This window comes from Salinimonas chungwhensis DSM 16280 (assembly GCF_000378185.1).
Classification (GTDB): domain Bacteria; phylum Pseudomonadota; class Gammaproteobacteria; order Enterobacterales; family Alteromonadaceae; genus Alteromonas; species Alteromonas chungwhensis.
In genome coordinates this window covers 671,401-729,071 of the sequence record NZ_KB899376.1, presented here as the reverse complement: position 1 = coordinate 729,071, position 57,671 = coordinate 671,401, and the positions used below count along the sequence as shown (strand labels likewise).

Below are 57,671 nucleotides of genomic sequence, written 5' to 3'. Positions count from 1 at the left end.
TGTGACTGGCGTATTGAAGCGATTCCCAAAAGAGGGTATCAAATGGTGATAAACAACATGAAACATGATTTCACGTATTGGTTACATCGATGCAGCAACTGGTTTAGTGGAAACGTTTAATGTCTAGCGAGGCACTATGTTCAGGCACAATGTGGCATCTATAGTCAGTTTATATATCTATTAGCGTTCATTTCTTAGTCACGTTCGATAATAGCTTCATGTTTATCTACCATTGTGATGAAACCATCTTTGCCGTTCTGTTTTAGCAACAAGAAGGTCACTGCAAAGTCTATTGAAATGGATGGTTCACTGGCACAACGTCACCATACTATTATCAGGGGCAGTATAACAGTCATATTCATTGTGATTTGCCTTAATCAAGCCCTCAGCGCGAGCCTGATATTACCGGATTGCAGAAAAGAAGTAGACACTATTTCACACTATGAGTGCGTTTCCCGGCAATGTTAGCATCGCAGGCGCAGCAGGCGCCTGCATATATTTTAAAGGGTAAAATATTAGCTCTGGCGCTGATCGGACCTGGGGCCCCGGCGCTTTTTATCCCGAAACCCTTTTGGTGGTAAGCCAGTATGCTTTGAGAGCGCGCGCTCACCGCGTCGTGCTTTAGGTGCCCTGGCGCGTTTTTCTTCTTTAGATTCCGGCGGCACCAGGTGTTGTGGGCCGCGGCCGATCAAATCTTCCCGGTCCATTTTCTTCAGTGCTTCGCGGATTTGAGCGAAGTTTTTTGGATCATGGTAACGCAACATGGCTTTATGTAACCGACGGTGTATTTCACCTTTTGCAGAAGGGACATGCTCACTGTCTTTTTTGACTTTACGCAGACTATTCACTTCTGTGTGATACATGGTCGTTGCCGTTGCCATAGGAGACGGATAAAAATTCTGGACCTGATCCAGTTTAAACCGGTTCTCTTTGAGCCATATCGCCAGCGCCAGCATATCTTCATCAGTGGTGCCTGGATGCGAAGCAATAAAATAAGGTATGAGATACTGTTTTTTACCGGCCTCTTCGCTGTATTTATCAAACAGTTCTTTAAACCGATCATAACTGCCCATGCCCGGCTTCATCATTTTGTCCAGCGGGCCTTCCTCGGTATGCTCCGGCGCGATTTTCAGATACCCACCGGTATGATGCAATGCCAGCTCTTTAACATACCGCGGATCCTCTACCGCCAAATCATACCGTACGCCCGAGGCAATTAGCACCTTTTTGATGCCAGGAAGTTCGCGCGCCCGTTTATACAAGTCGATGGTCGGGGTGTGGTCGGTATCCATATGGGCGCAAATACTTGGATAAACACAGGACGGACGTTTGCACGTCGCTTCAGCTTTAGCACTTTTACAGCGCAAACGATACATGTTTGCAGTAGGGCCGCCCAAATCCGAAATAACTCCGGTAAAACCGGGTACGGTGTCGCGAATGGTCTCGATTTCGCGAATAATTGAATCTTCTGAACGGCTTTGAATAATCCGGCCTTCATGCTCGGTGATGGAGCAAAAAGTGCAACCGCCATAACAGCCGCGCATAATGTTGATACTAAACCGTATCATGTCATAAGCTGGAATTTTAGCATCACCATAGACAGGGTGGGGTACCCGCTGATACGGCAAATCAAAAACCGCGTCCATTTCATCGGTTTCTAACGGCATTGCCGGCGGATTAATCCATATGTGCCGGTCACCATGACGCTGCATCAACGCGCGAGCGCAACCAGGATTAACCTCCTGATGCAAAATACGCGAGGCATGGGCATACAGTATTTTATTATCACGAACGGTTTCAAAAGCGGGCAGCTTGACATAAACCTGCTCCCACGGCTTTCTGCGCTCCGCCGGCTGGATGACAATCGGTTGGGCCTTATTCTGGTCCTCAGCGTTAGTCGCATCCTGGTCAGCTTTATCACATTCAGGTTCCATCTGGTAAGGGCTGCTAATAGGATCAATCTTGCCGGGTTTATCCAGCGAAGTGGAATCCACGCCCTGCCATTCGGGTAGTGCCTGTTTAACAATAATGGCTGTACCACGGATATCGGTGAGATCGGCAATATTTTCACCCGCCGCCAAACGGTGCGTTACTTCAACCAGGGGCCGTTCTGCATTGCCGAAAAACAACATGTCGGCTTTGCTATCGAATAGTACTGAGCGACGGACTTTTTCTGACCAGTAATCGTAATGAGCAATACGTCGCAAGCTCGCCTCAATACCACCAACGATAACCGGTGTGCCTTTAAATGCTTCACGACAACGCTGGGAATATACGGTTACTGCGCGGTCCGGGCGCTTTCCACCTACATTGCCCGGTGTGTAGGCATCGTCATGACGAAGCTTCTTGTCCGCTGTATACCGGTTAATCATCGAGTCCATATTGCCGGCCGTCACCCCAAAGTAGAGGTTGGGTTTGCCCAGCTTCATAAAGTCGTCTTTGCTGGTCCAGTCCGGTTGGGCAATGATCCCCACGCGGAAACCATGGGCTTCCAGCACCCGGCCAATAACGGCCATACCAAAGCTGGGGTGATCCACATAGGCATCACCGGTTACCAGAATGACATCGCAACTGTCCCAGCCCAGTTCATCCATTTCGGCTTTTGACATGGGAAGGAACGGTGCCGTGCCTAGACAGTGAGGCCAGTATTTAGGGTAAGAAAAAAGGCCGCGATCGGCTTTGATGGTGGCTTGCATAGGGTCACAATAGAGTACAAAACGGCCGGCATTGTACCACTCGTCCCAGGGAGATCCACTGGCGGTCAGCATAAATACGGAAAGTTTAATGGATATTGTGTTGTGCTATCCTTCTCATTTTATCTAATGATATGGAATTTTATGGCCTATTGGTTATTTAAAACTGAACCTGCTGCTTTTTCCATTGACGATTTAATGGCCCGGCCCAATCAGACCGAGCCCTGGGATGGAGTCAGGAACTACCAGGCACGGAATTTTTTGCGTGATGAGGTGGCCATGGATGACGAGGTGCTGATTTACCACTCCAGCTGCAACGAGGTGGGAGTAGCCGGTATCGCTACTATCGCTCGCGCTGGTTATCCAGACTATAGCCAGTTTGACCCTGAATCAGCCTATTTTGACCCAAAATCAGAACCGGATAATCCGCGCTGGTATCGGGTGGATGTCCTATTCAAAGAAAAATTTTCACAAATACTTACGCTTAAATTTATTAAGAAAATGCCGGAAATAGAGCAATTGCCACTTGTGAAAAAAGGCCATCGACTGTCGGTGATGCCAGTGTGTGAAAAAGAATGGAATGCTCTGGTCAGCGCCGCCAGGAGCCCCCGTGACTGAGCAGCAGGCTATCATTCAAACCTCCCAATTGGTAAAGCAGAATTCACTGCGCATGGCATGTCTGCAGGCGGTGCAATCGCTCGACTTACCTCAGGGTATGATTGGCGCAGGTTTTTTACGCAATTTGATTTGGGACGCCTTACATCATTACCCTTGTGCCACCTTACTCAATGATGTTGATGTGGTCTATTTTGATCCAACAGATACTTGCCGGGCTAAAGAAAATAAGCTGGCTAAAATGCTCAAAATGAAGGTGCCTGAGGCGAACTGGGAAGTGCGTAATCAGGCCCGCATGCATCACCGGCATGGCCATCAGCCTTATACAAGTGTGTTTGATGGGGTCCGCCGCTGGGTTGAGTTGCCCACCTGTGTGGCAGTCTGGCTGCAAAACAATGAATTGGCATACTACGCGCCATATGGGTTACAGCAAAATTGGCAGAAAACAATCATGATTAACCCGGCGTTTCCCCGCGCCGCGGTGTTCAGAACACGTATTGAACAAAAAGGATGGTGCAGGCAATGGCCGGCGTTGTCGGTCATCTGGCCAGAACAGGAATGTTAAGTATGGATAAAACAGCGTATTTAGCGCATTGTCGCGAAGAGTTACTGCAGGTCTACAGGCTGAGCCGTCAGGGTAAAGAAGATACACCCCGCTGGTACAGGCTGGAAGGCTTTATCCACGCCGGGCAGACGCTGGGTATTATCAGTAAGCAGGAAGCCAGAGAGACCATTGATGCAGCGCATAATGATGTGTTTGGCTACAGCAGGCAGGCGCGAGATAACAAGCAACAGCAGCTCGACTCGCTGAAAGCTTCGGACCCGGATAAGTATTACTCACTACCGGCTATTGAGCGACTGCGCTAATATCAAAGCATGCCTATTACCTGAAAAAGTAAGATACCCGTACTCGCCTGAAGGACAAGGCCAATGGTCATAACCAGACCATCACAGTTAGTAATACCAATGGCGGTAATACATAACGCAAACGCAGGTAGCGCAGCGGCAAAGGGCATCGCTTCTAATGGAATCATGCACAGAGCAACAACGCCGCAGTAAAAAGCAACGACGTTTTTTGCCGGTGACTCGGTCAGTTTCGTAAATCTTGGATGAAACAGAGATTCCAGCTTTTTCACATAGGGCCGGGCTTTATCGGCTGCTTTGACCAGTTTATCGTGAGAGATAGAACGGTTTCTTAAACGAGCAGGCAGCCAGGGATGACTCCTGCCACCGGCGATCTGTATACAGACCAGAAAAAGTGTAATACCGCAAACGGTGGGAACACCGGGAATAGCGCCTGTGGGTAATAATGCAATAAGCGCCGGTATCAGAATGAGGGGGCCGAATCCTCTTTCCTTGAAGTTGGCCACGACATCATCTACCGTAACTTCATCGTTTGTATCTTCTACCAGCGTATCCAGCAAATCCATTATATTTTCGTGACTCATTACCGCTATACCTTCGTTAAGTGCTGCATATTAACTACTTGTAATGTGCGTATATGGTTCTTTTGGTAGCGGTATTGCAGCAGATCGACAACGATGGCGAGGTATCGTTATTCAAACCGACCGGTTATAATCGCTTTTCCTTCTTCTACCATGTGCTGACCACGGCTGAAAACATGTATGGGGCGAAGACGCTGGCTGTCTAAAATCAGCAAATCTGCATCAGCGCCTGCAGCAAGCTGGCCTTTTTTAATTCCCAACACATCTGCTGGATTTGACGTCACTGACATCAATGCATGCTCCAGCGGCACACCATATTTTTTAACTGCATCCACAAAAGCATCGAGCAACGAGACTTCCCGTCCCACTTCCAGTCCGATAAGGTTATTACTATCATCAAACACCGGTAAGCTAGCGTGGCCATCTGAACTCATGGTAAGCCGAGTGGGATCGGTGTTGGCGTTTAATGCGTAAGCCAGGGCTGCCGCCGCTGCGTACTCGCCGTGCGCAAGATCATACTCTGTGGTACTGGTAGTAAAATCAATGGTGCCGCCACCGGCAGCAAAACGGATTCCTGCATCAAGTAGCGCGCGGTTTCGGTTAATGTGCGTTGGATAAAAACGATTCAGTGGAACATCATAATTTTCAGCTACCTCGTGAAGCAGTGCAAGATGGGTATCTGCAGGGCCGACATGGATACTGACTGGCGCACGTTTTTTGCTCAGCATGCCGGCGACGCGAGCATGGGATGCCAGTTCAGCAAGACGTTGAGCGCACGGCTGAGAGCTGCGGTGATCGCTGATGGCGACTTCGCCCACCCCAATTATTTCGTCGACAAACATAATGTCATTTTCTAAAGACTGGGTGAGAGTAGGGGCCGGGAAATGATACGAGCCGGTGTAACAGTAGGCATTAAGCCCCTCTTCTCTTAGGCCTTTTGTTTTAGCAACCAGATTCGAATGCGTTCTGGCTATTGAATCAGTGCCCAGCGCACCGACTACTGTGGTAATGCCTGATAAGGTTGCATCGGTCAGTTGCATCTCGGGTGTGCGGCTGGCAAACCCGTCTTCGCCGCCGCCGCCACAAACATGTACCAGCGAGTCTACAAATCCCGGCGTGATAATACATCCTGAGGCATCAATGCATGTCACAGCAACATTGGTATTTAGTTCGATTGACGGGGCGATGGATAGTATGTGCTGGCCGGCAATTAGCATGTCCTGCTGCCCTAAAGGCTGCGGTGAGTAAACATCGGCATTTTTAATAAGTGTTAACATAGAAACCATTATTTAAGAGTAATTGAAAAGGTGAGCGCCTACGACAAAACAACTGGCAAGCGCGAAAAGACACAACTGAAAACGCCAGATAGTGGCAACCCAGTTAGCCCAGTCCAGTTTGACGACGCCAAGGCAACCAATCAGGCTGGCTGAGGTGGGAATAATAATGTTGGTCAGTCCATCACCAAGCTGAAACGCAAGCACGACTGTTTGGCGGCTGATATTAAGTAGATCGCCCAGCGGTGCCATAATTGGCATGGTGATGGCGGCTTGCCCAGAACCAGAAGCCACGAAAAAATTGAACAGGCTTTGAAACGCAAACATTCCCCAGGCGGTAAGTAAGTCAGGGGCCGAAGACAATGCCGCGGCACAATGAAAAAGCACAGTATTTAACACCGAAGGTGCCTGCAGATCGTTGCCTCCCAGCAGTAAGACGATACCTTTGGCCAGAGCCACAAGTAATGCGGCTGGTAGCAACTCCTGTGCGCCGTCAACAAATTTATCGGCGCTTTGACTAAAGCTGGTGCCCTGACCGACTCTGGCGATTATTGCCACTACAACACCCAGCGTAAAGAATTGCGCCGCAAGCTCAGGAATATAATACTGACGAACAATAACTCCCCATATAACCCAGCCTATAACCGTTATAAAAGACATCAGTATCAGCTTATCTGTCAGGACGAGGCGGTGAGCCATCGGATGTTCTGGCGGGGCTTTTTCCGCACGGGTTTTTGCGGCATATCGAAGCAGGAAAATTAACCCCGCGGCGGTAAAGCATAGCCATGCGGCAATACGCACCGAAGCGCCTGAAAATACCGGAATATCGGCGATGGATTGAGCTATCGCAATGCTAAATGGGTTCATCCACGATGTGGCAAAGCCAATCTGCGTTGCAACGTAAGTTACCAGTACAGTCACCTGCGCGTTGTATCCCAACTGGCGCATGACGGGCAATAGTACAATGCAAAAAGCAATGGCTTCTTCGCCCATTCCAAAAATTGCACCGCCCAGAGAAAAACAAATAAATAACAGCGGCAGGAAGAGACTTTCAAATCGTTGGGTTCGCGCTACCAGAGCAAGTACACCACGATTAATGGCACCGGTGTGCATCAGCACACCAAACGCACCACCAGTAATGAGAATAAAGGCAGCAACACCAATGGTGGCACCAAATTTATTGCCCGCTACCATTCCTTCAAATAGTACATTGAGCAAACCAATATTACCCTGCTCACCAAAGAGCCGGGCGCCACCTTTATCATTGGCGTATACAAACTGGCTTAACCCTACATCCTGATTCTCATCAGCAATGTCGAAAAAGCCGGGCGTTACCAGAAATGCGCTCAAATAGGCAATAATAGCCACCGAGAGCAAAATAACGCTGGCGCTGGGAAAAGTGTGAGACTTCATCTGAGATGACATGAATGACTTCCTGAGATGCCGGGCGCCAAGTAGGTTCGCCCGGCAAGATGACAACCGTGATGGCGGTTAACGCCATCGCTAAAAGCGATAGGTTAAACCAACCCGGTAAATTGCACCTAGTGCGTCATGATTGATCGCATCAAAGCCTCTGGCTGAAGCATACGCCCGAGGCGGCACTTCATCAGTGATATTGTCGATGTTTGCACGTATCGTCAGAGCCTTACTGATATCCACACCTGCCGACAAATCCCAGGTAAGCCAGTCGTCAATCTGGCGCGTATCATTAGCCTCTGCGATAGCCCCAAGCTCGATAAGCTCATCAATTTCACGGCCTCGCAAGCCTTCGATATCGTCAAGATAACTGTCGGTATAATTGGCATTGAGACGCACATAGTAATCTTCAGCACTCCAGGTAATCGAGAACGTTGCAACATTTTCCGGGTAACGGTAAGTACCGGCCAGGGACTCAATGCTGTCTGAGCCAGGACGGTTTCTTTCATACTTGATGTAATGCGTCGCATCAGCGCGCAAAATGATATCGGCGATGTCCATTTCAAAACGATGATCAAATTTAACATCGAAGCCACTTAGCTCCTGGGTGCCGGTGTTCTCTAACGGAATGACATGATCTCTGGATAGGGGCAGGAAAAGCTCATTTTCACGTGGATTAAATTCTGCAATGTAAGCATCAAGTATTTGCCCAAGATCTGCCCCGGATTGTTCAATAGTCAAACCGGCCGCATCCGTAACATCGCAGACTTCCTGCTCGTACGCGATCCCCTGAGCGTCGGTAGGTACCAGGCCGCAGTGCCGCAAAGATGAATCGGTAAGCGCGCGATCCAGTACCGCTGTCATGTTGGTATCAATTACGTCTTCGTGATCAAATTGCCAGTAATCCACTGTCAGATTCGTATTTTCGCCCGGACTCCAGCCAAATCCGATGCTAATGGCTTCTGATTCTTCAGCACGCAGCGCGTCATTACCCAGCTCCAGTGTATTTACCGTTACTTCTGTGCCATCACCCATGCAGTAAAGGTCTGCGACTGCCTGATTTACCGCACAATCAAATGTTGATGTAGTGGTACGAAGCTCTATACCAGCCTGTGTAAGCGAGGGTGCGCGAAATGATGTCGACCAGGAGCCTCTGAAAATGACACTGTCAATCGGACGAAATGTGAAGCCTACTTTCGGGTTGAAGGTACCGCCAAAATCATCAAAATGATCGTAGCGACCGGCTAGCTGAACTTCGAACGTGTCATGAACAGGGATAAAAAATTCTGCAAATGCGCCCCATTGAGTGCGATCTGCTTCAGCCACACTAGAGCCAAATCCAAATACATCCACCAGGTAATTATTTTCAGCGCGAGCCCTGGAATTCATAGAAGGGATGTCTGATAACTCTTCCCGTCGCATCTCAAGCCCAAACGCAGCGCTGACAGTACCAGCCTCCCAAGTGAACAAATCACCGTTGATATTGGCATCCCAGGCATACACCGCGCTTTCTCCATCTCGGGTTGGAAAAGCTTCGGTAAGCGCCAGAGTTGCATCATTTTGTGCATCATTGAGCAAAAAAGGGTTAAAAAACGGGCGGGGTGCACCTTGCGCACAAGTCAACATATCGCCGTCGTAGCTGGCAATACTACCATCCTGACAAAGCTCTCCGGTCAATGCCGCGTGAAACTTGTAGCGATTGTAGATCCCCGCAACAACTTCCTGTTCGGACTCAGAGCGGGAAACGGTTATACCGGACTCCCAGTACCACTGACCAATATCGCCGGAAAGTTCGCTAACCAGCCGGTAATTTGTGGTTTCGATACCTACTGTGCGCGGGTTAGTAAAGCGGGCATCAAAGCCAAAACCAAATACTTCACGGCCGGCCACCGAATCAAACGGGTCGATATACATCTGATCGAGATAAAAATTTGAGCCATCTGGCTGATCAAACATGAAGAGCGCATCTTCAAGCACAAATGGGCCATCACTGTCATCAAGACGATTTATCGGGGATGGTGAAGAATAGGCTGTGGACTCTGTCTGACTAAAAAATACATCCGTTTTCCAGGTTAGACTGTCAAACTGATGAGTGTAAGTGGCACCGGCAGAAACACTTTCAAACGGCGTATCCAGATAGTCATCCTGATTACCATAGTAAGCACAGATTTCTTCACCAAACTCCGTGGTAACCAATGGTGTTTTACAATTTGGCGCGGGAAGTTCGAGTAAGTCCTGCTGTGAGAAATAATAGATGTTGGGCGCGTTTTCAAGCTTTGGTAAATAAGAGTAACTGCTTTGCAGAACGGGGTCACGGGTGTAGTCCCGATCAATCGCCCGAAAGGCGGCGCGATCAAAATAATCGGCAAATACTGTCAGATTGCCGTTACCCAGTTCTGTACCGTAAAGCACATTAATTTGTGCCCGGCTTTCATCAGAGCTGTGAAAGCTGTTGCCGTAACTCGCATCAAGCTCGAAACCCTCAAAATCATCTTTGAGAATATAATTGATAACACCGGCTACCGCGTCAGCGCCATACACCGCAGAAGCACCAGTTGCCAGAATTTCAATACGTTTAATGGCCCCCAGCGGAATAGAATTTACATCAACAAAGTTTTCAGTACCAGCGGCAAAGGAACTGGGTGCGATACGTCGACCGTTGACAAGTGTCAGGGTGGAAGACGGGCCCATACCACGCAGGCTTGCCGCCGACTGACCGGCTGGTGTTGAGTTTGATAAACTGCCACTTTGCGCTGTTGAAAACGTTCCTGTACCGCCACGTAACTGGGCAACATCTCGAAGTAAGTCGTAAATACTGTTGGCGCCGGAACGTTTTATGAAATCCTCATCCAATACGGTCAAAGGCTGAGTACCTTCAAGATCAACACCCTTGATGCGGCTACCAGTCACATCAATACGTTCAACCTGTTGCTCCTGTTGAGTGTTCACTTTCTGCGTAGTTATTTCATTACTATTTTCCTGAGCGGCTACATGGAAGCCCAGTGCTGCGGATACCGCAGTGGCGACTGTGAGTTTGTTAAACATAGTTTTTACCTGGATTTTTCAAATAGACGCAGTCAGTTGCCCATAGCACAATGACACTGCTGGCCTGTTGTTATAATTATTAGAAACGAATTGAAAGGGAGATCGGCATACGAGCAAATCTACCGGTTGTTGGAAGAACCGGTAGTGGCCTACTCGTCAAACCACTCCGACAGGTAGTGGGGCGAGTAAAAATATGTTGAAAGGCGAGGTGCTTTTTTTAACATTTTTCACGCTGTAATTGGATTTATTTTGACAAACCGAACCGCTGGGGTTAGCTTAATTTTGCTTCAAGTCTTTTTCGTTATATCACCCCAAAATGGGGTTGGCAACAATAAATTTACTTCAATATTGCTGAAAAAGGCTCACAGCTTATGTCGCTATTTATAGATAAGATCTCTGCAAGTTGCAGTGATAAGCACGCACGTTCTGCTCTTTTAATATTATTTCTATGTATTTTTTCGCTCAGCTGTAAGGCCTCCGATGTAACAGTAATGATTGGTGGCGCATTGCATACCTGTAGTTCGTTATCAGCCAAAAACTGTCAAACAGGCGCGGTACCACAAGGCAAAAAATCGCCACTGTATAAAATCGACAACGCGGCAATAAAACGTCTTGAAAAGGCGGTACAGTTTTTACGTCAAACCGATCCCCATTTACCTCATCTGCAAATAGTCGTCAGGCGAATTTCGCAATTAGCTATCAGTCCACAGACCGGGTTGACCAAAAGGGCGCTGTTAGCAGCCTGGGATGAGGCCGGCAAGCCATATAGTGATCAGCTTAGTGACAGTGTTTATTACGCCTTGTTGGATAGTCTAGAGATACCACAAAGTGCAGAGGTTGTCGCAGTTGAACAGAATCGCTCAGCTGCGGCTTTAAGGATTGTTGAGCGTATCAGACAACTCACAGAGCGTGCCGGGCAGGGGCCTGGTAAGGCAATTCCGCGCCTTTTGGTGGTTACAGCAGCAAGCCGTGATCCGTACGAATCAGTAGACTTCTATGAACAACTGTTTACTTTTGAAAGGACTGAGACACAGTGGCTTCCATTAACGCCTGCACTGGCGGAAGCGTCGACGCAAAATGACTGCGCCAAACTTGATATTTACCGACAGCGTCACAACACGTTCGCCCGAGAGCACGTATATCCAGTAAGAACACAGCAGGAAGCGCTTTTGTGTGAAGCCGGTATTTCGGGCATTGTTAATCATATCAGTAGCGCTACAACAATAATGTTCAATGGTGGCGATCAAAGCCTGATCCGGAAAGTCCTGTTTAATAAAAATGGGGAGCCTTATCCCTGGACCGAGACTTTGCGACAACGACCCGTGATAGCTGGGACCAGTGCCGGAACCGCCATACAAAGCGGTGGCGAGAACGTTTATGGAAAGGTACCCATAGTATCCAACGGATCTGCTGTGGAGGCACTGACAAACGGCGCATTTGCCGGAACACCGCCGAGCCAGCGTTGTCAGCAAGAGTGCCAAAACGAATATCACCCAGATGCACTGACCTACCATCCTGAAGGTGGGTTAGGGCGTGTCAACGCGGGGATCATGGATACGCATTTTAGTGAGAGAGATCGAACTTTGCGGTTACATGTGCTGATCCGTGATAGCGGTCAGCATTTCGGGTATGGGGTGGATGAGACCACAGCGTTGATAATCGACCACACGAAGAATGGCCCGGGCGCAAGCGTTGAGGGTGAGCATGGGGTGGTGAAGGTGAAGGCTGATACCAGCCACGGCTTTATATACAGCTATTATCCCCAGGGTACACCGCTAAAAATTACAGATAATCAGATTAATATGTCGCCTGACAGTAACAGTGACAGTGACGAGGGACCGACCAGTCAGGGCCGATTGAAAACAGATATGACTAGCTTGCTGAGTGACGCGAACTTACGACGTCTCACTCAACAAATGTGCCGTCAACGAAAGCACAATGCGCGGGCGTCTCATCGTAGCGAAAAGCAGGTCTGGAAATTTGTATTTGATGCGCGTGCAGCTCGCTATGCCGATATCAACAGCTCAGACAACGGATGTGCAATAGAAGGGATGAGAGTGTCCTATAAGAAAACCGCCGACCTGGACACTTAAGGCGTCAACAGGATAATTACGTGGTTTTTGATGTGGCGGCTTTGAGATTGCCGGCGCGCTATAGAGCGATGACATTCAAGCCATCGCTCTTTTTTTCCTTTACCTTCCGGTCAAACTGAAACAAACACCGGATTCAAATTATGTACTGGGAAGCAGAGCTTGCCTGGTTTTTTTCAGATCCTGTAAAGCAATTTTTTTATCAACAGCAACAAGTGTGGCGGTAGCGTCTTCAAAGTGGAACGCCTTTTTTTCGATCTTTAATTTATAAAAATATTGTTCACCAGCCCGTACCTTCAACGTCGCAATATTTTTCATATCGACTTTTTTATTGGTGTTAGCATCAGCCGCGACTCCTATGGCAGTTAATGGTGCTGTCAGCGGACTCAGCGGAGGAAGAATCAGTTTAGTCACCCTTGCATCTGAAAAGATCTCAAGTGGCCCGGGTTGGGCATCCAAAGCCATAAAGGACATGTAAGACAAAACAGCTAAATCCTGATTGCCATCAGACATTAGAAATGAAAACCCGGAGCCCAAAGATTGATTATGATAGATCACTACCTGCGCCTTCTGAGGATCTACCTGAATTGCAGATTCAGTAAATAACTCACCGCGCGGACGTGATGCACACCCTGCCATGACTGTTATAACTAACAGCAGAAGAAGCTTGGTGAATGAGGTTAAATGCGCTGAACTATTTTGACCACCCATAATTTTTATCCTTATAAATTAAGTGTCGGTAGTGTTACAAGATAATACCTGCAAGCACCTCAGGTACATCATAAATAAGCCTTTGCTAAATAAATAAGCCTTTGCTAAAAGAGTATGACAGCAAGCGATGAACGATTCCCTTTTGCTAACTCTGGCAGCAAAATAATTTGTCTATGCTGACACTTGCTGATGCACACCATTAATTATAGTAAAAAGGCATAAAAAATTTATAAAATCTGTTTTGATTGTATCCTCACCTTAGCAAAGCATACCGGGAAACCATTAATATTGGTAATGGCGGATTTTTACTCACTATAAGACCAACGGGCTAAAGGAAAAATGGCCGATACAGACATCTTACCAATAAATACAGCCTCGATATTGTTTTGGTAAGAGTTATAGGTTGAAGAATGAACATCCAGGCTTTGCCCATCTATCTTTCTATGGTTATTAAAATAGTAGTAAACAATGAATAAACGAGGCTAACATATCGGAATTGTTCGGGATTAAGATGTTGTTCCTTGGCGCAAAGTCTATTCTCGTGCATTGCATCGCATGATTCGGCTATATTTGGCTTGTTGAGAACAATCCTGCAGTGCACTGGTGAATTCGCCAAAGGGCAGCAAAATATCAACTGCGCTGATACGGAATCGCACATTTTGCCTGGTCAATAACTGAATGCAAAGAGAATGAACAAATAGCGGCTTCGCTTAAAGACAAAACAGCATGGAAAAGCACAATACAGTTTTACAAAGTCATGGTCAGCTGATGACCGACAAGCAAATTCGCGATGTCGTGACCCCTTACGAATTCGGCGTGTCTGATAATATCATCGGCACGCGGCTGGCCAGACCGTTCAGGCGCGGCTGGGCTTTGCTGGTGGATCTATTTTTGGTCGTTATGCTCACACATTTGCCATCAATTTTACTGGCGTTGGTGGCTGTTATCTTCTTCTGGCGGGCAGGAAAAAAGAACGGCGCTTCCCCCCGGTTCGGATGGTCGCGCAAGATAATGAAAGCTATCGCAGCTTTCTTGCTATTTGGTATTTTGATCGCGTTTTTTGACGGTATAAATAAACCCGATGGTCCTGATACTGAAACCGACGTTAATAGCCCTGAAGGCTCACAAGCAATTGTGATTGTTTCAATCTTACTGAGTATGCCATCAGAGGTCGAACAGCTTGAGGACGATATTGCGCAGCAGCGCTGTGAAGCTTATAACTGTTGGCAAGACTACCTAATGGGTATTACAGATGATATCGACGATGTCAGGTTGCCATCAGATGCGGCTGCAGAATTAGCCGGTAATCTTCGGCTCGCCATGCAACGCTCACTTAGCGCGGAGCAAATTCAAACACTGCTTAACCCCTTTAAGAATTCATTACAGAGCATTGAGGCTCTACCGAGTGAAAATGCTCTGTCCCAAGCCATCGAAGCACCGTCCTCAGAGACTGATACAGCTGAGTTCATGAGTAAATTCAATGTCCCGGTAAATGAAAATGGCACACCCAGCTTACTTGCCTGGTTTAGAGGCTTACTGGAGGATTTGGGGGTTGGGTTTGGCTGGGCCGCATTTTATTTTACCGTCGTTACCTGTTGGATGAATGGCCAGACGCCAGGCAAGTGGCTATTTGGTCTTAAGGTTATTAAGCTGGACGGTACGCCTATGACTATGTGGCAAAGCTTCGGGCGCTATGGTGGCTATGGCGCTGGCTTTGCTACAGGACTGCTTGGCTTTGCGCAGATTTTCTGGGAGCCCAACCGGCAAGCTATTCAAGATAAAATTTCTGAAACGCTGGTAATTCGTCTGGGGATGGACAAAATAGATGTGCAGGAAATTTACAAATACCGTCAGCAGGGCATGGGTAAAACTGATAAACACCACGACTGACGCGACATTGTAGTTGTTGCACCTGCAAGCTATGTGCAGGTGCAATGGTAGGGTAGCAACGCTGTTGACCGTACGTTGATTAGTCGACTGACTGATTCAGTAACGTCGAACGATATTCCCGCATTTGCGGGGGAAGCATCGGGTTTTCCAGGCGAAAAACTTTACGGCTTCGTAATTCCAGACGCTCTATTAAATTGCCCGTTGCTCGTTCAAAAAGTCGTTGTGCGTGCCCATTTCTCTCAATAGCTTCTAAGCCATCACGCAACCTTTCGGCTAATTCGGGCTTTTCCGGGTCAATATAAAAAACTAGCGCAAACGGATAATACAACAGTATGGTGGGTTCGATGTTGAACATGCCACTATCTTCAGCGCGATTTTTAAATACATCTTCAATTTCATTGGCTCCCAGGGAAACGTAGTCAAACTTTTTTGCTGCCAGCAAGTCAAAGATCTCATCAAAAGAGCCTCCTTCGACAACGCTAAAACCGTTATGTCTGAAAAGATCGGCATCAGCCCAGCCCTCAGGGATCCCCACGCTAAGTTTTTTGAGCGCGCCTTGTTTTCGAATCGCTGCAAATTTTTCTAAATCGTGATGACGCACGATTATTAACCGATAACCCAACAGGCCCTTCATAAGCGGATGAGTAACAATTATCTTTTCTTCGTGTTTAAGTTTCGGATTACCGGCTACGGTAACAAACAAATCAGTATTGGTATCACGAAAAACAGCCGACTCTTCATCAGACGAAAGCTCGCTTTTATCTTCGCTAAGGGTGTAATCACCATGGGCTTGTGTCGACGCTTCCAGTGCTGCTTTGAGAATATTGCGTTCATACTGCTGTCTGGATTCTGTCTTATTGCCGTTCCAAAAGTTTACATTCTGCTGCGCCATACTATATGCACTATTTAACAAGAGCATGAGAGTTAAAGAGGTGAGTGAAAACGTGGACGCAAACTTTTGCATAATTTGATCTGTTCTTTTTGAATATGTGTGAAGCTTCAAAGCCTATCATATAACAGGGTTGAAAAGGGTGATTTGAGGTTGGCCTGGCGGTGGTGTGCTGACCTCACATATAGTCCGACAGAGCACTTACGAAGCTGCTGCTTACAGGCCCACATTAATTTATATCAATCGTGTGCGGTGCTTGCAGTGTTTTGCTAAATCCGATCAGACATCTGCCCACCACTGTTCCGATTTCCTGATTCTGAACCCCATACAAATAAAAACCATGTCTGACAACCCAGGGGTATTTTAACAAGTGGAGCTTGCGGGGTTGTCTTCAGCGCCATGCCTGGCGCAGCCCCCATGGGCGCCTGTCGGCGATATAGGTTGTTCCTGACAATCTGTGAACCCGCTACGCGCCTTCAAACTCAACGAACTCAAGACACAAAAAAGGCCCGCCAGATGGCGAGCCTTTCATGTGTGGTGGAGCTGGCGGGATTTGAACCCGCGTCCAGAAAATGTCTACTTTTGGTACTACATGCTTAGTTTGTCTTTTGTTTAACTACTTCAGACCCCGACAAACAGGGTTCTTGGTAGCGGTCCTGATACTATTTCGCGGTTCAACCTCAGGAGAGTTTCCCTCGCTAGTTTGCTTATATGACCTTCCGAATCCACGCTAGCAAACAAAGCTGTGGTGGAAGGGCCTATACCGGTTATTAAGCGGCTAGTGCGTAGTTTTCGTCGTTTGCGACTATTTAAAGCGGATTTTTTAAGAGGCAATCCGCACCTCTGCATGCACCTCCAGCGTCCTAGATCCTGTCGAATCCTAATCAGCCCCTGAAGCGTGTCGCTGTACATCAGTAATTATAATCTGATGCCACCAGCGAAATGTCATTCTACCTTCAATATGCTCTTACCACAAGCGGGATAAACTTTTGAGCGCTTAAAATTCAAGCGTTTAAAGCACCGTTTGCCGTGTACCGGTGAATAACTCCAGATATATATGGTAACAAATGGCTGAAGATCAATGCTGAGATATAAAATAGTTTGCGCAGTGATGCATTTGTTGCTGTTTACGGATAAAGTAAACGAGCATTTCAGTCCAACTAGTATAATTATGTATTCAGACCAGACATTGTTCACACCGCTGACTCTTCCTTGCCGTAAAGTTCTGCCAAATCGAATTGTAAAAGCAGCGATGGAAGAAAATATGTCTGGGGCCGATTTGCTGCCCGATCACAATCTTTTTTCGCTATACCGCTATTGGGCGCATGGCGGGTTAGGTGCGATTATCACCGGTAATGTGATGGTTGATAAAACAGCCATGACTGGACCGGGCGGGGTAGTGCTGGATGAGACCAGCCCAATAGAACCATTTAAAAATTGGGCAAAAATAATACGTTCTGGCGGTGCTTTGGCCATTATGCAAATCAATCACCCTGGTCGCCAGGTGTTTAAAGCCGTTAATGAACACGCTATCGCTCCGTCGGCAGTCAATCTGAAGCTAGGACGCTATACAAAACAGTTTGCTCAGGCCCATGCAGCCACCTGTGAGCAAATTTACACAATTATTCGACAATTCGTCACCACCGCGTTAAGAGCCCGGGAAGCAGGTTTCGATGGTGTTGAAATACATGCAGCACATGGTTACCTGTTGTCGCAGTTTTTATCACCGCTGGTGAATCAGCGCACAGATCAGTGGGGTGGGAGTCTGGCCAACAGGGCCCGTTTGCTGATTAATATTGTCAGTGAAGTCAGGGCAAAATGCGGTAATGACTTTTCTGTCTGGGTAAAGCTGAATGCTGCTGATTTTCAACGTGGTGGTATGTCGCAGGATGAAGCCAGAGAGGTCGTTGCTCACCTTAATAAGCTCGGTGTAGATGTAGTGGAAATCTCTGGTGGAAGTTATGAAATGCCCGCCATGCAAGGGCGGGTAGAAGATTCTCAAACGCTACAGTCTGAAGCGTACTTTGCGCAGTTTGCCGCTGAGATTGCTAAAGTTGCAGGCATGCCCGTAATGACAACCGGTGGAATCAGCCGGTTACCTGTGGCCAGACAAGTGACTGAATCCGGGTGTGATTTGGTCGGCATGGCAAGTGCACTGGCCACCACACCGGATCTGGTGAAAAAATGGCAGGAAAACCCTGAATACAGAGGGGTCATGCTAACCAGTAGCTTGTCAGATAAAACTTTGGCTAGTCTGATAACCATGTCTATGGTCAGAAGGCAATTGAGAAGGCTGGGCAATGACTTATCGCCTCTGCGCCAGCCTTCGCAACTCTGGAGTCTGATCCTCGATGCTGTTCACAGGGCAAAAATGACACGGCGCTACAGAGCGCTCATCAATCGTAACAGCTGATATTACACGCTATGCTTCATAACGCGCTCTTTCTGGCGCTGCCAATCACGTTCTTTTACGGTGTCGCGCTTATCCTTAGTCTGCTTGCCCTTCGCCAGATAAATTTCTAACTTCACCCAGCATTTCTTCCAGTACATCGCAGTGGCAACTATAGAATAACCTTGCCTGTCCCGGGCGCCCATTAATCTGTCAAGCTCACGTTTGTTAAGCAGAAGCTTGCGTGCTCGTTCCGGAGCACAGATTACGTGGGTAGAGGCCTGCTGCAGCGGTGTTATTCTACCACCCACCAGATAGGCCTCTCCGTTTTGTATGATCACATAGCTGTCGGTGATATTAACTTTGCCTTCACGGATGCTTTTGATTTCCCAACCCTGCAATGACAAACCGGCTTCAAATTTGTCTTCCAGGTAGAATTCATGCCGTGCTTTTTTGTTCAGCGCGATAGTGCCGCTGGTGTTTGCTTTATTCTTTTTCATGCCCGCCATTATACTGATTGCGTTCCTGTTGTCTTTACTTATCCAAACCCGAATAAAGAGCTTTCTACGTCTGTGTCTGATATATGGGGCAAAATGCTTAAAATTCAAAGGATGATGCACCACTTTTATGCGCGGCGAAAGTGTAGGTAAGCGATTTATCTCATGATAAACTAGGTTATCCTATTAATATTGTTAGTGAAGTATTGATGCCGACGATTCAACGAAGTGCACTGGTAAACTACAGCGCTAAAGCGATGTATGATTTGGTCAACGATGTGGACGCATACCCTGAGTTTTTGCCCGGCTGCAAGGACAGCAAAGTGGTGGCGCGTGAAGGCGATATGATGAAAGCCTCGTTGCTGGTTGCCAAAGCAGGGGTAAGGCAGTGGTTTACCACAAAAAATACTCTTGACCCTGCACGTCATATTCACATGCAACTGGTCGAAGGCCCGTTTAAGCGGCTCACTGGTGGCTGGACATTTTCACCGTTGTCAGATGAAGCCTGCAAAATCGAGCTCAACCTTGAGTTTGAATTTACCAACAAACTGACTGAGATGGCGTTTGGCAAAATTTTCAATGCGCTTGCGGCCAGTATGGTAAAAGCATTTACTGAACGTGCCAAGCAGGTGTATTAAATGACACGGGTAATAAATACTGAAGTGGCTTATGCGTTACCTGATAAACAATCTATCATCGAGGTAGCTATCAGTGAGGGGGCAACCGTAAAGGAAGTCATTGATGCCTCTAAAATTGATCAGCTTTATCCCGATATCGATTTAGACAGATTTAAGGTGGGTATCTGGAGCAAGGTAGTTAAGCTGGATACTACGGTAAGCGATGGCGATCGTATTGAGATTTACCGGCCGCTAATTGCCGACCCTAAAGAGGTCAGAAAGCGTCGCGCTGAAAAAGCAAAAGAAGAGGGAAGGGCTGATAAGGTCACCGGTGGGCGACCCAATCAGGTTAAACCAACCAACTAAATATTATAGATGCTTGTCTGAAATACTGCCTACTTCCAAGAAAGGAGAAGCATCAATTTTTTCTGCATCCATCATGGTGGCAATCCGTTGCATTGTAGCCACCATCTGACTTTGTTCCCATTCCTTTAATTGATTGAAACGCTCAATAAAGTGCTCTTGAAGAGGGCGCGGGGCATATTCCAGTGCTTCGTGTCCCTGCGCCGTTAAATTTACACTTACTTTACGCTTATCCTTAGTGCTGCGAATACGTTGGGCTAACCCCCGGGATTCAAGCCGGTCAAGAATGTTGGTAATGGTAGCGGGGCTCAGATTAATACTATCTGCGATCTCGCGCACCATCACACCCGGGTTAGCCTCAATATTTTGCATGACCATAAGTTGTGGGCCGGTCAGGCCCACATCCTTACTCAGTTGTTTGCTACGCAAATCAACTGCACGAATCACGCGCCGAAGTGCTACCAATAATTCTTCTTCTCTACGCATGCACTATTCCTGTTGCTCCTATATTGATTCTCACATCAAGTGTAAGAAATGCTGATGTTTATGATAGTGGTCAACAATGTCGTTGATAATTGCCAATTTTGACCAGCCCATAATATCATAGTTTTGACCACCTTCTCCCAGATGTACTTCCGCACGACAGTAGGTTTGATCGCGAAGTTTCATTTCGCTACCTTCTGCAGGCACAAATTCCGGGTGATCTTCGTGGGTGAGATAGACGCCATAAATAAAGTCCGTTTCGCCCGTCATTTTCACGGTCATACGTAAGGAATCATTTTCATCCAGCAGTTCAACTTCAAATCCTTGTGTTTCAAACTCTTGTTTAACCTCTTTTACTGCCGGTCCGATTACCTTTTGCATAAATCTTCTGACAGTTTTCTCATCCGGGAAGTTAGTAATATTTTCCAGACGCTCCTGCCAGTTTCTGTCGCCGCCCGTGGTGGGTGGCTGCATCGCTGTAATTTGTAAGCTTTCACGTTTATAGCCGTCAAGACGCAGTGCTTTTAACAGTCCGTACATAGCGACCAGCAATATAGCTGAAAACGGTAACGCGGAAATAATGGTCATAGTTTGCAGTGCATTAAGACCACCAGCATAAAGTAACACGGAGGCAACTACACCTACCGCAACAGCCCAGTAAATACGCTGCCAGATGGGGGTATCGTTACGGCCATGAGAGCAGAGCATATCTACTACCATCGACCCTGAGTCACAGCTGGTGACGAAGAAAATGATGATCATTAGTACAGCCAGGACACTCAACACCGATGACATCGGGAAGTTCTCAAGGAAGACAAATAATGCCACTGAGGAGTCTTCATCCACCATCGTAGCCAGGTTAGTCAGTCCATCTGTGAAAACCATATCAATGGCTGTATTACCGAATATGGTCATCCACAATAAGGTGAACAACGTTGGAATGAACAGCACACCGAAGATAAACTCGCGGATGGTCCGGCCATAGGACACCCGGGCAATGAACAAACCGACAAATGGAGCCCAGGCTAACCACCACCCCCAGTAGAAGATGGTCCAGCCACCAATCCAGTCAGTTTTTTCATAGGCAAAAAGATTTAACGTGTTGCGAACGATATCCGATAAATACGCGCCGGTGTTCTGCAGATACGCCTGTAGCAGGAAGACTGTAGGACCAAGCACAAATATGAATACGAGGAGCAACAGGGCCAGCACCATGTTGGTCTCTGATAAACGGCGAATCCCCTTTTCCAGGCCAGTTGCCACGGACACAATCGCCATGAGTATGACAAATGCCATGATACCTATCTGAACTTCATTGGTATTAGGCAGACCAAGAATATAATTCAGACCAGCATTAATTTGTGCAGCGCCCAGACCCAGCGAGGTTGATACACCAAAAATCGTCGAGGTAACGGCAAAAATATCCACCACATCACCTATCCAGCCATAGATTTTATCGCCAATTAGTGGATGCAGCGCAGACCTTAAAGTAAGTGGCAGGTTATGCCGAAATGCAAAGTAACCCAACACCAAGGCCACCATCGCATAGATTCCCCAGGCATGCAGACCCCAATGGAAGAAAGTGGTTTTCATCGCCTCGCGAACTGCTTCAATGGTACCGGGTTCGGCTGAGGGCGGGTTCTGATAATGCATGATGGGCTCGGCTACGCCGAAAAACATCAGGCCGATGCCCATGCCTGCAGCAAACAGCATGGAAATCCAGGTAGGAAGAGAAAATTCTGGTTTTGCGTGATCAGGACCGAGCCGTAACTCTCCAAATCTTGATACACCAAGAAAAACCACAAATATCAATATCAATGCCACAGTCATTACGTAAAACCAACTACCGTTAGCTACAATACTGTCCTGGGCGCTTTGAAATATCCTGCCAGCACGCTCGGGCCCAGAGGCCGCGAAAATCATGAGGGCGAGTATTACAAGTGAAGAAGAGATAAAAACTCTTTTATTTAGCGGGCTGTCGTTAGCGTCTTCACTGCTCACTTCTATATCCTTCTTTTGGTTGACGTTTCAGGAGAGAAACGATGGTAGACGTAATTACGTTCTAATATACGTTATGGTGCATTCGATTTAAACTTTTGTCGTAATAATTAGAGTTCTATTTGATTTTTTTTATCAAATCAGGCCAAATAGTGGTAAATCAAAGGGAAAATCAGCGAACGGCAGTGAAAAAACTGCTAGAAGAACAATTAAAAACGTTGCTGATTACTAGAACGCTGTATCCGCTCTAATCAACTTACTCTTAGTTAAATCTAAAAATTAACGTTAATATGGGAAACACACCAGCCATGAAAAAAACACAGCTAAGCTGCGCCATTCTGGCAGCATTGGCCTCTTCGCCAGTGATGGCACAGGAAGAGAGCAAAAATGCAAAAATCGAAACCATCGAAGTCACCGCAACCAAACGTACTGAGTCAATTCAGGATGTACCTGTTGCTGTTACAGCGCTTAACGGCGAAGCGCTCGAAAACCGTGGTATCGACAGTTTTCAGGATTATGTAGAGTTTCTGCCCAACGTAACATTTCAGGGCACCGGCCCGGGTCAGAACGAAATTTATATTCGCGGCGCGGCGACCACCCAATCCAATATAATGCTTTCATCAGTTCAGGCACTGCAACCTTCCGTCGCTTTTTACCTGGACGAGCAACCGGTATCAATGGCCGGCCGAAACTTGGATATTTACGCAACTGATATCAGCCGAATTGAAGTATTACCAGGACCTCAGGGTACCCTTTTCGGGGCCAGCTCTCAGGCGGGTACGGTACGAATGATTACCAACAAACCTGATCACAGCGGTTTTTCTGCCGGGGTAGATACTAATATCGGTTTCACCAAAGGCGGTGAGATGAGCAATGCTGTTGAAGCGTTTTTTAACCTGCCACTGACCGACAAGCTGGCAGTTCGGGTTGCCGCCTACAATGATCGTCAGGGTGGCTGGATTGATAATGTATTAAATGAGCCAGGTGAAGGCGGTTATATTGGTAGTGCACAGGTAATAAGCCGAATTTCAGGCGGGGTTCTGTCTGACCCGGCTGCTATGGATGCTAACCGCGTAAATAGCGACGGCGTTAGCTCTACTGATGCATCGGTGGTGTCGCCGAAAAATGATTCTCTGGTCGAGGAAGACTTTAACGACGCAATTTATTCAGGCGCCCGGGTTGGTCTTTCCTACATCTTCAATGACCGCTGGGACCTGCTGATCCAGCATACTCAGCAAACGTTGGACACTGAGGGCGTATTTTCTTACGACCCTAACCTGGACGGCGAAAGTTCAACCAATCGTTTTCAACCTGAAGAAAACAAAGATGAATTTGGTTTGACTACCTGGACCCTGGAAGGGCGTATGGACAAGCTGGACATGGTTTATACCGGTGGCTATCTGGATCGTGAAATCGATACGCTTGCCGATTACACCGGTTATACCAATGGTGGTTTGTTCTCGGCCTTTTACGTATGTAGCTACGGCGAGGGTGTCGCGGCTGAAGATGAGCGCTGTCTGGATCCAACCAAGTTTTATCGTGAAGATACTACCACTACACGTTCTACCCACGAACTACGCTTTAACACCACCATGGATACGCCATGGCAGGTAACTGCTGGTCTGTTTTATGATGATCAGGAAGTGGCCACAGTGGGTCAGTTTAAAATTCCTAATACAGAATTATATCCTGACATGGCGCGCGAACTTTTGGGCACTGAGGGCATCAATTCCGATGGTGGTCCGTTCCCCAGCGAAGTTGGCTTTGTTAACGATATTACCCATACTATCGAGCAAATCGCAGTCTTCGGTCAGTTTGAATACGAATTGACAGAATCGCTGACGGCCAGTGTGGGTGCCCGTTGGTATCAAATTGATGATGAGTATAAAGGGTCGACCACTACCGTCGATGTATCTCGTCGCGTTAAAGCATTTGGAAGCCAAAATCCGGATGAACTTACAGCCGTAAACGAAGACCCCGAGGCTGTACTTGCAGCCATCGATAGCGGCCAATTGATCGTAGATGATTTAGGCAGCGATGGCGTCCTGACCGTTGATGATACTATCTTCAAATTTGCGCTGGATTGGAAAGTGAACGATGATGTGTTGTTGTTCGCTAATTACTCAGAAGGTTTCCGTCCGCCGGTAACCAACCGGGTTGGTGGCGGTCTGGCCTCCAGCCAAACCGGCAGGTTCGAGAACTTCCGCATTCCGGTTTATTCACTGACCGATACGCTGGATAATTACGAGCTAGGTCTCAAAGGTGATTTCCTTGATGGAATCTTGCGCGTGAATGCAACCGCATTCTATTCTGAAATCAGTGACTTGCAAACATCTCGCTTTGACCCCACAAATATCTCATTTCTGGTCTTTACCGATAACGTGGGCGATGCCGAAATTAAAGGGTTAGACGCTGATGTAACATGGCTGGCGACCGATGATTTAGTGATAAATGCGGCGTTTAGTGTGCTGGATACTGAGCTGGTCAGCATTAATGAAGAATTGCAGGGTATCTCTGCCGGTGTAGGCGCTGAGCTGCCTTATTCTGCTAACTTCTCAGGTAACATAAATGCTCGCTATTTCTTTGAAATGGAAGAAGGTCGTCGTGGTTATGTAAATGGTTCGGTAAGCTACACAGGCGATCGTTTAGCCGGCATGGTCATGGATGCCTATGTTGTTGAGGATGCAACACAACTTATTTACGGTACTGGTTCTGGTCTGGAAATTCAGGAAGAAGCGGCTGTTTACGAGGGTGTTACCTATGCTGACCGAAATGGTGAAACATTCCGTGGCGGCCGTTATGTTCAGGAATCTTACTTCCTGGCAAATGTTGCAGTGGGTGTCACTAACGATGAATGGAAAGCAGAGCTATACGTCGATAACGTATTCGACGAAAGCGCTATTTTAAACATTGATACCCAGCAGTTTACGCCTAAAGTTGTGACTAATCGTCCACGTACTGTAGGCGTGAGATTGTCTTACGACTTCTACTAAATCTGGTAAACTCACGTAACTTCAAACGGCAGCCATAAGGTTGCCGTTTTTGTCTGTGCAGGTGAAAAAGAGCAGCTATGCAACATCCAACACAATCAGTAAAAATCAAGCAGGCGATTCAAACGTCGGACTTTGAACAGGCTATAGTGCTGGCGGATAAAGGAATATCTCAGTCAGATAATGGCGCTATTGAATTTCTGTATCTTAAAGCAGTGGCTCAACGCCTGTCCAAGCGAAATCAGCAAGCAATACATACCCTTGACCAGCTTATCGAGCGCAAGCCTGATTATGGCCGCGCGTTCCAGGAACAGGGCTATTGCTTTAAAACGCTGGGGCAGTCTGAAAAAGCGGCCAGTGGTTTTTATAAAGCAACACGGTTCAACCCTGCGTTATTAGCAAGCTGGCAACAGATTCAGCAACATTATCAGTCTACCGGCAATACAATTGCCCTTGCCATTGCCAGTGAGCAAATAGCGTTTTTACAAAAACTTCAGAGACCTGTTCTTGGCGCCATGGATTTGATGTATGAAGGGCAACTTCATAAAGCAGAGCAGGTATGCAGACAATTTTTGCTGAAAAATAAGCATGACTGTGAAGCTATGATGTTGTTGGCGGAAATAGGTATCAAACTCAAAGTTTATCACGATGCTGAATTTCTGTTGGAAAGCTGCGTTGAACTTTATCCACAAGAGCCCAGAGCGGCACACGCTTATCAGAGCCTTTTACTGAAGTTGGGCAAATACGCGCAGGCACTTAGTTTTATAGAGTCGCGTGCGCCTGAGGATATGCACGACAGAAAGCTAAAGCTGGCCCATGCAAGTGCCTTATCGGGGGTCGGAAAACTAGAGCAGGCAACAAGTATTTATCTGAAGGTGCTCAACGAAAATGATGATCAGCCACAGGTATGGCTTTCGTTAGGGCATGTTTACAAATCAGCCGGGCAACTCGACAAAGCGATAGAGGCATACAAAAAAGCGGCGCACTACCAACCTGATTTTGGCGATGCTTACTGGAGCCTGGCGAACACTAAAACCTACACCTTCGATGATACTGCTATAGCCAAAATGAACGCAGCGGTTAAAAGCGTATCCGCGAGTCTGGACGATAGAATTCACCTCTATTTTGCTCTGGGTAAAGCCTATGAGGATGGCAATAATATTGCCTCTGCGTTTGCTTGTTACAAAAAAGGTAATACCCTGAAATCTAAAACGCTGGATTTTGATATCAAGCGAGTGGAAGGGGCTATGGAAAATCAGAAAGCGGCTTGCACAACAGCATTGTTTTCCCGGGCCACAGGTTGCCCGGCACCAGATCCGATTTTTATTGTAGGTCTGCCCCGGGCCGGCTCAACGTTGTTGGAGCAAATTTTGGCGTCCCATTCTCAAATAGATGGGACCATGGAGCTTCATGATATCTTAGGTATCGCTTCTCGTGTGAGCGGGCAGAAATTGAGCTATCCGCATAATTTGTCAGAGCTTTCCGACGAGCAATGCTGTCAGCTGGGTGAACTATATATCCAGCAAACCAAAGCATATCGTCAGGGGGCGCCATTCTTTATAGATAAAATGCCGAACAATTTTATTCATATTGGATTAATCAAACGCATCCTGCCGCACGCAAAAATTATCGACGCCAGACGTGATCCTTTTGCCTGTTGTTTTAGCGGTTACAAACAGTTGTTTGCAGACGGCCAGGAATTTACGTATTCGCTGGACAGTATTGGCCGTTATTACAACAGTTATCTTTCATTAATGGATCACTGGCACAACGTGCTTCCCGGGCAGATCTTAACTGTGCAACATGAAGATGTGCTGGATGATTTGCCCGGCCAGGTGAAGCGGATGCTGGACTACCTGGACTTGCCCTTTGAGTCTGCCTGTTTAGCGTATCACGAAACAAAGCGGGCAATTAAAACCCCCAGCTCCGAGCAGGTACGCCAGCCAATTTTTCAGCGTGGCCGCCATCAGTATAAGCCGTTTATTCCTTATCTGGACCCGCTGTTCGAGGCGCTGGGCAAAGCGCCCGAAACGCCTTAGTACTTACGCCGCTGTAATCCGGTTTCGGCCAAAATTTTGGCCGATATCTCTTCCACGGAATACCGGGTACTGTTAAGAAATGGAATTTTCTCCCGGCGATATAGGTTTTCTACCTCCCGCAGCTCCATACGGCACTGTTGAATAGAGGCATATCGACTATTAGCCCGTCGTTCTGACCGAATTTGCGATAATCGTTCCGGATGGATAGTCAGGCCGAACAATTTATGTTTAAAGCGCCGCAGAGCCGGAGGAAGTTTGAGCATATCGCCCATATCATCTTCGGTAAAAGGATAGTTGGCAGCTTTGATGCCGTACTGTAGTGCCAGATAGAGACTGGTAGGCGTTTTGCCGGACCGTGACACGCCTACCAGAATGATGTCGGCATCATGATACTCTTTTAAGTTCGAGCCATCATCATTAGCCAGTGCATAGTTAACCGCCTCAATACGAATATCATAGGTAGTTTCGTGGATACTATGGGTTCGATGCTTCTCGGGCTTAGAAGGAACACCAAGCACTTTTTCTAATGGCGCTACAAATTGATCCAGAAAATTATAATTGATACCTACGGATCGCGAGACAATTTTACGGACATCTACGTTCACAATTGTATAAAAAACGAGCGGCCTTTCTCCGCTGTCTTGAAAACTTTCAGAAATTTCTTCTAAAACCCTGTAAGCATGTTCCTCAGTTTCAACAAAAGGAATGGTTTTATGGTTGAATTGCATGGGGAACAGTGACAGCAAAGCATGGCCGAAGACCTCTGAGGTAATAGCTGTGCCATCTGATATGTAATAAGCGGTACGCACGTCCTTGCCTCTCTTTTCAATGTTGTAATTTAATTACAGGGTTAATAAATATTTTACTTTCAAATTTTGCCCATTCTATGATGGTTTTAGTGAAAAGCCAGTGTAAACAGCAAATTGCTGATGAGCTGGCAGTAAAATTTGTCCATCGAAATGGACACAGACAACGCTGGAGGCTCAGGCTGTGCAAGAACACGTACTATGGTATCAGGAATTGGGGATGCAGGATGTTGCTCGCGTGGGTGGCAAAAACGCATCGTTAGGCGAAATGATTTCAAACCTGGCAAATGCCGGTGTTCAGGTGCCCGGCGGTTTCGCTACCACAGCTGAGGCGTTTAATGCATTTTTATTGCAAAGCGGTTTGGATGCGCGCATCCATGAAGTGCTTGATAGCCTTGATGTTGATGATGTAGATGCGCTGGCCCAGGCCGGACAGGACATTCGTCAGTGGATTATCGATACACCTTTTCAGCCAGAATTTGAACAGGCAATCCAAAGTTCATTTGAAGCCCTGCAAGGTGATGCTGGCGATGAGGCTTCATTTGCTGTCCGCTCCTCTGCCACGGCGGAAGATATGCCCGATGCTTCATTTGCCGGACAGCAGGAAACGTTTCTGAATGTAAAAGGTTACGAGTCTGTCTTAGTGGCAATCAAGCATGTGTTTGCCTCTTTATTTAACGATCGGGCTATTTCCTACCGTGTTCATCAGGGCTATGACCATAAAGGCGTTGCGCTGTCTGCCGGGGTCCAGCGTATGGTGCGCAGCGATATTGCGGCTTCGGGCGTAATGTTCACGATAGATACCGAGTCAGGTTTTGATGATGTGGTGTTTATTACCAGCTCGGTAGGGCTGGGTGAAATGGTAGTGCAGGGAGCGGTGAACCCGGACGAATTTTATGTTCACAAGCCCACCCTGGAAAGCGGCAGGCCGGCCATTGTTCGTCGCAACCTGGGCAGCAAGTTAACTAAAATGATTTATTCTGATGACGAGGCCCATGGTAAGCAGGTTTCCATTGTGGATGTGGATCGTCAGGATAGCATGTCATTTTCACTTACCGATGATGAAGTTCAGGAACTGGCGAAACAGGCTGTCATTATTGAGAAACATTATCAGCGCCCGATGGACATTGAGTGGGCTAAGGATGGGGTAGATGGCAAACTGTATATCGTACAGGCCAGACCTGAGACGGTAAAAAGCCGCGAAGATAGCCAGACTATTGAGCGGTATCAGCTTAAAGGTCAAAGCAATGTGATTGTGGAAGGTCGGGCCATCGGTCATAAAATCGGCGCCGGGACCGCTAAAGTTCTGGGTTCTATTGATGAAATGAATAAGATCCAGTCGGGCGATGTATTGGTTACTGATATGACCGATCCGGACTGGGAACCAATTATGAAAAAAGCAGCGGCAATTGTCACAAACCGCGGTGGCCGCACCTGTCATGCCGCAATTATCGCCCGTGAGCTCGGTATCCCGGCTGTAGTGGGCTGTGGAAATGCTACCGACTCTATACAAACCGGCGATGCGGTAACGGTTTCTTGTGCTGAAGGGGATACGGGTTATATCTATGGCGCTGAACTGGAATTTGACGTCAATACCTCCCGCGTTGATGCCATGCCGGATCTGCCGTTAAAAGTCATGATGAATGTGGGCAATCCAGACCGTGCCTTTGACTTCGCACGTTTGCCTAATGAAGGGGTCGGGCTGGCCCGCCTGGAATTCATCATCAACCGCATGATTGGGGTACACCCCAAAGCACTGCTGAATTTTGATGACCAGCCAGAAGAGCTCAAAGAAGAAATAAACGACATTATTGCAGGTTATGATTCACCCACAGAATTCTATATTGAGAAGCTGGTTGAAGGGATATCTACTATCGCTGCAGCATTTTCACCCAAGAAGGTGATTGTGCGTATGTCTGACTTTAAATCCAATGAATACTTCAATCTGGTTGGTGGTTATCAATACGAGCCTGATGAAGAGAACCCCATGCTCGGTTTTCGTGGTGCCAGCCGCTACGTCTCTGAAGAATTCAGAGATTGTTTTGCGCTGGAATGCGAAGCAATAAAGCGGGTGCGTGACAAAATGGGGCTGACTAATGTTGAAATTATGATTCCCTTTATTCGTACTGTGGAAGAAGGACAAAAAGTCATTGAGTTGCTGGCCGAAGAAGGATTGAAGCGGGGCGAGAACGGACTGCGCGTAATCATGATGTGTGAGTTGCCGTCAAATGCGCTTCTGGCTGATCAGTTCCTTGATATCTTTGATGGATTCTCTATCGGGTCAAACGACCTGACTCAATTAACACTTGGGCTGGACAGAGATTCAGGGCTTATTGCACATCTTTTTGAAGAACGTAATGAAGCGGTCAAAGCGTTACTTTCAATGGCAATTCAGGCAGCCAAAAAACGGGGCAAGTACGTGGGTATCTGTGGACAGGGGCCATCTGACCATGAAGATTTTGCCGGCTGGCTGGTCAAAGAGGGTATCGATTCAGTTTCTCTGAACCCCGATACTGTGGTTGAGACCTGGATGTATCTGGCAGAAAATCACTAATAACAAAGTCATAAAAAATCCGCACAAACGTGCGGATTTTTTTGTTTATCATTTATTGTAAACCTTGCCTCAGCCAGGCTAGCGAAGTTTACGGGCTAACAGATAGGCATCTGCTTTGCGCGCACTGTGGCGCATTCCCAGCTGAAAATACTTTAGTACTGCACGCGCTTTTGGCCAGTCATAACTCAACATCATTAAACCACCCAGCACGAACAGGATGGAGCCGGGTAACAGGGTTAATACGATACCCAATATAAATAAGCTGGCACCTAAGAGCAGTCTTATTGTTTTCATAATTTGTCACATACCTGTTCTATCATCTTTTTATCATACCTCTAACCGGGTGCCTGTCCAGACTGTGAATGTAAGCATATGTAACCAGGAGGTTTCTTAAGGCTTGTACATCTTGGCAGATTGACCTAGAGCGAAGCGCCACGGATGCGTATACTATCTGCATATCGTTGTGAGGAGTGATGTCATTGAAACTGCCCCGTATTGCACCTGAAAGTAGTGTCACCAGCCATTATCAAAGCTATCTTAAAGCGCTGTCGCAATCGCGTTTTAGTGGAGATATTGAATACAGTTATGCCAGCAGGATGGCCGTAGCTACCGACAACTCGGTGTATCAGAAAATTCCGCAGGCAGTTGTGTTTCCTAAAGGGGTGGACGATCTTCAGTGCCTTGGCGAACTGGCAAATCAGCATGAGGAAATTACGTTTTCAGCCCGTGGGGGCGGCACCGGCACCAATGGGCAGAGCCTTACGGACGGTATTGTTGTTGATCTTTCGCGCCATATGAACCGCATCTTGGAAGTCAATATCGAGGAAGGTTGGGTGCGTGTCCAGACCGGTGTGGTCAAAGATGCGCTTAATGATGTTCTGCGCCCACATGGTTTTTTCTTTTCACCGGATTTATCCACCAGTAATCGCGCCACTCTGGGCGGTATGATAAATACTGATGCCTCCGGGCAGGGGTCACTCAGATACGGTAAAACCAGCGATCACGTACTAGGATTGACCACCATCCTAGCCAATGGCGAAGTGCTTAATACACAGCCATTGACCGTTGATGAGGCTGAACAACGTGCCCGGGAAGAGGATACCCAAGGTGGGATCTTACGCCAGGTCATGGCAACCTGCATGGGCCAACGTGAAGAGATACTGAATAAATTTCCACGAATGAACAGGTTTTTAACCGGTTATGATCTTGAGCATGCGTATGATGAGAAGAACCAACTGATCGATGTCAGTCGGCTCATTGCAGGGTCTGAAGGTTCGCTGGGTTTCGTGGCCGAAGCTAAGCTATCCATAACGCCAATTGCCAGCCACACTGCGCTGGTTAACATCAAATATGATAGCTTTGATTCGGCGCTGCGGCATGCTCCGCAGATGATTGAGGCAGATGCCACATCGGTGGAAACAGTAGATAGCAAAGTCCTCAATCTGGCGAAAACAGACATCATTTGGCATTCAATTTCCGACCTTATTACTGATGTGCCGGATAAAGAGATGCTCGGCCTCAATATGGTCGAGTATAACAGCACCAGTAAAGCGGAAATTGAAGCCCGAATTGCCTCGCTCGAAGCCGCCTTGAAATCTGATATTGCTAATCATGAAAACGGCGTGATTGGTTACCAGTTAACGTACGAGCGCGCTGACATTCAAAAAATCTACGCCATGCGCAAAAAAGCAGTGGGTTTGTTAGGTAAAACTGACGGGCCGCAAAAGCCCATCGCGTTTGCTGAAGATACCGCGGTACCGCCACAGAATCTGGCTGACTTTATCCGGGAATTCAGAGCACTGTTAGACGGGCACGGGCTCCAGTATGGTATGTTTGGTCATGTCGATGCAGGCGTGTTACATGTCAGGCCGGCGCTGGATTTGTGCGACCCTTCTCAGGAATCGCTCATGCATCAGATTTCCGATGAGGTGGTGGCGCTGGTGGCCAAATATGGTGGGTTGATGTGGGGCGAGCATGGCAAAGGATATCGCAGTGAGTACGGACCGGCGTTTTTTGGCGAGGTTTTGTTTAATGAGTTGCGTAAAATCAAGGGGGCATTTGATCCTTTAAATAAAATGAATCCGGGTAAGATTTGCACGCCGCTGGATAGTGAAGATACCCTGGTGAAGGTTTCGGATCCCAAACGCGCTACCTATGACAGAACCATCCCCGTGACATTCAAAGCGCCGTTCGAGTCAGCAATGAACTGTAACGGTAATGGTCTGTGTTTTAATTATGATACGACATCACCCATGTGTCCTTCGAGTAAAATTACCCGGGACCGGCGTCACAGTCCAAAAGGACGCGCTGGTTTAGTACGTGAATGGTTACGGTTGCTAACGGAAAGCGGCATTAATACGAAGCAGTTGGATGCTTCTGCATTTTCCTCCTCCTGGCTGGAAAAATGGCGCAACAGACACAGCAAAAGCGAAGATTTTTCTCATGAGGTGTTCGAGGCAATGGAAGGTTGTCTGGCATGTAAATCCTGTAGCAGTCAGTGCCCTATAAAAGTTGATGTACCTGACTTTCGATCAAAGTTTCTGTCTATTTACTATCAGCGATACAGTCGGCCATTAAAAGATCATTTAGTTGCCAACATAGAACGTATGGCACCGGTTATGGCCCGAATGCCTGCAGTTGTGAATTTCTTTTTGAAACAAGGCTGGATGAACCGCCTAATGGAAAAAACAGTGGGGTATGTTGATACGCCATTGTTATCTGTGCCAGCGCTAACCCAGCGTTTATCCGCTGAAGTACAACACTTTGATTTGACAGCATTACGCAAGCAGTCGCCTGGTGAACGCCAAAAGCAGGTATTGATAGTGCAGGATCCTTTCACCAGTTTTTACGAGGCCAGCCTGGTGGCTGACTTTGCCGCTTTGGTTAAAAAACTAGGGTACCAACCCATACTGTTGCCGTTTAAACCTAATGGAAAACCTGCTCATGTAAAAGGTTTTTTGAGTGCATTTGCCAGTACGGCTAAAGACACTGCCGGCTTTCTAAATCAGTTGCATGAACTGGACATGCCTATGGTGGGAGTAGATGCTTCATTAGTGTTGTGCTACCGCGATGAATACAGCAAAGCGCTGGAGGCAGAACGAGGCGATTTTTCGGTGCTTACGGTTCAGGAATGGCTTAAGGCGTTGCCCCAGGGCACCATCCGGCCGGCATCCACTGGTACTCAAAGTCAGCCTTTGGCCTTGTTTAGTCACTGTACTGAAAAAACCGCATTGCCGGAAAGTGAAAAAAGCTGGCAGAATTTGTTCAGTCAGGCTGGCCGACAGGTCGATATTGTCGCGGTAGGATGCTGCGGAATGGCAGGAACGTATGGGCATGAGGCCAGCCAGAAGGAAAAATCACTGGGTATTTACGCACTGTCGTGGGAAACCGCCATCGCCAAATACCCGCAAGATGCAGTGATGGCGACCGGTTACTCGTGCCGCAGTCAGGTGCAGCGCGTTGATGGATTTAAACCTGCCCATCCGCTCCAGCATTTGCTTACCAGTGTACAGGCGATAGAGGACGTAGTTAATGTCGATGAGCGCCATCGGGTAGCCTGAATGAAGATAGGGACGTCTGTAACTTATAGCGTTCCCGGTCTGTGACCAGCGTGATCCCACTGCAAATAAGGTCAGGCTACATTGTGAGAACCCACTGTCATAATATGATTATGCATGTTCGGCGTTTTACCATTCATAAAACAGGCTGGGAGCACTAGTTCGCTTAAACGCTGTTACGCATGCAAATTCAGTATTTTTGAAAGTTGCTACCTCTCAATATAAAGCCCTCCTTATGTGAAAAGCTATTACCTGATACATATATAAAGATAGGTCGCTTACTTAAATAGCAAGCTGCCGCACTATCTGTTTTCTAACTAATCGTTCTCAACATATTCCCGGACTGTGCACTAAAGGATTAACATTATTTTTAATCGTTAACTTTTCCGGGGGCATAAATTTAAAGAGTTAACATACTAAAAAATTATCACTTTATTTTTTAAATAAAAAAATGCTTCTTTTTAAGAAAGGGAATGGTTTTCTGATTCCATTTGTCATCAAATGATTCCGTAAGGAATCTCACATGTTGTAAAAACACTTATTTATCACCTCTTTTAAATAATAAAGCTTTGATTTTAAATGGCTTTTTATTTATGGCATTTGCATTGCTTCGTTTCTAAATAGTAGCGGCGGGCATTGTTCTTTTACGCGTTAATAGGGAATCGATAATTTAATGAGATGCCATTTTTGACGTTAAGTTCAAACTGAATAATCCGCTATTGACTGTTTAATTTTATTTGAAAAATAAAATAACAACGGCTTTGATGTTTTCTGGGAAATAAGCCTCTTTAAACAAGGAAAAGCATGATAAATCAACTAAAGATAAAAAAATCAGTTTTAGCGATCAGTCTATTGCTGGCATCCACTCACCTGCAGGCAGCAACATTCGAACTGACCGTCCCCGATAAAGCACCCGATAAGCAGTATGATGGTCGTATGATTCTAATCCTGGCTACGGATAAAGCCAAAGCACCAGTGGATCAGGTTCGGCCAGATTTTGACGCCGCTCAAATCTTCGGGATCAATATAGATGCCCTGAAGCCTGGAAACTCCGTGACTATAACAGATGGTGTGCTTGGTTTTCCTGCGCGTAGTCTGGCTGATGTACCGGCGGGCGAGTACTTTGTTCAGGCCGTGTTACACAAGTATGACACATTCAACCTCTCGAACGGAAAAACCGTTAAGCTGCCCGCTGCCCGAGGCGCTGGTCAGAACTGGCGCAAGGAGCCCGGTAATCTTATTAGCGATCCGATAAAAGTCATGTTTGACCCGGCAGATAATAAATCGATTAACATTACCCTCAACAATATTAACCCGCAAATTGACGAGCCTGAAGAAACCGAGTTTATTCGCAGAATCAAAATAAAAAGTGAATTGCTCTCAGAATTCTGGGGAACTGACGTATTTTTACGAGCACATATATTGGTACCACGAGATTTTGATAAACATCCGGATGCCCGATTTCCTCTGGCAATATTCCACGGACACTTTCCTGCTGATTTTGGCGGCTTTAGTCAAAGCCCTCCGGCCCCGGATTTAGAATGCGAATATAGTAAACGTTTCAATCTTGACTGTTATAACAAGATAGAAGCACAAGAAGCTTATGACTTCTATAAGTATTGGATCGCTGAAGATACCCCTCGTATGTTGATAGCAGAAATTGATCACAGCAATCCTTATTACGATGACAGTTACGCTGTAAATTCGGCAAACATAGGTCCCTATGGGGATGCACTGACCTACGAACTTATTCCTGCTATTGAGAAGGAATTTCAGGGACTTGGTAAGGGATGGGCACGCTTTCTTTATGGTGGCTCCACCGGGGGCTGGGAAGCACTGGCCGCGCAAATAAAATACCCTGAAGAATATAACGGCGCCTTTTCAGCCTGTCCTGACCCAATTGATTTTCGTCAATTTATGACGGTAAATCTTTACAAGGATGATAATGCCTATTATCGAAAAGGCCCGTTTACAAAAATCGAACGCCCGTCCCATCGCAACTATTTAGGGCACATTTCAAGGTACATGGAGATGGAAAACAGGTGGGAGTTGGTACTGGGTGATAAAACCCGCTCAGGTCAACAATGGGATGTATGGGAGGCGGTATTCTCGCCTAATGGTGTGGATGGCTACCCTCAACCTATTTGGGATAAGGCCACTGGCGAGATCGATAAACAGGTCGCGCAACACTGGCGTGAAAACTACGACCTGCGCTACATCATGGAACGGGACTGGGCCGAAATAGGACCAAAGTTACAGGGTAAAATCCACATTTATACAGGCGATATGGATAACTATTACCTGAACAATGCGGTTTATCTTACAGAAGATTTTCTAAAAAATGCCGACCCTGCCTATCAGGGCGAAGTGGATTATGGTGACCGTGCTGAGCATTGCTGGAACGGTGATCATGAAAACCCCAATGCTATTTCAAGGTTACGTTACAACCGTTTTTACACACCGAAAATAATGCAACGAATCCAGGCTACTGCACCGGAAGGTGCTGATTTGCAAAGCTGGAAATACCAATAAAACTCGAAGTTCAGAGTTTACAAAAAAGCGCAGCATTATTGACGCTGCACACATACCAGGGAACTCGAATGAATAAGAATACATTTACAAAAACCTTAATCGCCACCGCGATTTTGGGCGGTGTAGTGACGCCTTTGTCCGCCGTATCACAAGAAGCTGATGCGGATAACATTGAAAAAATTGCGGTTACGGGGTCACGTATCCGATCCTCAAATGAAGTCAGCGTAAGCCCGATTACGACGGTGACCGCTGAAGAGATTCAGACCCGCGGTGTTATTCGAACAGAAGACATGGTAAATGCGCTGCCGCAGGTGTTTGCTGCTCAGGGATCCAGTGCCTCCAACGAAGCTACCGGAACTGCGCAGGTAGACCTTCGGGGACTTTCAGCAGATCGAACGCTGGTACTGGTTAACGGGCGACGATTACCCTATGGCTCACCCATATCGGTACCCTCAGATCTCAACCAGATCCCTTCCTCGCTGATAGAAAGCATAGAAGTACTTACCGGTGGCGCATCAGCTGTTTATGGTTCTGACGCAATAGCGGGTGTGGTCAACTTTAAAATGATTGATGATTTTGAAGGCCTTAAGTTTGAGGCAAATTTGACCAAAACTCAGCACAATAATGGCAATGATTATCTTCAGGGTTTGCTTGACGAAAACAATTTCGACAAACCTGATAGCTCTGTCTCAGATGGGTTTGGACAGGAATATGCCCTTGTAATGGGGACAAATTTTGACTCTATGCCGGGCAATGTGACCGTGTACGCCAATTACCGGGAAGTAGAGCCAATTTTACAAAGTCAAAGGGATTACTCAGCCTGTGCGCTGGCTGCTGCCGGCGATGAGGGCGAAAACTTTGCCTGTGGCGGTTCTGGTTTCTCTTTTCCTGCAAATATATCCAATACCAGAGGAATCGATGGTGTCCCAACTGGTTTTGGCGTCAACAATGGCGAATTCGTGGAAGGGGGGACAGTATTTAATTACGCGCCCTTCAACTATTATCAGCGGCCTGATCAGCGTTACTCCATAGGCGCGCTGGCGCATATGGAAGTCAACGAGCATGTTATTCCTTTTCTGGAAATGAGTTTCATGGACGACCGCTCTACAGCGCAAATTGCACCAGGTACTGTATCCGGTGGCATTTTCGGCAGTGCCGGCGGTCTAAACTGTGATAACGCTTTGTTAAGCGCTCAACAAGCTGAATTTTTATGCGGGGCGGCTGGGTTGTCTACCCAGGGTAATTATGATGCGTCCGGAAACTATTTGGGGCCTGATGCCATCGCCGAAGGGATTTTAATCCGTCGCCGCAATCTTGAGGGCGGACCCAGACAGGATGATATCCGCCACCAAAGCTTTCGTTTTGTCCTGGGAAGTCGAGGAATGTTAGCTGGTCCGTTTGATTATGAACTCTTTGCTTCCTATGCCAATGTTTCCTATCGCAGTCGCTTTGAAGGCGATGCTAACCGCGATCGTCTGGGGAAAGCGTTTAACGCAATAATCGATCAACGAGAGTCATCATCCACATTTGGTCAGGCCGTGTGCGCCGTTAATGCTGATGCGGATGCCACTAACGATGACGCAGCCTGTATGCCCCTGGATTATTTTGGTCCGGGCGGCGCGTCAGCAGAGGCCACCTCTTACGTGCTTGAAAGTAAAGGAATCACCGGTGATACGGGCATGAAGAATGTTGTTTTTTCTGTGACAGGGAATCTGGATGAATGGAATATTCGTTCGCCCTGGGCCGATTATGGGGTTGGTGTGGCAGCCGGTGTTGAATATCGGGAAAATACCCTGGAATATGTTCCCGATGAAATATACCGGACAGCGGTAACGCCTGAGTTACCCATCAGCGGAGATGTGTCTGTAAGAGAAATATTCGGTGAACTGAATGTCCCGTTGGTTAACGGCAAGCCATTAATAGAAAACCTGGGGATGGAGTTTGCGTATCGTTACTCTGACTACAGCAGTGAATTTGAGACCGACACCTACAAAGTAGGACTTAACTGGTCACCCCTGAGCGAACTGCGTTTTCGCGGTAGCTATCAGCGAGCAGTTCGAGCGCCTAACGTTGTTGAGCTTTTTTCCAGTCAGCAGCGCTTTGAAGTTGATTTGACGCAAAATGCAGATGGTTCTTTTGACCCCTGTTCGGGCGAAAATCCGTTTGCATCCTTTGAACAGTGTGCCCGCACCGGCGTAACAGCCGCACAATACGGCAATATTCAGGATAACCCTGCCGGTCAGTTTAACACGCTGGTAGGCGGCAATCAGGAGTTACAGCCTGAAACAGCCAATACTTACTCATTCGGTGTGGTGTACCAACCAGAGTTTGTTGAAAACATGACGATTTCTGTGGATTATTTTGACATTGAGGTAGAAGATCTCGTTGGCAGCGTAAATCCAAACCTGGCCATGGGTAAGTGCCTGGAAACCGGAAATACTTACTTTTGTAACCTGATTAACCGGGGACAGGGTGGGTCACTGTTTTTGTTCGACAATAGTTATTTTCAACGCTTTAACCTAAACACTGGATCTCTTGTCACCAAAGGTTTGGATTTCACTACAGACTACCGCTTCGATGTTGGTGAGATGGGGGATATTTCCATTAACTTTGTAGGCACCTACCTCGATGAATTCACCTCCACGCCGCTGCCGGACTCGGACAGTAGTGAAGTCTATGATTGTCAGGGTCTTTACGGTGGCTTGTGTGGACGGCCTCGTCCTGAATGGCGTCATAAGATGCGCGCAAGCTGGGTTACCCCGTATGATATCTCGTTAGCACTTACCTGGCGTTATATCTCAGAAGTAAAAATAGCACAGACCAGCTCGCAGCCAGCTTTGCTTGGCAGCTTTGCAAAAGTAAACGAAAAGTTAGGTGCGCGTCACTACATTGACCTCTCGGCTGGTTATGTCTTAAATAATGAAATTTCATTTCGTGCCGGTATTAACAACCTGTTGGATCGCGACCCGCCGCTTACAACAACAGCAGCGATTGAAGATGGTGGAAATGGTAACACCTATCCGCAGTTTTACGATGCTGTGGGAAGGACAATTTTTGCAGGTCTGACCTACCAATTCTAATAATTCGCAGCCCTGTTAAAGCAGAGTGTGTCCTGCACGCTTCTGCTTTATACGGCGCAGACTTATATGCACACAAAGGCACTACTATGCATCTTCGTTATCGTTTTATGCGCACGACATTGTGCGTAGCAGTTTTGTTACTAACTATTTCCTCGCCTGGCGCGGCTGCCGTAAGCCAACAAAAGAAGCTTGAAGCCCAGACTCTGTTAGAGGAGTTAATTACTTACCGTACTGCCAAAGGTTACGGGCAAGTTCCCGATATGGTGGATTATCTTGAGGATAAACTACTTAAAGCAGGATTCTCACGGCAGGACATTGTTCGGCTTCCGGTTGAAGTGGAAGACGAGACAGTAGTCGGGCTGATCGTGAGGCTAGCGGGAAAAGATGACGCAGATCTCAAACCGGTAGCGTTTCTGGCGCACATGGATGTGGTTGATGCGCTGCCCAAAAACTGGCAGACCAATCCTTTTATACCCACCGTTAAAGATGGGTATTTGTATGGGAGAGGCGCGCAGGACAATAAGTTTGGTGTTGCTTTGCTCGTCTCGACTTTTATTAATCTGAAAGCGTCAGGATATGTCCCCGAGCGGGATTTGATTCTGGCTTTTTCCGGCGATGAAGAAACCGGTATGCTCACCACACGCCAGATATTAAATCATCCATTTGTCAGCGATGCAGCGTTCGCGCTAAATTCAGATGCCGGTGGCGGCACGATCACCCGAGAGGGCACACCTGTTGCTTTTTCCATGCAGGCAGCAGAAAAAATCTTTGCCACGTTTATCTTGTCTACTTCCAATCCCGGCGGACACAGTTCTGTTCCTCAGCCAGAAAACGCAATATATGAACTGGCTCAAGCGTTACTTGAAATAAAAAATCTCGCATTTCCCGTAACCTTTAATGAAATTACCCGCTCAATGGCCCATTCGGTTGCAGATAGAGAAGGGGGAGAAATAGCCAAAGCGCTCCGTACGCTGCTAGAAAATTCAAATGATAATGATGCTATTAACGTCATCAGACAATACCCACAGTACGCCAATATGCTATGGACAACCTGTGTCGCGACAATGCTGGAAGCGGGCCACGCGGAAAATGCATTGCCTCAGAACGCCGAGGCAACTGTAAATTGCCGCATTTTGCCTGACACCGGTGGTGTCGACCATTTGCTTGAAAAAATGGAAGAAGCGGTAGGAAGCAGTTCGGTTCAAATTACTCAGCATGGAGAGTCCGTTGAAAGCCCGGCATCGCCATTACGTGACGATATTGTTGAAATGCTTCAGCAGGGGGTGGCGCTTAACTATGCTGGCGTCACACTGCAGCCTACTATGTCCTCGGGTGGCACCGAAGGAAGAGAATATCGCCGCGTCGGGATTCCTACTTACGGTGCGGGAAGTCTTGGTTTGGTACGTCCCGATGATAGCCGGGCGCACGGTCCTAACGAACGGATTCCCCTGGCTTCTTTTTATAAGGAGATGGATTACTGGGACTACATAATGCGTCGGGCAGGCCGCGGAGATATTAAATGAATGCAACATCGCGGCGGCACTTTTTAAAAACCGGGGTGGGGTTGGCTGTAGGTAGCTCCAGCGTGCTATCTGCTGCGTCATTTGCTTTTTCGACAGCGCCAGTTCCGCAACTGGATAAATTACAGCCTATAACACGCAATGCGAGATGGATTACGTCAGCTGAACGTTCCTCCCGCCGGCAAAAGCTTCGTCAGCACATGGCCAGACAAGGGCACGATGCAGTGCTTATTGAGCCGAGTTCTTCTATGGAGTATTTTACAGGTGTTAAATGGTGGATAAGCGAACGCATTACAGCCGTCATTATTCCTGCCGAAGGGGCGTTGATGTTTGTAACTCCTGCCTTTGAAAAAAGTCGGTTAAAGGAGTTATTGGATATCAGCGCTGATATTATAACGTGGGAAGAAGATGAGGATCCATTTAGCCTTATAGCTGCCTGGCTGAAACAGCGGGGGTTGGAAAAAAGTACCATCGCTTTAGATGAATCTGTGCGACATTTTGTCGCATACCAACTAAAAAGTACGACGCCTAAACTGACCGTATCGTCGGCGCGGACTGAGATAAATGCATGCCGCATGATTAAATCATCGGCAGAAATTGCGTTGATGCAATTGGCCAATGACGTGACGATTCAGGCCTATCGCGCTGTGTTTCCTTTAATCAAACGCGGTATGAAACGCGACAATATCATCAGTTTAATGTATCAGGCACAGTCGCGCCTCGGGGGCATGAACCCCGCTGGCGGCGCCCAGATTGGCAAAGGCAGCGCACTACCGCATGGCTCAACCGTCCCTGAATCTGTTGAGCCTGGTGCCATGGTCCTGATGGATTTTGGCTGCACAGTGGGCGGCTATCGATCCGATATATCCCGTACGTTTGTCTTTGGTAAAGCGAGTGATGCGCAGAAAAAGCTGTGGCAGCACGTACACCAGGGGCAGAATATCGCGTTTGAGGCCGCGCAACCTGGCAGACCCGCCAGGGAGGTAGACATTGCTGTACGCAAGTATTACGAAAAATTAGGCTATGGGCCTGACTACCGGCTACCCGGCCTCTCTCATCGCACCGGGCATGGAATTGGACTGGATATTCACGAACCCATCAACTTCGTTCGCAATGAAACGATGCCTTTGCGTGCTGGCATGTGTTTGTCCAATGAGCCAGGCTTGTATTGGCCAGGCAAATACGGTGTCCGCTTAGAGGATTGCCTATACATCACAGAAGACGGACCACGCTGGTTTTCTACCCCGCCTGCGTCACTGGAAGAGCCCATGGCCTGATGACCCAAAAGTAAACAGATAATTATGATTATAGCAAAGGCAACCAGCCAGAATTTATTGCTTGTGTTACCCCTTCCACTAATAAAGGTTTGCTATCTATGAGAACAAATCGAAACGCTATTTATCTATTAGCTGGCATTTTATATTTGACCAGCGGATTTATAAAAGCCCATAACGAACTGATAATGCCTGGTTTACCTGATTTACAGCAGCGCGCAGAAGTGCAGAACCGCTGGCTAAAGCAGCGATTGGATACCCTGATACCCGCTTTAATGCGGGAAGCCAATGTGGACATGTGGGTGCTGATAGCGCGTGAATATAATGAAGATCCCGTCGTTGAAACTATGCTACCTGCGACCTGGATGTCGGCAAGACGTCGTATGATTCTAATCTTTTACGATCAGGGTGAGCAGGGTGGTGTGGAACGTTTAGCAGTATCTCGCTATCCAGTGGGGGATATATTTCCATCTGCGTGGGACCCGAAAGCGCAACCAGACCAGTGGACGCGGGTAGCGCAGATTATTAAAGAGCGTAACCCGGGCAACATTGCAGTCAATATTTCTGACACCTTTCCTTTGGCAGATGGATTATCGGTCAGCCAGCAAAGACAATTTCAAGAGGCGCTGGGCAATACGCTTTCGGCGCGTTTAGTGTCACACGACACACTTGCAATTGGTTGGCTTGAGACCCGGATTCCGGCTGAAATGGCTACCTATCAAAGCATTATGCGAGTAGCGCATCGTATTGTAGAGCGCGGCCTTTCTGAAGAGGTTATCACCCCGGGCGTGACAACGACCGATGATGTAGTCTGGTGGTATCGTGAAACGCTTGCCGAATTGAAGGTGTCGCCCTGGTGTCAGCCTAGTGTCAGTGTGCAGCGTCAGGGAATGTCTACCTTTGAAATAGAAAAAATGGTGCTCGAGAACGGTAGCCTTATTTTGCCGGGTGACTTGGTACATGTTGATTTTTGTATGAGTTATATGGGGCTGAAAACCGACACGCAGCAGATGGCTTATGTGAGACGTCCTAACGAGCAAAATGCGCCCGAGGGGTTACGCAATGGGTTAAAGGCAGCCAATAAGGTTCAGGACGCGCTCACAGAAAACTTTAAAACCGGACGTAGCGGAAATGAGATTTTATTCGCCGCTCGCGAAGAAGCAATAGCACAAGGATTGACACCAACAATTTACACACATCCTATAGGCTATCACGGTCACGGCGCGGGCCCATCTATCGGTTCATGGGAACAGCAGGAAGGTAACCCGGGCACCGGTGATTATAAGATGCGCGCAAATACAGCTTATTCGATAGAGCTGAATGCTATTGAAACTGTGCCCGAATGGGATGACCAAAAAGTACGATTCATGCTCGAGGTGGATGGATTTTTTAATGGTACCGATTTTAGCTATATCGATGGTCGACAGACTGACCTTTTGCTCATTCCGAGAAAATAAAGGCTTTTGGTGTTTGTCTGTAGCAGGAAAGATGAAAATAATGCAAATAAGGAAAAGAAAATTATGCAACGCTTTTTGATTATGGTTTGCGCAATATTTTGCACTCAGAGCTGGGCAGCGGGGGTAGCTGATATGCAGACCCGTAGCAAGTTGGTTGATGAGATCTTAACGGAACGCTTTGAACAGGTTTTACCAGAGTTGATGCGCCGTACTGACATAGATATGTGGGTAGTGATGTCCCGTGAGTACAATGAAGACCCAGTGCTAAAAACGATGTTACCTTCTACATGGCTTTCAGCTCGTCGCCATACCATGTTAGTAATTTATGACCCTGGTCAGGATAAGGCGCTTGAAAAACTGGCAGTGGCACGTTATGCCGTGGCGAATCTTTTTGACAAAGCGTGGAATAAAGAAGAACAACCTGATCAGTGGGCCGCTCTTGCGAAAATAATTAAGAATAGAAATCCTGATAAGATAGGTATCAACGTATCCGAGGCTTTTGCACTGGCAGATGGAATGAGTAGCACCGAGAAGACTGCCTTTATGGAAGCATTACCAGCTAAGTATCGTTCTCGGGTCGTTTCTGCTGAAGAACTGGCCATCGGCTGGCTTGAAACGCGCAGCGAACTGGAAATGCAACATTATCCTGAAATAGCCCGAATGGGTCACAATTTAATAGCTACCGCGTTTTCCAATGAGGTTATTACTCCTGGAAAAACAACCACAGATGACGTGGTTTGGTGGCTACGAGACCAAAGTACAAAGTTGGGCGTAAGTAACTGGTTTCATCCATCAGTCTCCATTCAGCGTGCTGACAATGAAGAGTTTGATCAGCTCAAGGCGTTTAGCAAGAAACCCGGAGAAAATATCATTCAACCTGGTGACCTTATCCATGTGGACTTTGGCATTACCTATCTGAGGCTCAATACTGATCAGCAACAACATGCATATGTGTTAAAGCCTGGTGAAAAAAATGCGCCAGCGGGACTGGTCAACGCATTAGCCAACGCGAACCGTTTGCAGGATATTTTGATCAGTAATTTTAAGACCGGTCGCAGTGGTAACGAGATTCTAAGATTGTCACGCCAACAAGCAATAGAAGAAGACATAAAACCTTCAATATATACACACCCCCTTGGTTTCCATGGACATGCGGCGGGTCCGACGATAGGAATGTGGGACGCTCAGGAAGGATTACCAGTCAAAGGCGATTACCCTTTGTACCCTGATACAGCTTATTCTATTGAGCTCAATGCAGCCAGTTTTGTCCCCGAGTGGGATAAGGAAATTCGTATTATGTTGGAAGAAGATGCATTTTTCGACGGACAAAAAGTTGAATATCTTGATGGCAGGCAAAAGCGATTTCATCTGATTTCTTCAGACTGATTAACGATTAGTTAGAAGGATTACAAGTCAATAATTCAGTATTAGCGTGGCGGTAAAATCTGTTATCGCCTGCTATTTTTCTGTTTAAAGAGCGTTTACATTTTTTATTTTAAAGCAATCACTTCATATCTGTGCGTTAACACGGCAACCATTGCCGAGCTAAGTTAACTGCCTTGCCGACTATTCTGTTCAATTAACATTCGCGTTAAGCCACTTGTACCCAAATGCGCTATTTTCGCGGCTGTAGATAGTCCTGGAAGTGATAGTAGATTAACGTACCTGGAATGTTGCCATCACAACCGCTGACGGTCAGATCTTCTATCACTACATGAAGTTCAGTCGCTTTTTTGTAACTGAACCAATATTTTACCCCGTTCGTCGAATATGTCGCTTTCATTTGTAATTTTATCTTTACAAAAATATTTGATAAAAATAGTCTAATTTTAAAGCATTATTTGCTTAATTATTCATCAGGTTTGCTGCCGCTATCAGGCGTGCTTCTTTTGTACTGGCCAGTTAACTAAAACAATAATAAGGAAAATTGATGAAATTAAACGCACGCTGTCTGACACTTTCTTTGAGCGCATTGTGGCTTCTTGCAACTAATGTCAATTCTGAAACCACTTCTGATGAAAGGCACGTTGGGTCTTTTTCTGTGTTTCAGTTGAATAGCGCTGATGACGACATCATGTTTTCCAATGAGTCCCCGTGGCCCCAAATTCGTAAAGAACGCGTGGCCAGATTGCTACCCGCGGCGATGGATAAAACCAACCTTCAACACTGGCTCATTATTTGTCGAGAAAACAATAACGATCCTCTGGCACCGCATGTAGGCTGTGAAAATGCAGGCGGTACCGCTGTAGTTCTTTTTAGCCGCACCAGTAACGGGGTAAGTACGCGTATTTTTTCTCCGGTTAGTGAATCAACGGCATTAAAAGAGTTGAATATTTTTGATACGGTTGTTGATGTTAATAAAGACAAAAGCGCTATCGACGTAGCCGCTGATTGGTTGGTAAGCCATCAGACAGCGCCAGTTGCTGTTAACAGCTTCAGTGATAATCCCCAGGCGGACGGGCTCAGTCATTCTCAATACCTTGCGCTGTCCACAGCGTTAAAAGATAGCGATATCAAGTTAGTGTCAGCAGAACCCCTCGTTTACCATTGGCTGGCACGCAAACTGCCAGAAGAGGTCGCCATCATGGCGAAAGCCGCTACGTTGACGTCTAAATGGGAACATTTGGCTTTCCAGCAGGTGGTCCCCGGGGTTACCACTGATAAAGATATTGCCACCTTTTTAAAGCAGAAAATAGAAGAAGCGGGAGTTCAGGACGGGTGGTCACCCGATCAAAATCCGGCTGTTAACTCTGGCCCTGACCGTGGACATTCTCATCCCACTGACCGCGTGATTCAGGCGGGTGATGTTATTCAGATAGATTTCGGTATTAAAGTGTTCAATCGGTGGGTGACGGATATCCAACGCTTTGCATATGTTCTGCATGAGGGTGAGACAACAGCGCCTGAAGACATTCAACATGCCTGGGATAGTGCCATTAAAGGAAGCAGAGCCGCTTTTGAAACTATGCGTCCGGGGATCTCGGGACGCGATGTGCATTCGGCTCAACAAAAAGTTATGCAAGATGCTGGCTCTTTGCCGGTAATGTGGAGTACCGGTCATCCGGTAGGTTATGTTGCTCACGATACAGGACCAAACCTGGGCATCCGTTCAACTTCAGACAGAAAGTTAGATGTTGGAATGACATTTGCGTTTGATGGCTTCTTCAGCTGGCCATATTCCGACAAGGATACGCATAAAACAAAAACAATTTCAGTTGAAGAGATGGTTGTAATAACCAGCGAAGGGGCAACATTTTTGACATCTCCACAACAGTCATTGATTTTAATTTCTGGTAAAAACAGATAAGCAAAAAGGGTTGCCTGCGCCACTGAAAAATGGGCTGTCAATAATAACAGATGTATAGCTTGATATTTTACCGGTCCATTTGCTCGCCAGACCTATTATCTTATATCGAACACGTTTTATGTTGTTAATAATGTTAGTCGTATGTTTTTTCAGGCGTAATGCGACTGTGAAGTATTTCATGTAAGGCAAAAATTTTTATACCTATTAAATAAAATTGTTCACCAGCTCAACTACGGCAAAGGTGTTAAATGAATTCTTTAAATAAGAAACTCTTACAGGTTGTACTGGACGCCATACCCGATGGCATTCATATAGCGTCTAACAAGGGTCGAACACTTTCGGTAAATAAGGCATACGAATCTCTCACCGGGCTCAAGCGGGAAAAGGTAACGGGTGTGCATGTCGAGGAGTTAGTCAATGACGGGCTTTGGCAAGAGGTACTGCGTGAGGGGAAGACGGTTACCCATGCTTATTCGCTAGGAGAAAACCAAACGATTGTCGTATCGGCTAACCCCATGTTTGATGAAAAAGGAAAGTTGGAATATATCGTTAGTTCAGTACGAAATGTGACATCATTAGTGAAGTATAATCAGCGTCAAAAACAGCAACAAAACCCGGTAGTTGTTAACAGTAAAAACGGTAGGAAAACGACATGTTTTGACGAGAAAACTGAATTTTTCGCCGGCGAAAAAACCTGCAAGTGTTACAGTCTGGCAAAACGCGTCGCACCCACAGATGCAAAAATTCTCATTCAGGGCGAAACGGGGACTGGTAAAACAGTTCTGGCTCAATATATCCATGACAATAGCTTACGATCAGACCAGGCATTTTTGTCATTAAACTGTGCAGCAATGCCGGAGGGCTTAATTGAAGCCGAATTGTTTGGCTATGCAAAAGGTGCTTTTACAGGAGCGAGTAGTAAAGGGAAGCCTGGCCTACTCGATATTGTTAACGGTGGGACACTGTTTCTAGATGAAATCGGCGATTTACCACTTTCATTGCAAGTTAAGTTGTTAAAAGTTCTTGAAGAAAGTCAGTTTTTACCACTGGGTGCGACGCAGTTTAGGAAAACAAATTTTCGACTTATCACTGCAACTCATCATGATCTTTCAGAAGCGGTAAAAGGCGGAACTTTCAGAGAGGACTTGTTTTACAGAATACAAACCATTCCCCTGGAACTGCCCGCGCTAAAAGATCGTAAGGATGAAATTGTTCCCTTACTTAATTACTACATAAAACACTTTGCTAAACAGTATGGAATGCAAAAGTGTTTAGATCCTGACACGGCGGCGGTTTTATTGAAATATCGCTGGCCAGGCAATATCCGGGAATTAATCAACTTAACAGAGCAACTTGTTCTTATTACAGAACAAAAGGAAATACGGGCTACAGACTTACCTTCTTCGATACTGGCGGTTAAACCCACCAATGACGCTATTGATTTTGTAGGGAATTTGAATCAACAAGTCGCAAAGCTTGAACAAAAAATGATTGCCCATGCGATAAAAATGTACGGCTCTACCAGAGCAGCAGCTGCTTCTCTTGGAATTAATCAATCAACGCTGGTAAAAAAGAGAATACGGTATAAGTCACTGGTTTGAATGAACCAGTGCTTCTCTTACCATTGAATTTAATAAATTAAGTATGAAAAGGCGCATAATTCTGCATTTAGCGGCTGCTGATAAAGACGTTTAGTATTATTCTGTTATGCTTAAATTCGCCAGAAGCTAGTGGAGATGTTCAGCATCAGGTAATTTGAACGCTGAAAGCGGACAACTCATGGGTTGGCGGGCAATCCCGGCCTCCATAAATGCAGCACCACTGCAAACAAATCCCAGGCTTTCATGATGAGTGACGGTATTTAAGTCGCAGTTCATCGTCAATGTATCAATATTTAAAGAATAGGCCAGAGTCACCAGGGCGCCGAATAGTTGTTTATAAACATCAATATTGCGATAACCCATACGAATCGCAATCCGACCGATTTCACCGGTTAGTTTTAAACGTGCGGTGGCGATAGTTTTGTTGTCGGTGTCGCTGACGATAATATGCAGGGCAGTTTCGTCATCTTTATCGAATTCAGCTTCCCGTGGAAGCTGCCATTCCAGTACGAAAACCTGTTCACGAAGCTCAATGAGACGATGACTAGCGCTTTGCCAGTCGACCTGTTCGACCTTAAATGCCATAACCTGATCCGTATTCTGCAAATGTGTGGTGTTATGTAGAATCCGGCTCACTGCTGGGTGGATTACTTTATAGCCCAATAGCCCTTGTTGATCAGGTTAGCTAAAAGACCAAAAAATGTACAGTTTTTTTCCACCGATGCTACATTTAACATTTGTGCGGATATAGGAGTACCCTCAATACACTGCATCATAATATCTACAAACGGCTGTTCGCACGCAAATTTTTCACCATTTATATAGAAAGTCAGCATGTGAGCGGCGGGCTGATAAAGAGGACGACATCCCGGCGCCGGAACAAGGGTTGCTCCCTCAGCGAGCAGCATTTCTATCTCACTGGCGTCAACCATATGATCTGGTATAGCATCAGGTAGATGTTGGTCGCTGAGAAACCGCAGTAATGCCTCATCACAGTTGTCGCTATCAAGTGCTCTTTTCAACAAATCTTTTAATTTCACAAGCTCTGCATTACTGACCACACCCGGTTTTGCTGCGGGCAGGCGACCGGGGTCGCTGAATCGCGTGCTGGATGACTCCCCCAGCATGTCGGGCAGGACGTTCAGCAAAGCCTGTTGATCAGGGGCTCTGAATCCTACCGAATAGGTCAGGCAATCATTCAACGCAATGCCTTCGTGAGGCCAGCCGGGTGGTATATACAAGACATCGCCAGGGTTTAAAACCACATCGATACAGGCATCGAAGGGGGCAATTTGTGACAACTGAGGGTGGGGGAATATGGCTTTATGATGACCGGGTTTGCCAACCCGCCAATGGCGCTGTCCTTTACCCTGAATGAGAAAAACATCATATTGATCAAGGTGAGGGCCTACACTGCCACCTGCATTAGCAAAACTTACCATCAAATCATCCATTCGCCAATACGGGATAAAATCAAAGGCTCTCATCAGATCCGAAGCTTCATCCAGGTAGCGATCCACCCCCTGTACAAGTAATGTCCATTGGCCGCGGCATAAGGGCTCAAAGTCATCGAATGGGCCCGAGGTGACTCGCCACTGCTGCTCAAGATATTGAATAATTCTGCTATCTACATCGTCGTCTTCACTGAGCCCGGCTAAATCATGTTCATCCAGAAAATCGCTGAAACCGGGGAGCAGCTGACGTAAAACAAGAGGGGTTTGTTGCCAATGCTTAGTTAAAAAGTCGCTGGCATCAAAGTCTGGTGATAAATACAAAACGCACATCCGCAGAGTAAAATTTTATTATACCAACGATACACAGGTAGCGGATAGCCCAAGTGCGGGTCGTGTCCTTATTTCTCTAGTCGTTACAGTACACACGTTCAGCTGTGGTATCACATATGCAAATTGTGTTTGCGCGGGCTGTTCGCTCTAACCTTGATGCCCGATTGACTGTGCTACCCCATATATCAAACTGACGACCATATCGACCAATAAAGCCGGCAGTCACCGGTCCGGTTGCAATGCCAACTCTGATCGATAGATCCTGGTTACAATCCTGGTTCAAAGTACGAATAATCGTCAGCAGAGAAAACGCAAATGATAGGCAGCGAGTTTCGCTGTTTGGGTATATTGGATTGCTGTTATCTGAATTTGCCAGCCCTGCAGCGGCCATATATTCATCGCCGTTAGTTTTTATCTTCGTAATGCCAAACTTCATACCGTAAGTGTCAAACTCACAATACAGCCGGTGCAATACCGCAACGGTCTTTTCATCGCCCAGGGCCCGTGCAAGCATGGTGTAACCCTGAAGATCCGCAAATAGCACACTAACCCTGCTAACGGGCCAGGTCTGCGATGCTAACAGGTGTTTATATGAGGAGGGTATAGTCTGAAAACGACAGACTTGTCTTGCGGGAGGCTCCGATAATACATTAACCCTTTGCCTCTTTTTGTCAGTAAATTTATGCATATAGTAAATGCACAATGAAGTGACTGTAGCGAATACAACAACCAGCATAATCAACTTGTCAGTTAACTGAATTAAAGTATATTGCAGCGGCACAAGGGATATAACCATCAGACATATTGCACCGAGTAAATATCTTAAACAGAAATATGCATGCTGTCTGTGCGTGTGGGGAGGGTGGTTCTGCTGTTGCATGATATTGTCATCTCACCGGTATAATTAGTAATTTCTTACCCGGTAAGATGACAACAGAAAACTAATTAATCTTTAAGCAGTTCATCAACCAGGCGGATAGCATCACCAATATACGAGGCAGGCGTTAATGCCTTCAACTCGTCTTTAGCATGGTTTGGCATTTCCAGAGTGTCGATAAACTCACTGATAGCCTGAGCATTAACCTGCTTGCCACGGGTCAGCGTTTTTAGTTTTTCGTAGGGCTTTTCGATGCCATAACGGCGCATAACGGTCTGAATAGGTTCAGCCAGCAACGCCCAGTTATTGTCCAACTCGTTTAGCAAGCTTTGCGCGTTGACTTCCAGTTTGCTGATCCCTTTTAACGAAGCCTGATAGGCAATCACCGAGTAGCCAACACCCACCCCGAGGTTTCTCAACACCGTTGAGTCAGTCAGATCACGCTGCCAGCGAGAAACAGGAAGTTTAGTGGCAAGGTGGTCAAATATCGCGTTCGCCAGCCCAAGATTGCCCTCTGAATTTTCAAAGTCGATGGGGTTTACCTTGTGCGGCATTGTGGATGAGCCGATTTCACCTTCCACGGTTTTCTGTTTGAAATGTCCCAATGCGATGTAGCCCCAGACATCACGGTCGAAATCTATCAGAATTGTGTTGAAACGACCCACTGCGTCAAATAGTTCGGCAATATAGTCATGGGGCTCTATCTGGGTAGTATAGGCGTTCCAGCTTAAGCCGAGGCTGGTTACAAATTGCTGTGACAGCGTGTGCCAGTCAACATCAGGATAAGCAGACAAGTGCGCATTGTAGTTACCGACTGCGCCATTGATTTTACCCAATATCGATACAGCGGCAATTTGATCTCGCTGGCGTTGCAAACGCACTGCAACATTCGCCATCTCTTTACCCATAGTCGTAGGGGATGCAGGCTGACCATGAGTCCGGGCCATCATAGGAACTTCACGATTCTCCCGGGCCAGACGCTTTAGCTCACTGATTAATTTATCGCAGTAAGGCAAAATAACTTCATCCCGGGCGTGACTGAGCATCAAACCATGGGACAAGTTATTGATATCTTCTGAGGTGCAGGCAAAGTGAATAAATTCACTGATGGCGAGTAATTCCTGGTTGTCAGCAACCTGTTCTTTCAGAAAGTACTCAACCGCTTTAACATCATGATTTGTCGTACTTTCGATATCTTTTATACGGGTGGCATCAGACACCGAAAAGTTATCTATAATGCTATCGAGCTTCTGGTTTGCCGCATCACTGAAGGCAGGCACCTCTTTGATAGCATCATTGCTGGCCAGCATCTGCAGCCAGCGTACCTCGACCTGAACACGATATTTCAGCAATCCAAATTCGCTGAAAATTCCGCGTAAAGACTCACTTTTACTGGCATAACGGCCATCGACCGGGGAAATAGCGGTTAACTGAGTCAGTTCCACCTTAACATGCTCCTCAACTATTAATTAACTTCAGTGCCTGCGTAGCACTGCTTACGATGCGTTTACGATTAAACAAAATTTGCCGGCGTCGGCCCCCCATCTGACGCCACATCACCGCTGCCCTGACACCGGCCAGCAACAGTGCGCGCACTCTTTGCTGGTTTACCGGCTGACGCAAATGATCAGGGTTCCCGGCCACCTGAATACGGGGGGCAAGGGGACTGACGATATCAGAGTAAATACTTGCCAGCGACCCTGCTATCTGAGCATCTTCAAAGCTGACGTGAGCCAGCTGCCGCTGCACATGTGAGATACGCTGACCTAATTCAGATAATGCCTGCTGCTTAGCCGCCAGCTTTCGTTCAAGACCCAACAAGCTGGCAATATAGCGAGTAAGCTCAGTGTCTTTGTGGGTTGATTTATCTGATAACTGGCCCAGCAATGTCTGATAGCCGACAGTTAAATTATCCAGGTTGCCAAACACATGCTGCGGACTTTCCGGATCAGTGACCAGAATACTGGAAAGACTGGCTTCATACGCGACTTTGTCGACATTACCATTGCGGGCAACTTGTTTTACCAGAGCAGCCGCCTGACAAACGCCAGCCAGGGCCAGATATTGTTCTATTTCAGGTTCTAACATCAGCGAATATAACTCTCGATAATCGCACCACCGAGGCACACCTCGTCCTGGTAAAATACGGCCGACTGGCCAGGGGTCACCGCTTTTTGCGGCGAGTCGAAAATTACCGTGAGCGTATCATCGCCGCAAGGTGTAATAGTGCAGGGAATATCTTCCTGACGATAACGGGTTTTAACCGACGCCCTGATTGGACCAGAAAGCGGTGTTCTATTCACCCAGTGAATCTGATTCGCGGTAAGACCGTCAGAAAAAAGCCGCGGATGATTGGCGCCCTGTCCTACGATCAGAACATTACGCTCTACATCTTTATCAACCACATACCAGGGCTCATCGCCATATTCGGCCAGACCGCCGATATGCAAGCCTTTGCGCTGGCCGAGGGTGTGATACATCAGCCCCTCATGGGTACCAATCACTTCACCTTCAGGTGTCTCGATGTTGCCGGGTTGTGCAGGCAAATACTGCGCCAGGAAATCTTTAAATTTACGTTCACCAATAAAACAGATACCGGTGGAATCTTTCTTATCAGCAGTCACCAAACCCTGTTCTTCAGCAATCCGGCGCACGTCAGGCTTTTCCAGGTTACCTACCGGAAACAAGGTTTTTGCAATATGACGCTGACTCAGGGTATACAAAAAGTAGCTTTGATCTTTGTTGTTATCCAGCCCTCTTAGCATCTGCCACTTACCGTCTGAGAGGCGGCGCTGTACATAGTGGCCGGTGGCAATATAATCGGCGTGCAAATCCTCAGCGGCAAACTCAAGAAATGCTTTAAATTTAATTTCTTTATTGCACATGATGTCTGGATTCGGTGTTCTGCCTGCTTTGTACTCAGCAAGAAAATATTCAAACACGTTATCCCAGTATTCGGCGGCAAAGTTAATGGTATGCAGATGAATGCCCAGCTTATCGGCAACGGCCTGTGCGTCCGCGAGATCTTCCGCGGCGGCGCAGTATTCGTCGTTGTCATCCTCTTCCCAGTTCTTCATAAACAAGCCTTCTACCTTATAACCCTGTTGTTGTAACAGATAGGCAGAAACAGAAGAGTCGACACCGCCGGACATACCGACAATGACTTTTTGTTGTTCAGGCGTTGGCTGAGATGCTGTGCTTTCGGTCACCGTATTCTCTTTACTCATCGTAGTGTCTGTTTGAAGGATGCGGATTCTAACAAAAAATACCCCTTAAAGCACGGGGTGAGGGCGGTTTAATAGGGCTGCATACTGGGAATTTCAAGCATGCTACAGATCGAATTTTAGATAGGCGCCGTTGTCGATGCCATCAATGGTCCAGCTGCCCACGCGATAGCGGATAAGCCGAAGTGTGGGAAAACCGACATGGGCGGTCATTCGCCTGACCTGGCGGTTGCGGCCTTCGGTAATTGTAATACTTAGCCAGGATGTAGGAATGTGTTTGCGGAATCTGACCGGGGGATGGCGCTCCCATAATTGGGGATTTTCTATTCGTTTAACCTTTGCCGGCAGTGTGGGACCATCCTTCAAAGTAACACCTTCGCTTAACTGGCGTATAGCCTTGTAATCAATATCTCCCTCGACCTGAACATAATATGTCTTGCTCGTTTTAGCAGCCGGATTAGCCAGTTTATGTTGAAGTTTACCGTCATTTGTCAGTATCAGCAGGCCTTCGGAATCTCTGTCGAGCCGGCCGGCAGCATATACTTGTGGTATAGGAATAAAATCTTTGAGGGTGGCACGCCCCTCTGCGTCAGTGAATTGGGACAGCACATCAAACGGCTTGTTAAACAACACAACACAGTGCGGTTTAGGGGGCATTGATTTTTCCAATTGATTGAGTCAGGTATTCTAGTTTAACAGAACTTGATCAACACGAGGGGCGTATTGCAGATACATTTACCAGTCTGCCTACTCGGACCTGTTGACATTAGTCTGATCCTTGACCGTGCGACAATGGTATGACTTGTAACTAAATTTTTCGTCCCTATACTAATGAACGCGGCATGTATTGCTCGGGTATCTGACTGTCATTTTGCTTGCTGGTCATGGGTCGAGGCGGGTACGCATCAGCGTTTTGCTCTGCAATTTTTTAACCATGCCGGACGATGCACAAACCAGCCCGGGCGGGTATGGGTTTATGCAACCAACGGATTAATACGGTACCGGCGTACCGAAAACATTGAGGTATATAATGACCAAAGCCAAGTCGACTATCATCTATACCAAGACCGACGAAGCGCCAATGTTGGCGACATACTCGTTGCTTCCTATTATCGAAAAGTTTGCAGCTTCTGCAGACATTGATATCGAACTAAGTGATATTTCTTTAGCAGCGCGAATTCTGGCGAATTTCTCTGATTATCTGGATGACGAACAAAAGGTTCCGGATGCATTAGCACAACTTGGTGAACTGACCCAAAATCCTAATGCTAACATTATCAAACTCCCCAATATCAGCGCCTCAATTCCGCAGCTACGCGCCACTATAAAGGAATTGAAGGCACAGGGGTTCAATATTCCTGAGTTTCCTGACGACCCTAAAAGCGACGAAGAAAAGGAAATCCGTGAGCGCTATGGCAAAGTGTTGGGTAGTGCAGTGAACCCGGTGTTACGTGAAGGTAACTCCGATCGTCGCGCTCCTACAGCGGTGAAAAACTTTGCTCGCAAATACCCTCATTCAATGGGTGAATGGAGCCAGGCCTCTCAGTCTCACGTAGCGCATATGCGTGGCGGTGACTTTTTCTCCAGTGAAAAATCCACCACGATTGAAAAAGATGGACATGTTTCCATCGAGTTTACTGATAAACAGGGCAATAAAAAAACCCTTAAGCCTAAAGTAGACTTGTTGGCAGGCGAAGTTATTGACGGCATGTTCATGAGTAAAAAAGCACTCTGTGACTTTTTTGAGGAACAGATTGAAGATGCCAAGAAAAACAATATTCTGTTTTCGTTGCATGTTAAAGCAACCATGATGAAAGTGTCACACCCCATCGTGTTTGGTCATTGCGTAAAAGTATTCTACAAAGAACTATTTGATAAATATGGTGAGCTGTTCGACGAGCTGGGCGTGAATCCGAACAATGGCTTGGGCAGTGTTTATGACAAAATTGAGAGTTTGCCAGAGTCTCAGCGTTCTGAAATTCAGCGCGATATCAATGCCTGCTATGGCAATCGTCCGCCTATCGCGATGGTCAATTCAGATAAAGGTATCTCTAACTTACATGTCCCCAGTGACGTTATTGTAGATGCCTCGATGCCAGCTATGATTCGAAATTCAGGCCAGATGTGGGGGCCGGATGGAAAGCCGCATGATACCAAGGCAGTGATTCCGGAAAGTACCTACGCGACCATATATCAGGAAGTAATAAATTTCTGTAAAACACATGGTGCGTTTGATCCCACCACCATGGGTACAGTTCCCAACGTTGGTCTGATGGCGCAAAAAGCGGAAGAATACGGCTCCCACGATAAAACGTTCGAAATGGAAAGTGACGGTAGCGTACAGATTATTGATCAGGACGGAAATGTCCTGATGGAGCACCAGGTTGAAGAAGGCGATATCTGGCGGATGTGTCAGGTGAAAGACCTGCCTATTCAGGACTGGGTGAAGCTTGCTGTAACCCGTGCCCGTCAATCTGGTATGCCAGCAGTATTCTGGCTGGATGATGAGCGCGCGCATGACTCACAGCTGATTAAGAAGGTTAATAAGTATCTTCAGGAGCATGATACCAGCGACCTTGATATTCAGATTATGTCTCCGGTACGCGCTATACGTTATAGCATGGAACGGGCAATGCGTGGTCTGGATACTATCT

At 46.9% G+C, this 57,671-nt stretch carries 41 protein-coding genes and 1 other RNA gene (2 of these 42 only partly in view); 22 read left to right on the top strand and 20 right to left on the bottom strand.

The window, feature by feature from the left end; translation table 11 throughout:
- Nucleotides 1–120: the end of a winged helix-turn-helix domain-containing protein gene (locus F458_RS0103335; RefSeq protein ID WP_018981961.1), read on the top strand. Its footprint begins 249 nt before the window's first position; 120 of the gene's 369 nt are visible here — the last part of the coding sequence; the start codon falls outside the window, past its left edge; it ends in the stop codon at nt 118–120.
- 395 nt (nt 121–515) lie between these two features.
- On the opposite strand, the gene F458_RS0103330 is transcribed toward F458_RS0103335, so the two are convergent.
- Complete coding sequence (locus tag F458_RS0103330; RefSeq protein WP_083928581.1) at nt 516–2,696, bottom strand: YgiQ family radical SAM protein; 2,181 nt, start codon at nt 2,694–2,696, stop codon at nt 516–518.
- A gap of 141 nt (nt 2,697–2,837) precedes the next feature.
- Between F458_RS0103330 and F458_RS0103325 the strand changes: the two genes are divergently transcribed.
- The 3 genes from F458_RS0103325 to F458_RS0103315 are packed head-to-tail and all read left to right on the top strand — an operon-like array spanning nt 2,838 to nt 4,175.
- Complete coding sequence (locus F458_RS0103325; protein WP_018981959.1) at nt 2,838–3,311, top strand: EVE domain-containing protein; 474 nt, start codon at nt 2,838–2,840, stop codon at nt 3,309–3,311.
- Nucleotides 3,304–3,873 (top strand): nucleotidyltransferase family protein, encoded by a 570-nt coding sequence (locus F458_RS0103320; protein WP_018981958.1) that lies wholly within the window; start codon nt 3,304–3,306, stop codon nt 3,871–3,873. Before F458_RS0103325 ends, F458_RS0103320 begins: the two co-directional genes overlap by 8 nt.
- Nucleotides 3,874–3,875: 2 nt before the next feature.
- Nucleotides 3,876–4,175, top strand: a complete 300-nt coding sequence (locus F458_RS0103315) for a hypothetical protein (RefSeq protein ID WP_018981957.1) — start codon at nt 3,876–3,878, stop codon at nt 4,173–4,175.
- A gap of 2 nt (nt 4,176–4,177) precedes the next feature.
- Here F458_RS0103315 and F458_RS0103310 read toward each other — a convergent pair whose 3' ends face one another.
- The 4 genes from F458_RS0103310 to F458_RS0103295 all read right to left on the bottom strand — a co-directional run bounded on the left by F458_RS0103310 (nt 4,178) and on the right by F458_RS0103295 (nt 10,488).
- A complete protein-coding gene (locus F458_RS0103310; RefSeq protein WP_018981956.1) occupies nt 4,178–4,756 on the bottom strand; it encodes an exopolysaccharide biosynthesis protein in 579 nt (192 codons plus the stop codon).
- A gap of 107 nt (nt 4,757–4,863) precedes the next feature.
- Nucleotides 4,864–6,030 carry a beta-aspartyl-peptidase gene (iadA, locus tag F458_RS0103305; protein WP_026294455.1) on the bottom strand — a complete coding sequence of 389 codons (1,167 nt, stop codon included), beginning with the start codon at nt 6,028–6,030 and terminating at the stop codon, nt 4,864–4,866.
- A gap of 12 nt (nt 6,031–6,042) precedes the next feature.
- Nucleotides 6,043–7,452 (bottom strand): putative basic amino acid antiporter YfcC, encoded by a 1,410-nt coding sequence (yfcC, locus tag F458_RS0103300; RefSeq protein WP_018981954.1) that lies wholly within the window; start codon nt 7,450–7,452, stop codon nt 6,043–6,045.
- A gap of 78 nt (nt 7,453–7,530) precedes the next feature.
- Nucleotides 7,531–10,488, bottom strand: a complete 2,958-nt coding sequence (locus F458_RS0103295) for a TonB-dependent receptor domain-containing protein (protein WP_018981953.1) — start codon at nt 10,486–10,488, stop codon at nt 7,531–7,533.
- A gap of 491 nt (nt 10,489–10,979) precedes the next feature.
- On the opposite strand from F458_RS0103295, the gene F458_RS0103290 reads away from it, so the two are divergent.
- Complete coding sequence (locus tag F458_RS0103290) at nt 10,980–12,581, top strand: cyanophycinase (protein ID WP_156824150.1); 1,602 nt, start codon at nt 10,980–10,982, stop codon at nt 12,579–12,581.
- A 138-nt stretch (nt 12,582–12,719) separates the two neighbouring features.
- Here F458_RS0103290 and F458_RS0103285 read toward each other — a convergent pair whose 3' ends face one another.
- On the bottom strand, nt 12,720–13,289 hold the full coding sequence (locus F458_RS0103285; protein ID WP_018981951.1) for a hypothetical protein: 570 nt from the start codon (nt 13,287–13,289) through the stop codon (nt 12,720–12,722).
- A gap of 726 nt (nt 13,290–14,015) precedes the next feature.
- On the opposite strand from F458_RS0103285, the gene F458_RS0103280 reads away from it, so the two are divergent.
- A complete protein-coding gene (locus F458_RS0103280; protein WP_018981950.1) occupies nt 14,016–15,179 on the top strand; it encodes an RDD family protein in 1,164 nt (387 codons plus the stop codon).
- A 79-nt stretch (nt 15,180–15,258) separates the two neighbouring features.
- Here F458_RS0103280 and F458_RS0103275 read toward each other — a convergent pair whose 3' ends face one another.
- Complete coding sequence (locus F458_RS0103275) at nt 15,259–16,143, bottom strand: type 2 periplasmic-binding domain-containing protein (RefSeq protein ID WP_156824149.1); 885 nt, start codon at nt 16,141–16,143, stop codon at nt 15,259–15,261.
- A gap of 460 nt (nt 16,144–16,603) precedes the next feature.
- Nucleotides 16,604–16,960: a transfer-messenger RNA gene (ssrA, locus tag F458_RS20370) on the bottom strand.
- 279 nt (nt 16,961–17,239) lie between these two features.
- On the opposite strand from ssrA, the gene F458_RS0103265 reads away from it, so the two are divergent.
- The gene (locus F458_RS0103265; protein ID WP_026294453.1) at nt 17,240–18,481 is read left to right on the top strand and encodes an NADH:flavin oxidoreductase/NADH oxidase family protein; all 1,242 of its coding nucleotides are present in this window, start codon (nt 17,240–17,242) and stop codon (nt 18,479–18,481) included.
- A 2-nt stretch (nt 18,482–18,483) separates the two neighbouring features.
- Here the strand turns inward: F458_RS0103265 and smpB are convergent, their stop codons facing one another.
- Nucleotides 18,484–18,957, bottom strand: coding sequence for an SsrA-binding protein SmpB (gene smpB, locus F458_RS0103260; protein ID WP_040610079.1), 474 nt, complete (start codon nt 18,955–18,957; stop codon nt 18,484–18,486).
- Between the two features lie 206 nt (nt 18,958–19,163).
- Here smpB and F458_RS0103255 point away from each other — a divergent pair, with 206 nt between their 5' ends.
- Both F458_RS0103255 and F458_RS0103250 read left to right on the top strand, forming a co-directional pair.
- Nucleotides 19,164–19,592, top strand: a complete 429-nt coding sequence (locus F458_RS0103255; protein WP_018981945.1) for a type II toxin-antitoxin system RatA family toxin — start codon at nt 19,164–19,166, stop codon at nt 19,590–19,592.
- Complete coding sequence (locus F458_RS0103250; protein WP_018981944.1) at nt 19,593–19,937, top strand: RnfH family protein; 345 nt, start codon at nt 19,593–19,595, stop codon at nt 19,935–19,937.
- A 3-nt stretch (nt 19,938–19,940) separates the two neighbouring features.
- Here the strand turns inward: F458_RS0103250 and F458_RS0103245 are convergent, their stop codons facing one another.
- Together F458_RS0103245 and F458_RS0103240 are read right to left on the bottom strand one after the other, a co-directional pair.
- Nucleotides 19,941–20,420: a MarR family winged helix-turn-helix transcriptional regulator gene (locus F458_RS0103245; protein WP_018981943.1), complete on the bottom strand. Its 480-nt coding sequence runs from the start codon at nt 20,418–20,420 to the stop codon at nt 19,941–19,943.
- A gap of 30 nt (nt 20,421–20,450) precedes the next feature.
- Entirely contained in the window at nt 20,451–22,418 is a 1,968-nt protein-coding gene (locus tag F458_RS0103240; protein WP_018981942.1) for a BCCT family transporter, read from the bottom strand.
- A gap of 305 nt (nt 22,419–22,723) precedes the next feature.
- On the opposite strand from F458_RS0103240, the gene F458_RS0103235 reads away from it, so the two are divergent.
- On the top strand, nt 22,724–25,408 hold the full coding sequence (locus F458_RS0103235) for a TonB-dependent receptor (RefSeq protein ID WP_018981941.1): 2,685 nt from the start codon (nt 22,724–22,726) through the stop codon (nt 25,406–25,408).
- Nucleotides 25,409–25,485: 77 nt separating this feature from the next.
- Nucleotides 25,486–27,444, top strand: coding sequence for a tetratricopeptide repeat-containing sulfotransferase family protein (locus F458_RS0103230; protein WP_018981940.1), 1,959 nt, complete (start codon nt 25,486–25,488; stop codon nt 27,442–27,444).
- Here F458_RS0103230 and ppsR read toward each other — a convergent pair.
- Nucleotides 27,441–28,253 (bottom strand): posphoenolpyruvate synthetase regulatory kinase/phosphorylase PpsR, encoded by an 813-nt coding sequence (gene ppsR, locus F458_RS0103225; protein WP_018981939.1) that lies wholly within the window; start codon nt 28,251–28,253, stop codon nt 27,441–27,443. The two genes, F458_RS0103230 and ppsR, sit on opposite strands and share 4 nt — an antisense overlap.
- A gap of 181 nt (nt 28,254–28,434) precedes the next feature.
- Between ppsR and ppsA the strand changes: the two genes are divergently transcribed.
- On the top strand, nt 28,435–30,804 hold the full coding sequence (gene ppsA / locus F458_RS0103220) for a phosphoenolpyruvate synthase (RefSeq protein ID WP_026294452.1): 2,370 nt from the start codon (nt 28,435–28,437) through the stop codon (nt 30,802–30,804).
- A 78-nt stretch (nt 30,805–30,882) separates the two neighbouring features.
- On the opposite strand, the gene F458_RS0103215 is transcribed toward ppsA, so the two are convergent.
- Nucleotides 30,883–31,098, bottom strand: a complete 216-nt coding sequence (locus F458_RS0103215; RefSeq protein WP_018981937.1) for a PGPGW domain-containing protein — start codon at nt 31,096–31,098, stop codon at nt 30,883–30,885.
- 179 nt (nt 31,099–31,277) lie between these two features.
- Here F458_RS0103215 and ydiJ point away from each other — a divergent pair, with 179 nt between their 5' ends.
- From ydiJ to F458_RS0103170, 9 genes are all read left to right on the top strand, one after another.
- Entirely contained in the window at nt 31,278–34,364 is a 3,087-nt protein-coding gene (gene ydiJ / locus F458_RS0103210) for a D-2-hydroxyglutarate dehydrogenase YdiJ (protein WP_018981936.1), read from the top strand.
- An 801-nt stretch (nt 34,365–35,165) separates the two neighbouring features.
- Nucleotides 35,166–36,893, top strand: coding sequence for an alpha/beta hydrolase-fold protein (locus F458_RS0103205; RefSeq protein WP_018981935.1), 1,728 nt, complete (start codon nt 35,166–35,168; stop codon nt 36,891–36,893).
- A 68-nt stretch (nt 36,894–36,961) separates the two neighbouring features.
- Nucleotides 36,962–39,973 carry a TonB-dependent receptor domain-containing protein gene (locus F458_RS0103200; protein ID WP_018981934.1) on the top strand — a complete coding sequence of 1,004 codons (3,012 nt, stop codon included), beginning with the start codon at nt 36,962–36,964 and terminating at the stop codon, nt 39,971–39,973.
- 86 nt (nt 39,974–40,059) lie between these two features.
- The gene (locus tag F458_RS0103195; RefSeq protein ID WP_018981933.1) at nt 40,060–41,496 is read left to right on the top strand and encodes a M20/M25/M40 family metallo-hydrolase; all 1,437 of its coding nucleotides are present in this window, start codon (nt 40,060–40,062) and stop codon (nt 41,494–41,496) included.
- On the top strand, nt 41,493–42,770 hold the full coding sequence (locus tag F458_RS0103190; protein WP_018981932.1) for a M24 family metallopeptidase: 1,278 nt from the start codon (nt 41,493–41,495) through the stop codon (nt 42,768–42,770). The genes F458_RS0103195 and F458_RS0103190 overlap by 4 nt, the downstream gene beginning before the upstream one ends.
- 98 nt (nt 42,771–42,868) lie before the next feature.
- Entirely contained in the window at nt 42,869–44,224 is a 1,356-nt protein-coding gene (locus tag F458_RS0103185) for a M24 family metallopeptidase (protein WP_018981931.1), read from the top strand.
- 81 nt (nt 44,225–44,305) lie between these two features.
- On the top strand, nt 44,306–45,610 hold the full coding sequence (locus F458_RS0103180) for a M24 family metallopeptidase (protein WP_040610078.1): 1,305 nt from the start codon (nt 44,306–44,308) through the stop codon (nt 45,608–45,610).
- A gap of 544 nt (nt 45,611–46,154) precedes the next feature.
- On the top strand, nt 46,155–47,531 hold the full coding sequence (locus tag F458_RS0103175; protein ID WP_018981929.1) for a M24 family metallopeptidase: 1,377 nt from the start codon (nt 46,155–46,157) through the stop codon (nt 47,529–47,531).
- A 248-nt stretch (nt 47,532–47,779) separates the two neighbouring features.
- Nucleotides 47,780–49,132 carry a sigma-54 interaction domain-containing protein gene (locus F458_RS0103170; RefSeq protein WP_018981928.1) on the top strand — a complete coding sequence of 451 codons (1,353 nt, stop codon included), beginning with the start codon at nt 47,780–47,782 and terminating at the stop codon, nt 49,130–49,132.
- A gap of 126 nt (nt 49,133–49,258) precedes the next feature.
- Here F458_RS0103170 and F458_RS0103165 read toward each other — a convergent pair whose 3' ends face one another.
- The 7 genes from F458_RS0103165 to F458_RS0103135 form a co-directional block, all read right to left on the bottom strand.
- On the bottom strand, nt 49,259–49,717 hold the full coding sequence (locus F458_RS0103165; RefSeq protein ID WP_018981927.1) for a GNAT family N-acetyltransferase: 459 nt from the start codon (nt 49,715–49,717) through the stop codon (nt 49,259–49,261).
- A 62-nt stretch (nt 49,718–49,779) separates the two neighbouring features.
- The gene (locus F458_RS18955; protein WP_018981926.1) at nt 49,780–50,907 is read right to left on the bottom strand and encodes a JmjC domain-containing protein; all 1,128 of its coding nucleotides are present in this window, start codon (nt 50,905–50,907) and stop codon (nt 49,780–49,782) included.
- An 85-nt stretch (nt 50,908–50,992) separates the two neighbouring features.
- Nucleotides 50,993–51,604: an adenylate/guanylate cyclase domain-containing protein gene (locus F458_RS20825; protein WP_269745189.1), complete on the bottom strand. Its 612-nt coding sequence runs from the start codon at nt 51,602–51,604 to the stop codon at nt 50,993–50,995.
- Between the two features lie 257 nt (nt 51,605–51,861).
- The gene (gene purB, locus F458_RS0103150; protein WP_018981924.1) at nt 51,862–53,238 is read right to left on the bottom strand and encodes an adenylosuccinate lyase; all 1,377 of its coding nucleotides are present in this window, start codon (nt 53,236–53,238) and stop codon (nt 51,862–51,864) included.
- Nucleotides 53,239–53,251: 13 nt separating this feature from the next.
- Nucleotides 53,252–53,881 carry a high frequency lysogenization protein HflD gene (hflD, locus tag F458_RS0103145; RefSeq protein WP_018981923.1) on the bottom strand — a complete coding sequence of 210 codons (630 nt, stop codon included), beginning with the start codon at nt 53,879–53,881 and terminating at the stop codon, nt 53,252–53,254.
- Nucleotides 53,881–55,020, bottom strand: coding sequence for a tRNA 2-thiouridine(34) synthase MnmA (gene mnmA / locus F458_RS0103140; protein WP_018981922.1), 1,140 nt, complete (start codon nt 55,018–55,020; stop codon nt 53,881–53,883). The genes hflD and mnmA overlap by 1 nt, the downstream gene beginning before the upstream one ends.
- 102 nt (nt 55,021–55,122) lie before the next feature.
- Complete coding sequence (locus tag F458_RS0103135; RefSeq protein WP_018981921.1) at nt 55,123–55,674, bottom strand: rRNA large subunit pseudouridine synthase E; 552 nt, start codon at nt 55,672–55,674, stop codon at nt 55,123–55,125.
- A gap of 373 nt (nt 55,675–56,047) precedes the next feature.
- Between F458_RS0103135 and F458_RS0103130 the strand changes: the two genes are divergently transcribed.
- Nucleotides 56,048–57,671, top strand: the 5' portion of a protein-coding gene (locus F458_RS0103130; RefSeq protein WP_018981920.1) for an NADP-dependent isocitrate dehydrogenase. It continues 599 nt past the right edge of the window; 1,624 of the gene's 2,223 nt are visible here — the first part of the coding sequence; the start codon lies at nt 56,048–56,050; its stop codon lies beyond the right edge, outside the window.

Coding starts and splice junctions, on each gene's coding strand:
- F458_RS0103255 (WP_018981945.1), top strand. CDS start 19,164: ATGCCGACGATTCAACGAAGTGCACTGGTAAACTACAGCGCTAAAGCG.
- F458_RS0103310 (WP_018981956.1), bottom strand. CDS start 4,756: ATGAGTCACGAAAATATAATGGATTTGCTGGATACGCTGGTAGAAGAT.
- F458_RS0103185 (WP_018981931.1), top strand. CDS start 42,869: ATGAGAACAAATCGAAACGCTATTTATCTATTAGCTGGCATTTTATAT.
- F458_RS0103195 (WP_018981933.1), top strand. CDS start 40,060: ATGCATCTTCGTTATCGTTTTATGCGCACGACATTGTGCGTAGCAGTT.
- F458_RS0103250 (WP_018981944.1), top strand. CDS start 19,593: ATGACACGGGTAATAAATACTGAAGTGGCTTATGCGTTACCTGATAAA.
- F458_RS0103275 (WP_156824149.1), bottom strand. CDS start 16,143: ATGCAAAAGTTTGCGTCCACGTTTTCACTCACCTCTTTAACTCTCATG.
- F458_RS0103290 (WP_156824150.1), top strand. CDS start 10,980: ATGATTGGTGGCGCATTGCATACCTGTAGTTCGTTATCAGCCAAAAAC.
- F458_RS0103135 (WP_018981921.1), bottom strand. CDS start 55,674: ATGCCCCCTAAACCGCACTGTGTTGTGTTGTTTAACAAGCCGTTTGAT.
- F458_RS0103215 (WP_018981937.1), bottom strand. CDS start 31,098: ATGAAAACAATAAGACTGCTCTTAGGTGCCAGCTTATTTATATTGGGT.
- ydiJ (WP_018981936.1), top strand. CDS start 31,278: ATGTCATTGAAACTGCCCCGTATTGCACCTGAAAGTAGTGTCACCAGC.
- F458_RS0103180 (WP_040610078.1), top strand. CDS start 44,306: ATGGTTTGCGCAATATTTTGCACTCAGAGCTGGGCAGCGGGGGTAGCT.
- F458_RS0103175 (WP_018981929.1), top strand. CDS start 46,155: ATGAAATTAAACGCACGCTGTCTGACACTTTCTTTGAGCGCATTGTGG.
- mnmA (WP_018981922.1), bottom strand. CDS start 55,020: ATGAGTAAAGAGAATACGGTGACCGAAAGCACAGCATCTCAGCCAACG.
- F458_RS0103325 (WP_018981959.1), top strand. CDS start 2,838: ATGGCCTATTGGTTATTTAAAACTGAACCTGCTGCTTTTTCCATTGAC.
- yfcC (WP_018981954.1), bottom strand. CDS start 7,452: ATGTCATCTCAGATGAAGTCTCACACTTTTCCCAGCGCCAGCGTTATT.
- F458_RS0103315 (WP_018981957.1), top strand. CDS start 3,876: ATGGATAAAACAGCGTATTTAGCGCATTGTCGCGAAGAGTTACTGCAG.
- F458_RS0103330 (WP_083928581.1), bottom strand. CDS start 2,696: ATGCAAGCCACCATCAAAGCCGATCGCGGCCTTTTTTCTTACCCTAAA.
- F458_RS0103295 (WP_018981953.1), bottom strand. CDS start 10,488: ATGTTTAACAAACTCACAGTCGCCACTGCGGTATCCGCAGCACTGGGC.
- F458_RS0103165 (WP_018981927.1), bottom strand. CDS start 49,717: ATGGCATTTAAGGTCGAACAGGTCGACTGGCAAAGCGCTAGTCATCGT.
- F458_RS0103265 (WP_026294453.1), top strand. CDS start 17,240: ATGTATTCAGACCAGACATTGTTCACACCGCTGACTCTTCCTTGCCGT.
- F458_RS20825 (WP_269745189.1), bottom strand. CDS start 51,604: ATGCATAAATTTACTGACAAAAAGAGGCAAAGGGTTAATGTATTATCG.
- smpB (WP_040610079.1), bottom strand. CDS start 18,957: ATGAAAAAGAATAAAGCAAACACCAGCGGCACTATCGCGCTGAACAAA.
- F458_RS0103235 (WP_018981941.1), top strand. CDS start 22,724: ATGAAAAAAACACAGCTAAGCTGCGCCATTCTGGCAGCATTGGCCTCT.
- F458_RS0103200 (WP_018981934.1), top strand. CDS start 36,962: ATGAATAAGAATACATTTACAAAAACCTTAATCGCCACCGCGATTTTG.
- F458_RS0103245 (WP_018981943.1), bottom strand. CDS start 20,420: ATGCGTAGAGAAGAAGAATTATTGGTAGCACTTCGGCGCGTGATTCGT.
- hflD (WP_018981923.1), bottom strand. CDS start 53,881: ATGTTAGAACCTGAAATAGAACAATATCTGGCCCTGGCTGGCGTTTGT.
- F458_RS0103280 (WP_018981950.1), top strand. CDS start 14,016: ATGGAAAAGCACAATACAGTTTTACAAAGTCATGGTCAGCTGATGACC.
- F458_RS0103190 (WP_018981932.1), top strand. CDS start 41,493: ATGAATGCAACATCGCGGCGGCACTTTTTAAAAACCGGGGTGGGGTTG.
- F458_RS0103230 (WP_018981940.1), top strand. CDS start 25,486: ATGCAACATCCAACACAATCAGTAAAAATCAAGCAGGCGATTCAAACG.
- F458_RS0103285 (WP_018981951.1), bottom strand. CDS start 13,289: ATGGGTGGTCAAAATAGTTCAGCGCATTTAACCTCATTCACCAAGCTT.
- F458_RS0103205 (WP_018981935.1), top strand. CDS start 35,166: ATGATAAATCAACTAAAGATAAAAAAATCAGTTTTAGCGATCAGTCTA.
- iadA (WP_026294455.1), bottom strand. CDS start 6,030: ATGTTAACACTTATTAAAAATGCCGATGTTTACTCACCGCAGCCTTTA.
- F458_RS0103170 (WP_018981928.1), top strand. CDS start 47,780: ATGAATTCTTTAAATAAGAAACTCTTACAGGTTGTACTGGACGCCATA.